The sequence below is a fragment of the Streptomyces sp. NRRL F-525 genome (assembly GCF_000716605.1).
Taxonomy (GTDB): domain Bacteria; phylum Actinomycetota; class Actinomycetes; order Streptomycetales; family Streptomycetaceae; genus Streptomyces.
Genome location: NZ_JNXE01000019.1, coordinates 1 through 57,671, shown reverse-complemented (window position 1 = coordinate 57,671; position 57,671 = coordinate 1). Strand labels below are relative to the sequence as shown.

50 protein-coding genes and 1 tRNA gene (1 of these 51 running past the window's edge) are annotated in these 57,671 nt (G+C 70.1%); 23 read left to right on the top strand and 28 right to left on the bottom strand.

The window, feature by feature from the left end:
* Positions 1-1,219, top strand: partial view of a sarcosine oxidase subunit delta family protein gene (locus tag OO69_RS26380; RefSeq protein ID WP_033283274.1) — the final stretch only. Its footprint begins 2,114 nt before the window's first position; 1,219 of the gene's 3,333 nt are visible here — the last part of the coding sequence; its start codon lies off the left edge, out of view; the stop codon is at positions 1,217-1,219.
* Positions 1,212-1,823: a sarcosine oxidase subunit gamma gene (locus tag OO69_RS26375; RefSeq protein WP_033283273.1), complete on the top strand. Its 612-nt coding sequence runs from the start codon at positions 1,212-1,214 to the stop codon at positions 1,821-1,823. The genes OO69_RS26380 and OO69_RS26375 overlap by 8 nt, the downstream gene beginning before the upstream one ends.
* A 77-nt stretch (positions 1,824-1,900) precedes the next feature.
* Here OO69_RS26375 and OO69_RS26370 read toward each other — a convergent pair whose 3' ends face one another.
* Positions 1,901-3,361, bottom strand: coding sequence for an MFS transporter (locus OO69_RS26370; RefSeq protein WP_033283272.1), 1,461 nt, complete (start codon positions 3,359-3,361; stop codon positions 1,901-1,903).
* 265 nt (positions 3,362-3,626) lie between these two features.
* Between OO69_RS26370 and OO69_RS26365 the strand changes: the two genes are divergently transcribed.
* Entirely contained in the window at positions 3,627-5,402 is a 1,776-nt protein-coding gene (locus tag OO69_RS26365) for a tannase/feruloyl esterase family alpha/beta hydrolase (protein WP_033283271.1), read from the top strand.
* A 39-nt stretch (positions 5,403-5,441) separates the two neighbouring features.
* Here the strand turns inward: OO69_RS26365 and OO69_RS26360 are convergent, their stop codons facing one another.
* Complete coding sequence (locus OO69_RS26360; RefSeq protein ID WP_033283270.1) at positions 5,442-6,065, bottom strand: TetR/AcrR family transcriptional regulator; 624 nt, start codon at positions 6,063-6,065, stop codon at positions 5,442-5,444.
* Positions 6,066-6,213: 148 nt separating this feature from the next.
* Between OO69_RS26360 and OO69_RS26355 the strand changes: the two genes are divergently transcribed.
* On the top strand, positions 6,214-7,110 hold the full coding sequence (locus OO69_RS26355; RefSeq protein ID WP_420707907.1) for a class I SAM-dependent methyltransferase: 897 nt from the start codon (positions 6,214-6,216) through the stop codon (positions 7,108-7,110).
* Between the two features lie 49 nt (positions 7,111-7,159).
* Here the strand turns inward: OO69_RS26355 and OO69_RS26350 are convergent, their stop codons facing one another.
* Genes OO69_RS26350 through OO69_RS26340 form a run of 3 tightly spaced genes read right to left on the bottom strand, consistent with a single transcriptional unit; the run spans position 7,160 to position 10,292 of the window.
* Positions 7,160-8,431: a hypothetical protein gene (locus OO69_RS26350; protein WP_051801201.1), complete on the bottom strand. Its 1,272-nt coding sequence runs from the start codon at positions 8,429-8,431 to the stop codon at positions 7,160-7,162.
* A complete protein-coding gene (locus tag OO69_RS49515) occupies positions 8,428-9,714 on the bottom strand; it encodes a neutral/alkaline non-lysosomal ceramidase N-terminal domain-containing protein (protein ID WP_051801200.1) in 1,287 nt (428 codons plus the stop codon). The genes OO69_RS26350 and OO69_RS49515 overlap by 4 nt, the downstream gene beginning before the upstream one ends.
* A complete protein-coding gene (locus OO69_RS26340) occupies positions 9,711-10,292 on the bottom strand; it encodes a carboxymuconolactone decarboxylase family protein (RefSeq protein WP_033283269.1) in 582 nt (193 codons plus the stop codon). The genes OO69_RS49515 and OO69_RS26340 overlap by 4 nt, the downstream gene beginning before the upstream one ends.
* A 235-nt stretch (positions 10,293-10,527) precedes the next feature.
* Between OO69_RS26340 and OO69_RS26335 the strand changes: the two genes are divergently transcribed.
* From OO69_RS26335 to OO69_RS26320, 4 genes are all read left to right on the top strand, one after another.
* The gene (locus tag OO69_RS26335; protein WP_051801199.1) at positions 10,528-10,860 is read left to right on the top strand and encodes a DUF2218 domain-containing protein; all 333 of its coding nucleotides are present in this window, start codon (positions 10,528-10,530) and stop codon (positions 10,858-10,860) included.
* A gap of 149 nt (positions 10,861-11,009) precedes the next feature.
* Complete coding sequence (locus OO69_RS26330) at positions 11,010-12,335, top strand: ABC transporter substrate-binding protein (RefSeq protein ID WP_033283268.1); 1,326 nt, start codon at positions 11,010-11,012, stop codon at positions 12,333-12,335.
* Between the two features lie 21 nt (positions 12,336-12,356).
* On the top strand, positions 12,357-13,310 hold the full coding sequence (locus OO69_RS26325) for a carbohydrate ABC transporter permease (protein WP_033283267.1): 954 nt from the start codon (positions 12,357-12,359) through the stop codon (positions 13,308-13,310).
* Positions 13,307-14,146: a carbohydrate ABC transporter permease gene (locus tag OO69_RS26320; RefSeq protein WP_033283266.1), complete on the top strand. Its 840-nt coding sequence runs from the start codon at positions 13,307-13,309 to the stop codon at positions 14,144-14,146. Before OO69_RS26325 ends, OO69_RS26320 begins: the two co-directional genes overlap by 4 nt.
* Before the next feature lie 9 nt (positions 14,147-14,155).
* Here OO69_RS26320 and OO69_RS26315 read toward each other — a convergent pair whose 3' ends face one another.
* The 6 genes from OO69_RS26315 to OO69_RS26290 form a co-directional block, all read right to left on the bottom strand.
* Positions 14,156-14,683: an NUDIX hydrolase family protein gene (locus OO69_RS26315; protein ID WP_033283265.1), complete on the bottom strand. Its 528-nt coding sequence runs from the start codon at positions 14,681-14,683 to the stop codon at positions 14,156-14,158.
* 24 nt (positions 14,684-14,707) lie between these two features.
* Positions 14,708-15,847, bottom strand: coding sequence for an amidohydrolase family protein (locus tag OO69_RS26310; RefSeq protein WP_033283264.1), 1,140 nt, complete (start codon positions 15,845-15,847; stop codon positions 14,708-14,710).
* Between the two features lie 2 nt (positions 15,848-15,849).
* The gene (locus tag OO69_RS26305) at positions 15,850-17,253 is read right to left on the bottom strand and encodes a glutamine synthetase family protein (RefSeq protein ID WP_033283263.1); all 1,404 of its coding nucleotides are present in this window, start codon (positions 17,251-17,253) and stop codon (positions 15,850-15,852) included.
* 40 nt (positions 17,254-17,293) lie between these two features.
* Positions 17,294-18,106, bottom strand: coding sequence for an SAM-dependent methyltransferase (locus OO69_RS26300; RefSeq protein WP_033283262.1), 813 nt, complete (start codon positions 18,104-18,106; stop codon positions 17,294-17,296).
* 135 nt (positions 18,107-18,241) lie between these two features.
* On the bottom strand, positions 18,242-19,123 hold the full coding sequence (locus tag OO69_RS26295; protein ID WP_033283261.1) for a hypothetical protein: 882 nt from the start codon (positions 19,121-19,123) through the stop codon (positions 18,242-18,244).
* A gap of 211 nt (positions 19,124-19,334) precedes the next feature.
* Positions 19,335-19,682 carry a hypothetical protein gene (locus OO69_RS26290; RefSeq protein ID WP_033283260.1) on the bottom strand — a complete coding sequence of 116 codons (348 nt, stop codon included), beginning with the start codon at positions 19,680-19,682 and terminating at the stop codon, positions 19,335-19,337.
* Positions 19,683-19,858: 176 nt separating this feature from the next.
* Here OO69_RS26290 and OO69_RS26285 point away from each other — a divergent pair, with 176 nt between their 5' ends.
* Positions 19,859-20,332 carry a potassium channel family protein gene (locus tag OO69_RS26285; protein ID WP_033283259.1) on the top strand — a complete coding sequence of 158 codons (474 nt, stop codon included), beginning with the start codon at positions 19,859-19,861 and terminating at the stop codon, positions 20,330-20,332.
* 132 nt (positions 20,333-20,464) lie between these two features.
* Here the strand turns inward: OO69_RS26285 and OO69_RS26280 are convergent, their stop codons facing one another.
* The 4 genes from OO69_RS26280 to OO69_RS26265 form a co-directional block, all read right to left on the bottom strand.
* Positions 20,465-22,009, bottom strand: coding sequence for a carboxylesterase/lipase family protein (locus OO69_RS26280; RefSeq protein WP_033283258.1), 1,545 nt, complete (start codon positions 22,007-22,009; stop codon positions 20,465-20,467).
* A 95-nt stretch (positions 22,010-22,104) separates the two neighbouring features.
* Positions 22,105-23,586 (bottom strand): MFS transporter, encoded by a 1,482-nt coding sequence (locus OO69_RS26275; RefSeq protein WP_033283257.1) that lies wholly within the window; start codon positions 23,584-23,586, stop codon positions 22,105-22,107.
* 84 nt (positions 23,587-23,670) lie between these two features.
* Positions 23,671-24,888, bottom strand: coding sequence for a sensor histidine kinase (locus OO69_RS26270; RefSeq protein ID WP_033283256.1), 1,218 nt, complete (start codon positions 24,886-24,888; stop codon positions 23,671-23,673).
* A 102-nt stretch (positions 24,889-24,990) separates the two neighbouring features.
* Complete coding sequence (locus OO69_RS26265) at positions 24,991-26,028, bottom strand: zinc-dependent alcohol dehydrogenase (protein WP_033283255.1); 1,038 nt, start codon at positions 26,026-26,028, stop codon at positions 24,991-24,993.
* Between the two features lie 251 nt (positions 26,029-26,279).
* On the opposite strand from OO69_RS26265, the gene OO69_RS26260 reads away from it, so the two are divergent.
* Positions 26,280-26,783 carry a MarR family winged helix-turn-helix transcriptional regulator gene (locus OO69_RS26260; RefSeq protein ID WP_033283254.1) on the top strand — a complete coding sequence of 168 codons (504 nt, stop codon included), beginning with the start codon at positions 26,280-26,282 and terminating at the stop codon, positions 26,781-26,783.
* 33 nt (positions 26,784-26,816) lie between these two features.
* Here the strand turns inward: OO69_RS26260 and OO69_RS26255 are convergent, their stop codons facing one another.
* Entirely contained in the window at positions 26,817-27,629 is an 813-nt protein-coding gene (locus OO69_RS26255) for an SAM-dependent methyltransferase (RefSeq protein ID WP_033283253.1), read from the bottom strand.
* A 90-nt stretch (positions 27,630-27,719) separates the two neighbouring features.
* Entirely contained in the window at positions 27,720-28,544 is an 825-nt protein-coding gene (locus OO69_RS26250) for an alpha/beta hydrolase (RefSeq protein WP_033283252.1), read from the bottom strand.
* A 116-nt stretch (positions 28,545-28,660) separates the two neighbouring features.
* Between OO69_RS26250 and OO69_RS26245 the strand changes: the two genes are divergently transcribed.
* Together OO69_RS26245 and OO69_RS26240 are read left to right on the top strand one after the other, a co-directional pair.
* Complete coding sequence (locus OO69_RS26245) at positions 28,661-29,446, top strand: sulfite exporter TauE/SafE family protein (RefSeq protein WP_033283251.1); 786 nt, start codon at positions 28,661-28,663, stop codon at positions 29,444-29,446.
* 33 nt (positions 29,447-29,479) lie between these two features.
* Positions 29,480-30,238 (top strand): cobalt-precorrin-6A reductase, encoded by a 759-nt coding sequence (locus tag OO69_RS26240; protein ID WP_033283250.1) that lies wholly within the window; start codon positions 29,480-29,482, stop codon positions 30,236-30,238.
* On the opposite strand, the gene OO69_RS26235 is transcribed toward OO69_RS26240, so the two are convergent.
* From OO69_RS26235 to OO69_RS26220, 4 genes are all read right to left on the bottom strand, one after another.
* Positions 30,222-30,686, bottom strand: a complete 465-nt coding sequence (locus OO69_RS26235) for a hypothetical protein (protein WP_033283249.1) — start codon at positions 30,684-30,686, stop codon at positions 30,222-30,224. The genes OO69_RS26240 and OO69_RS26235 overlap by 17 nt on opposite strands.
* A 43-nt stretch (positions 30,687-30,729) precedes the next feature.
* A complete protein-coding gene (locus tag OO69_RS26230) occupies positions 30,730-32,808 on the bottom strand; it encodes an MDR family MFS transporter (protein ID WP_033283248.1) in 2,079 nt (692 codons plus the stop codon).
* A gap of 73 nt (positions 32,809-32,881) precedes the next feature.
* Positions 32,882-33,655, bottom strand: a complete 774-nt coding sequence (cobF, locus tag OO69_RS26225) for a precorrin-6A synthase (deacetylating) (protein WP_033283247.1) — start codon at positions 33,653-33,655, stop codon at positions 32,882-32,884.
* Positions 33,656-33,733: 78 nt separating this feature from the next.
* On the bottom strand, positions 33,734-34,255 hold the full coding sequence (locus OO69_RS26220) for a DUF309 domain-containing protein (protein WP_033283246.1): 522 nt from the start codon (positions 34,253-34,255) through the stop codon (positions 33,734-33,736).
* Positions 34,256-34,355: 100 nt separating this feature from the next.
* Here OO69_RS26220 and OO69_RS26215 point away from each other — a divergent pair.
* From OO69_RS26215 to OO69_RS26185, 7 genes are all read left to right on the top strand, one after another.
* Positions 34,356-34,429 (top strand) — tRNA-Pro (locus OO69_RS26215).
* A gap of 279 nt (positions 34,430-34,708) precedes the next feature.
* On the top strand, positions 34,709-37,810 hold the full coding sequence (locus tag OO69_RS26210) for a carbohydrate-binding protein (protein WP_078652570.1): 3,102 nt from the start codon (positions 34,709-34,711) through the stop codon (positions 37,808-37,810).
* Between the two features lie 256 nt (positions 37,811-38,066).
* Complete coding sequence (locus tag OO69_RS26205) at positions 38,067-41,627, top strand: choice-of-anchor D domain-containing protein (RefSeq protein WP_033283245.1); 3,561 nt, start codon at positions 38,067-38,069, stop codon at positions 41,625-41,627.
* A gap of 97 nt (positions 41,628-41,724) precedes the next feature.
* Complete coding sequence (locus OO69_RS26200; RefSeq protein WP_033283244.1) at positions 41,725-43,698, top strand: discoidin domain-containing protein; 1,974 nt, start codon at positions 41,725-41,727, stop codon at positions 43,696-43,698.
* A 132-nt stretch (positions 43,699-43,830) separates the two neighbouring features.
* Positions 43,831-44,484, top strand: a complete 654-nt coding sequence (locus OO69_RS26195) for a hypothetical protein (protein WP_033283243.1) — start codon at positions 43,831-43,833, stop codon at positions 44,482-44,484.
* Positions 44,485-44,529: 45 nt separating this feature from the next.
* Positions 44,530-44,946, top strand: a complete 417-nt coding sequence (locus OO69_RS26190; RefSeq protein WP_033283242.1) for a DUF6153 family protein — start codon at positions 44,530-44,532, stop codon at positions 44,944-44,946.
* Between the two features lie 73 nt (positions 44,947-45,019).
* Entirely contained in the window at positions 45,020-45,646 is a 627-nt protein-coding gene (locus OO69_RS26185; RefSeq protein WP_033283241.1) for a DUF305 domain-containing protein, read from the top strand.
* Between the two features lie 49 nt (positions 45,647-45,695).
* Here the strand turns inward: OO69_RS26185 and OO69_RS26180 are convergent, their stop codons facing one another.
* Positions 45,696-46,823 carry a DUF5954 family protein gene (locus tag OO69_RS26180; protein ID WP_033283240.1) on the bottom strand — a complete coding sequence of 376 codons (1,128 nt, stop codon included), beginning with the start codon at positions 46,821-46,823 and terminating at the stop codon, positions 45,696-45,698.
* 165 nt (positions 46,824-46,988) lie between these two features.
* Here OO69_RS26180 and OO69_RS26175 point away from each other — a divergent pair, with 165 nt between their 5' ends.
* Both OO69_RS26175 and OO69_RS26170 read left to right on the top strand, forming a co-directional pair.
* The gene (locus OO69_RS26175; RefSeq protein ID WP_033283239.1) at positions 46,989-47,651 is read left to right on the top strand and encodes an NUDIX domain-containing protein; all 663 of its coding nucleotides are present in this window, start codon (positions 46,989-46,991) and stop codon (positions 47,649-47,651) included.
* 87 nt (positions 47,652-47,738) lie between these two features.
* On the top strand, positions 47,739-48,725 hold the full coding sequence (locus OO69_RS26170) for an aldo/keto reductase (protein ID WP_033283238.1): 987 nt from the start codon (positions 47,739-47,741) through the stop codon (positions 48,723-48,725).
* Position 48,726: 1 nt separating this feature from the next.
* On the opposite strand, the gene OO69_RS26165 is transcribed toward OO69_RS26170, so the two are convergent.
* The 6 genes from OO69_RS26165 to iolC are packed head-to-tail and all read right to left on the bottom strand — an operon-like array spanning position 48,727 to position 55,743.
* Positions 48,727-49,512, bottom strand: a complete 786-nt coding sequence (locus OO69_RS26165; RefSeq protein ID WP_033283237.1) for a GntR family transcriptional regulator — start codon at positions 49,510-49,512, stop codon at positions 48,727-48,729.
* A 33-nt stretch (positions 49,513-49,545) separates the two neighbouring features.
* Positions 49,546-51,039: a CoA-acylating methylmalonate-semialdehyde dehydrogenase gene (locus OO69_RS26160; protein WP_033283236.1), complete on the bottom strand. Its 1,494-nt coding sequence runs from the start codon at positions 51,037-51,039 to the stop codon at positions 49,546-49,548.
* Positions 51,040-51,068: 29 nt separating this feature from the next.
* Positions 51,069-52,946, bottom strand: coding sequence for a 3D-(3,5/4)-trihydroxycyclohexane-1,2-dione acylhydrolase (decyclizing) (gene iolD, locus OO69_RS26155; RefSeq protein ID WP_033283235.1), 1,878 nt, complete (start codon positions 52,944-52,946; stop codon positions 51,069-51,071).
* Positions 52,946-53,842 carry a 5-deoxy-glucuronate isomerase gene (iolB, locus tag OO69_RS26150; protein ID WP_033283234.1) on the bottom strand — a complete coding sequence of 299 codons (897 nt, stop codon included), beginning with the start codon at positions 53,840-53,842 and terminating at the stop codon, positions 52,946-52,948. The genes iolD and iolB overlap by 1 nt, the downstream gene beginning before the upstream one ends.
* A 14-nt stretch (positions 53,843-53,856) precedes the next feature.
* The gene (locus OO69_RS26145) at positions 53,857-54,735 is read right to left on the bottom strand and encodes a Cgl0159 family (beta/alpha)8-fold protein (RefSeq protein ID WP_033283233.1); all 879 of its coding nucleotides are present in this window, start codon (positions 54,733-54,735) and stop codon (positions 53,857-53,859) included.
* 39 nt (positions 54,736-54,774) lie between these two features.
* Complete coding sequence (gene iolC / locus OO69_RS26140; protein WP_033283232.1) at positions 54,775-55,743, bottom strand: 5-dehydro-2-deoxygluconokinase; 969 nt, start codon at positions 55,741-55,743, stop codon at positions 54,775-54,777.
* Positions 55,744-56,031: 288 nt separating this feature from the next.
* Here iolC and OO69_RS26135 point away from each other — a divergent pair, with 288 nt between their 5' ends.
* Both OO69_RS26135 and OO69_RS26130 read left to right on the top strand, forming a co-directional pair.
* On the top strand, positions 56,032-57,051 hold the full coding sequence (locus tag OO69_RS26135) for a sugar ABC transporter substrate-binding protein (RefSeq protein WP_033283231.1): 1,020 nt from the start codon (positions 56,032-56,034) through the stop codon (positions 57,049-57,051).
* A partial coding sequence (locus tag OO69_RS26130; protein ID WP_033283230.1) for an ABC transporter permease subunit occupies positions 57,051-57,671 on the top strand: 621 nt, incomplete at its 3' end. The genes OO69_RS26135 and OO69_RS26130, both read left to right, overlap by 1 nt.

Genomic DNA, 57,671 nt, shown 5'->3' with positions numbered 1-57,671 from the left:
CGCCACCCTCGCCGGCCGCGACCGGGGCGCCCTGCACGACCCGATCCGTACGACGGCGCTGCACGACTGGCACGTCATGCAGGGCGCGTTGTTCGAGAACGTCGGCCAGTGGAAGCGCCCTTGGTACTACCCGCGGGGCGGCGAGGACATGGAGACCGCCGTCCTCCGCGAGTGCGCGGCGGCCCGCGAGGGCGTCGCCTTCATGGACGGTTCCACTCTCGGCAAGATCGACGTACAGGGCCCGGACGCACCCGTCTTCCTCGACCGGCTCTACACCAACATGATGAGCAACCTGAAGGTCGGCATGATCCGTTACGGCGTCATGTGCCGCCCGGACGGCATGGTCTTCGACGACGGCACGGCCATCCGCCTCGCCCCGGACCGCTACTTGGTCACCACGACCACCGGCAACGCGGCTGCCGTACTCGACTGGATGGAGGAGTGGCACCAGACCGAGTGGCCCGAACTCCGCGTCCACTGCGCCTCGGTGACCGAACAGTGGGCCACCGTCGCCTTGGTCGGCCCCCGCTCCCGCGAGGTGCTCGGCTTGCTCGCGCCCCAACTCAACGTCGGCAACGACGACTTCCCCTTCATGGCCTGGCGGGACACGACCGTCGCCGGCATCGAGGCCAGGGTGTGCCGGATCAGCTTCTCCGGTGAACTCGCCTACGAGATCAACGTGTCACCGTGGGAGGCCCTCGCCCTGTGGGAGGCGCTGTACGAGGCCGGTGCCCCCTTCGGCATCACCCCGTACGGCACCGAGACCATGCACGTCCTGCGCGCCGAGAAGGGATACCCCATCATCGGCCAGGACACGGACGGCACTGTAACTCCCCAGGATCTCGGCATGAGTTGGGCGGTCTCGAAGAAGAAGCCGGACTTCATCGGCAAGCGTTCCTACGCCCGCGCCGACGCTGTACGCCCCGACCGCAAACACCTCGTCGGCCTGCTCCCCGAGGACCCCGCCGCCTTCCTCCCCGAGGGCACCCAGCTCATCGCGGACAGCGAACTCCCGGCCCCGCCCGTCCCGATGCTCGGCCACGTCACCTCCAGCTATCGCAGCGCCGCCCTCGGCCGCACCTTCGCCCTCGCCCTGATCAAGGGCGGCCGCGACCGCATCGGCGAACGCCTCTACGCCCCCGTGGGCGACCGGTTGATCCCGGTCACCGTCGCAAGCCCCGTCCTCTACGACCCCGAGGGAGCCCGCCGCGATGGCTGACACCGCCCTTTCCGTTCCGCGCCGCAGCCCCCTCGCGGGCGCCGCCGACCGGCTGGCGGCCACGACCCGCGCCTCCGGCGGCACGGTCCGGCTGGCCGAACTGCCCTTCCTGGCCCAGGTGAACCTCCGGCTCGACCCGAAGGGCGCGGCGGCGGACGCCGTAGGACTCGTGCTCGGGCTGTCGCTGCCCGTCGAGCCCAACACCGCGGTGCGATCAGGGGAGTTGACCGTGCTGTGGCTCGGTCCGGACGAGTGGCTGGTGGTCGGGCCGCCGGACACCCAGCGGGACGTGGAGCAGCGGATCCGGGCGGCGGCCGGTGACGAGCACGTCGCCGTCACCGATGTGTCCGCCCAGCGCACCACTCTCCTCGTGTCCGGCGCCCACGCCCGCGAACTGCTGGCCCACGGCTGCCCGTTGGACCTGCACCCGCGGGCCTTCGGGCCCGGACGCTGTGCCCAGACCACCCTTGCCCGCGCCCAGGTCGTCCTGGTCGCCCGGGACGAACCCGGCGCCGGATTCTGGGTGTTGGTCCGTTCGTCCTTCGCCGGGTATCTGACGGACTGGCTGCTGGACGCGGCGGAAGAGTACGTGCGCAACGACTGAACCTGCCCTACGCCGAAGGCCGTTCGTCCGTCACCGGCAGAACGGCCTTCCGTGCGTGCGTGGTTGTGCGGGTGGGGTCAGGCGACGGCCTGGCCGACCTCCACCTCGTCGAGGCGCTTGCTCCTGGGTATCAGAGCGACGAGCAGGGCGCCCACGGCGACGCAACCGACCACCAGCCAGAGCCCGTTGGTGAAGCCGGCGTCGAGGTAGAACTGGGTGCCCTTGAGGACCGCCCCGTGCTGTGCCATCACGACGAAGGCCAGCTGGGAGACGACGATCTGGGCGACGCCCTGGCCGAGGGTCTGGACGCCGTTGGCGAGTGCCTGTTCCTCGGGGGTGACCACCTCGATGATCATGATGGGCACGATCGCCATCACGATGCCCGTGCCCAGCCCCGCGATCACACCCATCTCGATGATCTGCGGGGCGCTGTGGTGCAGATGGGTGCCGATGCCGTAGCCGAGGACGGCGAGCGCGGCGCCGCTGCCCAGGAGAATGCGTGCGTCGACCCGGCGGGAGATCAGACCGGTCCCGACGGCCCCCACGATGATCATGGCGCTGATCGGGCTGGTGACGATGGCGTTGTGGGTTCCCGACCAGCCCAGCCCCGCCGAGATGGTCGGGATGTTCGGCATCAGGATCAGCAGCTGGATCACCACGCCGACGGCGCTGAGCGAGCCGGCCGCGATGGAGGTGGCGAGGAGAACGGTCCACACGGGGCGGCGTCGGGTCATGGAGAGCGGGAACAGGGGCTCCGCGACCCGGCGTTCGACGAGGACGAAGGCGATCAGCGCGATCGCCGCTCCGACGACGTAGCCGATGAACTTGCCGCTGCCCCAGCCCCAGTGCGAACCCTGGCCGACGGCGTAGATGACGGCCGTGACGCCGCCGCCGAGGAGGATTCCGCCGGCCCAGTCCATCCGGCCGGCCGCCGCCCGGATCGGGCTCTCCGGTACGAAGGCCGCGACCAGCAGGAAGCTGACGGCGGTGCTGATGGCCATGAACCACAGGACGCCGCGGAAGCCGTAGTCGTCCAGCAGCCAGCCGGACAGGAACGGTCCACCGAACGCCACGAGACCGACACCGCCGGCCAGGATCCCGCTGGCGACCCCGACCCACTTGCGCGGGAACACGTCACGGGTGATGGCGTAGGCGAGCGGGGCGCTGGCGGCGTAGATGCCCGCGATGCCGCGGCCGATCAGCAGGGTGCGGTAGTCGGTGGCGACGGCGGCGACCAGGTCGCCGACGAAGCCGAGGCCGGTGGCGGCGAGCAGGACGCGCTTCTTGCCGAAGACGGCGGCGGCCTTGACCGCGAACGGCAGGAAGAACGTCCCCGTCAGCAGGGTCATCAGGGTGAACCACGCGATCTCGGTGGTCCGGAAGTGGATCGCGACGTCGGCCTGCGCGATGCCGGACAACGCGGCGATGAGCGCGACCAGTTGGACGGTCCAGACGAGGGCGACGATGACGAGGACGTTGCGGGTCGTCGAGGGTGATCTTTCGGGGTCCCGTGGGGGAGTGAGCTGGGTCTGGGACATCGGCGGCCTTCCGTGAGTGAGCGGAGCGAAGGTCCAGAGAGCCGATAAATTAGACCTAACGGTCGGTACAATCAATGAGTTGCGCAGAAAGAAAGCTAACGTTGTGGCGGGTGTCGGCTCCGGGCCTGGTCAGCGATATCGGGCCAAAGTCTTCGACCAAATCGTCAACAATTGCGTCGACGCTATTGCTCGCGGATCAGCGGACAGCTACGTTCCTCGCCGTGCCTGCACGACCCCGGTCCGGCGATCGAACGGAGTACCCAGCATGCCCAAGCTGTTCAGATGGTGTCGGTGGAACTCGGCCACCTTCCTGGCCACCCTCGCCGCAGCCGTCGCGCTGGTGACCGGTGCGGGCGTGGCGCTGGCCAACAGTGCGACCGGCGGCGCGCAGGGCGCCAACTCGGCCTCGGCGAACGCCGTTTCGGCGAGCACCACGACCTCGGGCATCGCACCGGCCATGTCCTGCTCCGGCGTCGCCCAACTCGACCTGGCCGCCGCCGTCCCCGGGGTGCCCTTCGAGATCACCTCAGCCACCGAACTCGCCGCGAGCGCCAACACCCTTGGGAACTGGGCGGCTTGTGACGTCAAGGGCGTGATCGCCCCCCAACTCCACTTCGAGATCAAGCTCCCCGAGACCGGCTGGCAGGCCAACTACCTCCAGGTCGGCTGCGGCGGCCTCTGCGGCAACACCAACGTCACCAGCGCCCCCGCCTCGACCGGCTGCGTCCCGCTGACCACCGGCGCCTTCGCCGTCGCCTCCAGCGACGAGGGCCACTACCAGGGCGGCGGCCTCTTCTCCACAGACCCGACCCTGCGCGCCGACTTCGGCTACAAGTCCGACCACTCACTGGCCCAGGCGGCCAAGGCCCTCATCAAGCAGTACTACGGCCAGGCAGCCACCCACTCCTACTTCGACGGCTGCTCCCAGGGCGGCCACCAGGCCCTCACCGAGGCCCAGCGCTACCCGACCGACTTCGACGGCATCATCGCCGGCGCCCCGGCGAACAACTTCACCGCGCTGAACACCTTCTCGCACGCCTGGACCGCCCAGTCCGTGTACCTGAACGGCGGCCCGGCGACCATCACCAACGCCGACCTCGCCGACCTCCACAAGGCCGTGCTCAAGGGCTGCGGCGCCCCCGCCGACGGCATCATCGCCGACCCGCTGAGCTGTACCTGGGACCCCGGCACCATCCAGTGCAAGACGGGCCAGACCTCAACGTCCGACGTGTACTGCCTCACCGCCGACCAGGTCACCACCCTGCGCCGCATCTACGCCGGACCCACCGACGAACACGGCCAACTCCTGTACCCCGGCTACCAGTTGCGCGGCTCCGAGCTGAACTGGGCCGGCATCATAACCCCGGCCACCGCCACCGGCGCCAGCGGCGACATCAGCTTCGTCCGGGAGACCCTGCGCTACCAGATCTTCGACAGCCCGCAGCCGACCCTGACGTACAAGGACATCAAGTTCACGGCCGCCTACTACAAGAAGGTCATGCGGCCGGTCGAGGGCATGTACGACGCCACCGACCCCGACCTCACCGCGTTCAAGAAGGCCGGCGGCAAGCTGATCCTCTGGCACGGCCTCGGCGACCAGCACATCCCCGCCGTGGGAACGATGGCCTACTACAAGGCAGTTGAGAAGGTCATCGGCGGCGAGACGGCCACCAAGACCTTCGCCCGCCTGTTCCTGCTCCCCGGCGTCGCACACTGCGGCGGTGGCCAGGGCCCGGACACCTTCGACGCGCTGACCGCGATCACCGACTGGGTCACCAAGGGCGACGCCCCGGCCAGCCTGACGACGAAGTCGGTCGACAGCAGCGGCAGCACCACCGCCACCCGCCCGGTCTACCCCTTCCCGTACTACGCCAAGAACACCACCGGCGGCCCGTCCACCGACGCGAGCAGCTACACCCCCGTCAAGTCCACCGCCGAGGCCAGCCTGAAGCTCGACTGGCTCGGCTCCTTCCGCTCCGGTTACGAGACGGTCGGGAACTGGGTGGGCGGCAAGTGGGTTGTCACCAAGGGCAAGAACTGACCACACCTGGGCGGTAGTTGAGGACTCGCGGCTCCCGGATCACTCCGGGGGCCGCGACGCCGTATTCGTCGCCCCGTGGTGCAGGACGCCGGTGATGACCGTGTTCACCACACGCTGATAGGCCTCGGTTTCCGGTGCGGTGCCCGGCTGCCCGGCGGCCAGCAGGTGTCCGGCGCCGATCAGAGTGCGGGCGAGGGTGTCGATGTCCGCGTCCGGGGTGATGCGGCCGAGGTCGCGTTCCGCCGTGAGGTACGAGGCGAACATGGCCGTGGCTTCCGTCAGGAGGGGCACGCCTGCAGGCGTGGTGGTGCGCAGACGGGTACGCAGCGCGTCCCGGGAGATGACCAGCCCGACGATCGCCGCCGCGACCGAACCGAACAGGTCCGAGAGCGCGCCGGTGAGGTTGTCGGCGACCGTGCCCGTCCCGGCGGCATCGCGCAGGGCGGCGGACCGGGCGTCGAGCCGGGCGATACGGTCCAGGACGAGTTCGGCGAGGAAGGCGTCGAAGTCGGTGAAGTGCCGGTGCAGGACGCCCTTGGCGCAGCCCGCCTCCGTGGTCACCGCCCGACTGGTCAGCGCGTTCGCCCCGTCGCGGAGCAGGACCCGCTCGGCGGCGTCGAACAGCTGCTCACGCGGATCGCGCAGGGCCACCCCTGTCGGCATACCGTGCGTCCTTCCTTCCGCGCCCAGGTCCGCCCCGGACGAGCAGGCGGATGCCCGGCCCCGGGCAAGCGGGCAGGTGTCCGGCCATGAACAAGTGGGCGCGTGCCCAACCGTAGACGAGTGGGCGACTGCCCACTATGGTGGGCGCATGCCCACTCTCCCTCCTGAACAGCCCGAACGGGCCGGACGACCAGGACAGTCGGAGCGTCCCGAGCGGCCGGAGCAGTCCGAAGGGCCACGGCTCGCCGTGCGGGACTCGCACAAGGCCCGGCAGATCGCGGAGTCCTTCGGCACCGACGCCGAGCGTTACGAGCGCGCCCGGCCCCCTTATCCCGCCGCCCTGATCGACCGGATCGTCACCGGTAGCCCCGGACCCGACCTCCTCGACGCCGGGTGCGGGACCGGCATCGCGGCTCGGCAGTTCCAGGCCGCGGGCTGTCGGGTGCTCGGGGTGGAGCCCGACGCGCGGATGGCCGAGGTGGCACGGCGACTCGGCGTCGAGGTCGACGTGTCGACGCTGGAGGCCTGGGACCCGGCAGGGCGGGAGTTCGACGCGGTGGTTGCCGCCCAGGCCTGGCACTGGATCGACCCGGTCGCGGGCGCCGCAAAGGCCGCCCGGGTACTGCGCCCCGGCGGTCGCCTGGCCGCGTTCTGGCACGTCTTCCAACTTCCGCCCGACATCGCGGAGGCCTTCGCCGAGGTCTACGAGCGGGTCGTGCCCGAGGCGCCGGTCGACGTGCGGTGGCTGTCCGGGCCGCCCGGGAACGCCTACGCCCCGATGCTCGCCAAGGCCGCCGACGGGTTCCGTACGGCCGGCGGGTTCGGTGACGCGGAGGAGTGGCGCTTCGATTGGGAGCGGACCTACACCCGGGACTCCTGGCTGGACCAACTGCCCACCATCGGCCTCCTGACCCGACTGCCACAGGACAAGCTGGCGGAACTCCTGGAGGGCGTAGGAGCAGCCGTCGACAAGGCGGGCGGCAGCTTCACCATGCGCTACGCCACGGTGGCGGTCACGGCGACGAGGTGCGGTGCCGGGGCGTGAGGAGACACCAACTTGCCCTCGCCGGTCGCGACTTGGCGCATTTCTGGAGTCAGAGTTCCCGCAGCAGCTCCACGAGCCGCGCCGTGACGGTCTCCGCCGCGCCCTTCGCGTAGCGGGAGTTCATCGCCTCGTAGGTGATCCGGTCGTAACTCCCGGCGTCCGCCATGTACTTGGCGGCGCCGTTCACCATGGTGACCACACAGGTGGCGGGGAACGGCGACGCGGCCTTGAGGTCGATACCGGTGCGGGCGTTCAACTCGGCCTGCAGGCCCGCGAGTACGGTGTCGCCGATGCGGGCCGCGACAACTGGGGCCTCGGTGAGTCCGGCGGGTGTGAAGGCGTAGCGGGTCGTGGGGCGGAGCGCGTGCAGGCTGCCTGCCGGGGGGAGTTGGGCCGGGACCTCGACGTTGTCGTGCGTCACCCTTAGCGGCGTGGTCGGTTCGGTGGTGCGGGTGCGGTCGGCGATGCGTATGGTCTCGGCGGCCAGTCGTTCGCCGAGCAGGTCCACGAGCGTGTGTCCGGCCTCCTGGGCGTCGGACCGGTGGAAGCGGCCGTTCTTGTCGACCGTGGTGCGGACGGCTGTGAGGTAGGGGGCCTGGTCGCCGGCCGCGCCGACCAGGAAGAGGGCCACCGTGTCCGCGCCGTAGTGCCGTTCGACGCGGGTCGCGGTCGCGCCCGCCAGATCGGCGGTGACCTCGCGGTCGCCGGAGCGGGTGAGCGAGCCGTTCAGGACCGAGGACTGGACGGCGTGGTTCACCAGCACGGCGATCGGGCCGTCGTTTACGCCTTCCGCGGCGTCTATTCGCAGCACGCCCACGCTGTCGTCCGTCGGGCCGCTGTCGTCGGCGCCGAGCCACCAGCCGTGTGAAGTACGCACGTCCCGCTGGACGTTGACGCGGCAGGCGCCGAGCCCGAAGCCGGTGCGGGCGGGGCGCAGGGTTCGTACGGCGTCGGTCGCGGCCCGTGTCAGCGCGTCGTCCACGGCGCTGCTCAGGCGGGCGTTGCGTTCCTCCTCGCCCGGCGGCGCGTGCCCGGGCGGGTGGACGTGTGGGGCGGAGAAGGTGTGGCTCGCCACGATCAGCGCGTGTGCCGGGTCCACGGCGCAGACCTCGTGGAGGATCTTCCTCGTGCGGGCGATCTGGTCGTCGAAGATCGAGGTCTGCTCAATGACCGTGACGCAGAGGCGAGTTGTGGAGTCCTCCAGCACAAGTACCCGTGCGTGCAGGGGGTCGTGGACCCGGGTGAAACCGTCGACGGGGAACAGCGAGGCCGGCAGGTCCACGGGCGCCCGGCCGGCGCCCGCGCGCAGCCGCGTGTTCACCGTGCCGCCCGCAGCTGCTCGGAGATCAGTCCCACCACCCCGTCGACGATGGCGTCCTCGGCGTAACCCCGCGCGATCGGGCAGCCGTTGACCGAGTGGACCGGGCGGTCGAAGCGGGCGTCGTCGGGGAGGTAGCCGATGCGGTCGTTGGCGATCGAGATCAACAGGGTGCGGGCGAGCGGTGATTCGTGGCGCAGGCGACGGTAGATGTCGGTGACGACCTCGCCGGACACGCCCGCCAGTGCCACCTCGTTGAGTTTGACGAGGGCGAGGCGTAGCGGCACGGAGTCGACGAGTTCCTGCTTCATCGTCTCCATGACGTCCTGGCCTGCCTTCACCGGACACGGCACCGTGTGCTGCCCCGCACCGATACGCACCGCATGCGTCAACTCGCCGATCCCGTCCGCGACGCGCAACGCCTCGGCGCCGACGATGAGACCCTGCGCCTCCATCGCAGCGTAGGCACGGCCCTTCTGCCGCTCGGTGGGCGCGACGCCGAACGGCACCCCGATGGTGACGCGCGGATCCTGGTCGCCGAGCGCGCCGACGGTCCACAGGGCGACCACGTCACCGTCGTAACTCCCCTCCAGGTAACGGCAGGCGGCCCCCGCGAGGTCTCCGCTGACCTCCCCGGTGCCGAGCACCACCGTCGAGTGGACGGCGTAGTTGACGAGGAGGGCGATCGGATCGCCGTCCAGGGACTCGAACTTGAGCACCCACACCGTCTTGTCGGACGGCCCCGCCGGGTTCTGGCCCAGCGTCCACCTGCCGTCGACGTACTCCTCGCGGTTGATGTTGACGTCGGCGGTTCCGGTGCCGACGCCGAATCGGGCCGGGCGCGCGGACGACCTCGCCTCGCGGAGGGCGGCCACGATCCGGTCGTAGACGACCTCCGTGTACGCGAAGGACTCCGGGCCGCCCGCGTGGGCCAGCGCGCCGGGTGAAACGTCGGCGATCCGGGGGGCGTTGTGGGTGTGGGTCGCGGTGATGACGATGTGGTCGGTGGGGATGCCGAGTTCGCGTTCGACGCGCTCGCGCACCGGAGTGATGTCGCCGGCCTCGATCAAGTCCAGGGAGACCAGGGCGACTTCGGTCTCGCCGTCGGTCAGGTACAGGGCGCGCAGGAACAGCGGGTCGTGCACCCCGGAGAACGTGCCGGGGAGCGGGTGGAGGCCGCTCAGGTCCGTGGGCGTGATGTCGGTTCTGACGACACCGGCCCGCAGCCGTCCCGGCTCCTGCCGCGGTGCGTCGGAGTCGAGGGGCTCTTCGCGCGGTGAGGTCAACTCTCCTCCTGGGTGGGCCCGTTGTGCTGGAAACCGCGTACGTCCGGGAACGGCGGTTCCTGGTCGGGTTGCAGGTCCACCTCGAAGGTGTTGAGCACCAGGGCGAGCGTCGCGAACGTACCGAGCGCGACCACCAGGTCGACCAGCGCGGCCTCGCCGAACTCCGCGAGCGCGGTGGCGTACGTGTCGTCGTCGACGAAGTGGACCCTCAGTGCCTGGACGGCGAACCGGTGCAGGATCCTCTCGTCGGCGCGGTCGAAGCGCGGGTCCTCACCGCGCGCCAACCGGTCCAGGGCGGCGGAGTCGAGACCGGTCCCGACTGCCTTGCCGCGATGGGCGTTCCACGAGTGCTGCGCGTCGAAGTGACGGGCCGCGATGAGGAGGGTCAGTTCGCGCAGTCTCGGCGGGAGCGCCGAGTCGCGCATGCAGGACGTGCTCAGCGCCTCCGTCCGCTCGCCGAGGAGCGGGCTGCGCAGCAGGACCTCGAACGGCCCGTGGACTCCGCCGCGTCGGGCGATGAGCCGGTCGCGGAACCCGGCCTGGTCCGCGTTCAACTCCTGGAGCGGTCCAAGCCGCATACGTCCTCCTGGTGTTCGCGGACGGAGAGGTGACGAAGACGGGACAGACACCGGGCACAGACCGATACCGGCCCCTGGGAAACATGACGGCAACGGAGGCCCCGCGTCCAGGAAGTGAAGACGCCCCAGAAGGCATCCATACGTTGCGGTACACGACGGGTGGCGCGTCCACACGGTCGGGCCGACTCTCCGGCACCATCGAGAGGTTCCACACCCCGTCTCCCTGGAGCCGTCCATGTCCCGTTCCGAAGCCCGCGTCGCCACCGACCGACCGCAGCGCTACGCCAAACAACTCGCCTCCCACCTGGGCCGTCGCAGTGAGACCAGCTGGGACGAGGAGACCGGCGTGGGCCGTCTCGTCTTCCAGGACGGCACCGGCTCGCTGACCGCCACCGACGGGGCGCTGCTGCTCGCGGTGGAGGCGGAGCCCGAGTTCCTCGACCGGCTCGAAGACGTGGTGGGACGCCATCTGGTCCGCTTCGGCACCAAGGACGAACTGGTCGTCGAGTGGAAGCGCGACAACGGCGAATCCGGCACCAGCCAGCGCAGCGCCGGCGACCCCGCCTGACTCACCGCGCCGGTCCCGTCCGTCCTCAACTCCGTTCGTCCGTGCGGGCCTTGAAACCTAAGCCTTCGATCCGGAGATGGACGGGACCGAGCCGGCCCGTGCCAGTGTGACCCCCCTCTCGGAGCCGCAGTGAAAGGGGAGTGCACGGCATGAACGGTTACAGACGGCGTCACGGCCTGCTCGCAGGAGCCCTAGTCATCGGTCTCACGGCCTCGGCCTGCGCGAAGGGCGACGACTCGGCGCAGTCGGGCAAGGTGGCCGACACCTCGGGCAAGGCCCCGACCGGAGTGACGCTCACGCTCTGGCACAACACCGCCGACCCGACAGCCCTGTTGGACCTGTACAAGGCGTACGAGAAGAAGTCCGGGAACACGATCGACCTGGTCGACATCCCCGCCGACAGCTTCCCGAACACCGTGCAGACCAAGTGGGCCACCGGCGCCCGCCCGGACATCCTGGAATGGCACGGCAACCAGGTCGACGTGCTCTCCCTCAACGCCGCCAAGAACATGATCGACCTCAGCGCCCTGCCCTTCGTCAAGAAGGAGGGCACGCTCGCGGACGTCTCCGGCACCGTCGGCGGCAAGGTCTACGCGGCCACCGTCGGCTCCCTCTCCGTCGACGGAGTCTTCTACAACAAGAAGGTCTTCAGCAAGGCGGGCCTCCAACCCCCGCAGACCTACGCCGAGTTGGCCGCCGACTGCAAGGTCCTCAAGGCGAAGACCCCGGGCGTCACGCCGATCTATGAAGCCGGCGGCTCCCAGTGGCCCCCGCAGATCCTCAGCGCCTTCGACTACCTCGCCGAGTCCAACACCGACCAGGCCTACGACAAGTCGATCCTCGAAGGGAAGGCCCAACTCAACGACCCGAACGGTCCGTTCGTCGCCGGACTGAAGGCCTACGACTCCCTCCGCAAGGCGGGCTGCTTCAACTCCGACGCCAACACGGCCAAATGGGAGGACTCCTTCAAGGCGGTCCTGAACGGCAAGGCCGCGATGGTCGCCAACAACTCCGACTCCATCGGCCTGTTGAACTCCGACGCGGACAACGACACCGCCAAGGTCGACGCGGCCGTCGGCTTCGTCGGCGTCTCCGCCACCAAGGCGGTCACCAACTACGCGCCCAGCCCGCTCGGTACGTACTACGTCCCGAGCACCGGCGACTCCAAGACGGAACGCGCCGCCGTCGACTTCATCGACTACATCACCGGCGCCGGTTACGCCGACTACATCAAGGAGGCGAAGATCATCCCGACGCTCTCCGGCACGGCGACACCCCAACTCCAGGGCCTCCTCCAGGACGTCAAGGCGGCCTACGACAAGGGCGCCACGCTCTCCGTCAACTCGCCCCTGCCGGGCTTCAGCAGCTTCGGCGCCGAGGCCCAGAAGCTCCTCGCCGGGCAGGAGACACCGCAGCAGGTGGCCGACAAGATGCAGACCTACTACACCCAGGCCGCCGCCGCGGCCAAGCAGTGACGCGGGACCGGTGACCGTCGTATGACGTCCTCACTGCGGCACGTGCCCACGAGCGCCACCCCCGTCGACCAACCCGCCACTGGCAACAGGCAGTTGGTGGCCAACCGAACGCCCCGCAAGCTGCACCCGTACGCCTTCGCGCTGCCGTCCATCGCCCTCGTCCTCGTCTTCTTCGTGCTGCCGTTCCTCGCCAACGCCTTCTTCGCGTTCGTGCAGTGGACCGGCTACAGCGACACGATCACCTGGACCGGGCTCACCAACTTCAGGCTTCTGAACCAACTCGGCATCCTCAAGCACGCGATCACGGTCACCGCGGTCTACGCGATCACCGCCATGGCCGTACAGAACACGATCGGCCTCGCCCTGGCCACCGCGCTGCAGCGCACCAACCGGGTCAACTCCCTTTTCCGCTCGCTCTTTTTCATCCCGGTGCTGATCTCGCCACTGGCCGCGGGCTACATCTGGGCGGCGGTACTCAACGCGCACGGTCCGCTCAACGCGTTCCTGTCGGCCGTCCTGCCCGGCGAGTTCCACTACGCCTGGCTCGGCCACGACACCACGGCGCTCCTCGCTGTCGCCTCCATCGACGCGTGGAAGCTCAGTGGCCTGATCACCCTCGTCTACATCGCGGGCCTGAACCGCATCCCGGAGCAGCTCCTCCAGGCGGCGACCCTCGACGGCGCGGGCGCGGTCCGACGCTTCTGGTCGGTCAAACTCCCGCTGCTGGCACCGGCGGTGACCTTCAACGTGGTCGTCTCGCTCGTCGGCGCGTTCAGCGCGCTCGACGTGGTGTTCTCCACGACCGCGGGCGGCCCGGGCGACGCCACGACCCTGCTCAACGTCGCCGTCTACACCCAGTACGGGCAGAGCTTCTTCGGTACGGCGAGCGCGCTGAGCTTCGTCGTCACGCTGATGGTGATCGTCACGGCGGTCCCGCTGATGAGCTGGCTGCGCCGGCGGGAGGTGCCGATGTGAGCGCGATCGCCTTGAAGGCCAGGGGAGTTGTCCGGTACGTAGGGCTCAGCCTCTTCGCGATCCCCTGGATCCTCGTCCCGTTCTGGCTGCTGATCGTCAACTCCCTCAAGACGGAGGGCGATGCGAGCGTCCTGTCGATGAGCTGGCCCAAGCACTGGAACACCGGGGCGAATTACCACACGGTGATCGACAAGGGCTCGTACCTCACCGGCCTGCGCAACAGCGCGCTGCTGGCCGTCCCGACGATCCTCGCCGTGCTGCTGCTCGGCTCCATGGCGGCCTGGGCGTACGGCCGTTCCGACTCGCGGACGCTGCGGTTCGCGTACTACACGTCCGCGCTGTCGATCGTGCTGCCCCCGGCGATCATCCCGACCGTCTACGTCCTCACCCGGCTCGGCCTCGACGGATCGCGTCTCGGCTACATGCTGGTGATCGCCGGCACCCGGCTCGGGGTGGTGATCTTCCTGGCCACCGGCTTCGTGCGCGCCCTTCCGCACGACTTCGAGGAGGCCGCCCAGTTGGACGGGGCGAACAAGTGGCAGATCTACTGGCGGATCGTGCTGCCCGTGCTCACCCCGGTGCTCTTCACCGGCGCGGTCATGCTGATCATCTCGGTCTGGAACGACTTCTACTTCGCCCTGTTCCTGCTGCGCGGCTCCCAAGCGGCCACGCTGCCGCTGACGTTGTACTCCTTCGCCTCCTCGTCCACGCACGGTGTCAGCTGGAACCTGGTGTTCGCCCATGTGGTGCTGACCAGCCTGCCGCTCGTCCTCGTCTACCTCGTCCTGCAGCGCCGCGTCCTCGCGGGCCTCACGGAAGGAGGTGTCACGGGCTGAGCGTCCCCGTCAGGACACACAACCCACGTGCGCCAGCGCCTGCTTGAGCAACACCCCGTGCCCGCCCGGCATTTCGCTGCGCAGCGCCTCCGAGGAGGCCTCCTCGGGGCTGAACCAGACGAGGTCCAGGGCGTCTTGGCGGGGCCGGCAGTCGCCGGTCACCGGCACGACGTAGGCGAGGGACACCGCGTGCTGGCGGGGGTCGTGGTACGGCGTGACGCCGTGCGTCGGGAAGTACTCGGCGACGGTGAACGGCTGCAGCGAGGTCGGGATCCGGGGCAGCGCGACCGGGCCGAGGTCCTTCTCCAGGTGGCGCAGAAGGGCGTCGCGGACCCGCTCGTGGTGCAGCACGCGGCCGGAGACCAGGGTGCGGTTGACGGTGCCGTCGGGGCCGATGCGCAGCAGCAGTCCGATGCTGGTCACCTCCCCGTTGTCGTCGACGCGGACGGGCACCGCTTCGACGTAGAGGATCGGCATGCGGGCGCGTGCCTGTTCGAGGTCGTCGGCGGACAGCCAACCGGGCGTGGTATCGGTCATGTCAGACATTGCTTGATCATACTTTCAGTGTCCGTCGGATAGCCGGTAGACCCGGCGGGCATTGTCGGCCCCCGCCCAGCGTGCCAGCCGCAGCGCGTCGGGCAGGCCCAGTTCGTCGGCGTCCACCCGGTCCTGGAGCAGATCCCCCAGTCCCCGGCGGAACGCCAGTGCTCCGAGCCCATAGAACTCCGAAAGACCATAGGCGTCGGAGCTGTACAGCAGTTTGCGGAACGGTGTGATCTCCATCGCCTCCGCCAGCACCGCCCGCGCCCGGACCGGTCCAACATGGTGCAGGGTGAGCCCCACGTCCAGGTACACCTGTTCGAAGACGGCCGCCAGGTATCCGGCCTGACGCTGATACGGCCAGCAGTGCAGAAGCAGCACCGGGATCGTCCCGGCGGTCAGGTGCAGCCAGTCCGTGAGCAGCGCGGGGTCGGTGCGGTGCAGCCGGATGTCGTTGTCGCCGAAGCCCGTGTGCAGCTGGAGGGGCAGGCCCAGGTCGACCGCGGTCCACAGCAACTCCCGTACCAGGACCGGGTCTTCGAGCCGCCCGCCCCGGGCCAGCCAGGCGCGGGCCGCCCGGGTCACCTCCGCCGCCGAGGGACGGGCGGGGTCGAGATCGAAACCCGTCCGGTACGCGGCCACCGACTTCACCGCCACCACCCCCGGCCGCCGCACCGCGTCCAGCGCGGCCGTCCGGAACGCGTCCGCGTACCCGTCCGGCTCGACCCCGCGCGCGGCCACGGACTCCGCGACCGTCTCGAGTCGTACGACCTCGTGCGCGACCGTGCCCGCGGCCTCCGCGAGTTCGGTCGGCGAGGTGATGTGGTGCGGAGCGAATCCCGTGTCGACGCAGAAGACGCCGGTGGCCGCGGCGGCCAGGAAACGCCGGTTGACCTCGTGCGGCCCCAACTCGGCGCGCCGGGCGAGGTATTCGTCGGCGGGCGCGTGCCGCTCCAGGTCCAACATGGGCGCGCAGTAACGGCGTACGGCGATGCCGACCGGGCTGTCGAACGGCGAGATCCCGCTGCCGGGCCAGACGTCGCCCTCGGTGAGCAGCGACTCGAAGGCCGCCCGGTCCAGCTCCTCGGTGACGACTCCGTGGCAGTGGTGGTCCACCAGCTCCAGCGCGGCGAGCGCCTCGTGGACCGGTCCAGTGGCCATCGTCAGTACTTCCAGCGGTAGGCCGCCGCGATCTGCTCGTCGTCCAGCTCCGCCACGGCCGCGATCTCACCCTGCCGTACGGCGATCACGGCGTCGGCGAGGACCGGTCCAAGTGTGGCCCGCAGGTGTGCGTCCTCGCGGAACTCCGCGACGGACTCGGCGAGGGAGGTCGGCAGTCGCCGCACGCCCCGGGTCTCCGCCTCCGGAGCGCCCAGGTGCGCGGGGTCTCCGGTGGTCTCCTCGGGCAGGGCGGCCGCGGTGGTCAGGCCGTCGAGGCCGGCGGAGATCAGGCAGCCGAGGGCGAGATACGGGTTGGCGGCCAGGTCGACCGGCTTGACCTCCAGGTTCGCCGCCTGGGCGCGCTGGCCGGCCGTGCCGGTGACGACGCGTACCGCCGCCTCGCGGGTCTCGCGGCCCCAGGAGGTGAACACCCCCGCCCACTGGGAGGGTTGGAGGCGGAAGTAGCTCGCCGGGCTCGGTGCCGTGACGGCGGTGAGGGCCGGGAGGTGGGTGAGGACGCCGGCCGCGAAGGACTCGGCGTCGGCCGTCATGCCGTAGCGACGGTCGCCCCCGGTGTGCAGGTTGGCGCCGTCGCGCCAGGCGGAGAGGTGGATGTGGCCGCCGTTGCCGACACCCTGCGCGAAGACGGACGGCGTGAACGAGGCGCGCAGACCGTGCCGTTGGGATACGGCGCGGATCGTCTGTCGTACCAGGACACTGCGGTCCGCCGCCGCGACCGGGTCGAGGGCGACGATCGACAGCTCGAACTGACCGGCCGCGTACTCGGGATGGAACTGGTCCACGTCCACGCCCTGGGTCGCCAGGGCCGACAGCAACTCGGCGCCGTAGTCGCTCAGTTCGACCTGCCGGGTCGCGCCGTACGCCGGACCGGTCGTGGCGGGGACGAACGCGCCGTCCGGTGCGGTGGCCAGGCCGAGTGCCCACTCGATCTCGATGCCCGCGCGAAAGGTGAGCCCGTGCTGCCGCTGCGCGTCAACGACCGTACGGCGCAGGAAGGTTCGGCTGCAGCCGGGGTGGCGCTCGCCCTCCTGGGTGACGCGGTCGACCGGGGCCCAGGCCCAGCCGGGCTGGCCGGACAGGATGGCCAGGTGGTCGAGGTCGGGGTAGAGGCGCAGATCGCCGTCCGGGGAACCGAGGACGTCGGTGGTGACGATGGAGTCGTTCGCGAGGAACGTGTCGAACACCGGGGACATGCCGACGCCCCAGGCCGCCGCCGAGGCGAGCTTCGCGGTCGGGACCGTCTTCACCCGGCCCACGCCCGCGGTGTCGACGTAGGCCAGGACGATCCCGTGCACACCCCGCCCGGTCAGCTCCGCGGCCAGCGCGGTGGCGCGCTCGACCTCGCCGGGACGGCCGCCGGGCAGGGGGTCGGCAAGGGTGGTCATACGTCCTCCACGGTCGCGTCCTGCACGGTCGGCGTCGCCGTCAGGGTTTCACGGCCACCGCTCCGAACTGCGGCACCACGGCCGGGGATCCGGAGTCCGGGCGCCACCGCGAGCAGGGCACCAGGCCCGGGTCGAGGAGGTCCAGCCCCTCGAAGAACGCGGCGACGTCCTCGCGGCTGCGGGCGGTGATCGGGGGAGTGGCGTTCTCGTTCCAGAACTCCATGGCCGGGACGTTGCCCTCGCCGCCGAGGTCCGCGTCGAAGGTTGGGTGCGTGAGGACCAGGAAACTGCCCGAGGGGACCGCGGCCATGACCTTGCGTACGACGTCCCGGGCGTCCTCGGTGTCGAGGATGAAGTTGAGGATGCCCAGCATCATCACCGCGATGGGACGGTCGAAGTCCAGTGTGTCGGCGGCCCGTTGGACGATCGCCGCCGGGTCGTGCACGTCCGCGTCGATGTAGTCGGTGACGCCCTCGGGCGTGCTGGTGAGCAGGGTGCGGGCGTGGATCAGCACCAGCGGGTCGTTGTCGACGTAGACGATGCGGGCGTCGGGTGCGACGCGCTGGGCGATCTCGTGGGTGTTGTCGACCGTGGGCAGCCCGGTGCCGATGTCGAGGAACTGCCGTACCCCGCGCTCGGTGGCGAGGAAGCGCACCGCGCGGCCGAGGAAGTCCCGGTCGGCGCGCGCCACTTCACGGATCACCGGGAACAGTCCGGCGACGTGCTCGCCGACCCGCTGGTCGATCTCGTAGTTGTCCTTGCCGCCGATCCAGTAGTTCCACACGCGGGCGTTGTGCGCCACACCGGTGTTGAGCCGGGTAGGTCCCTCTGCCGGGGTGTCGCTGTCACTCACGCTGTGGCTCCTTGCTCGTCCGTCCGACCGTCAACTCCATTGTGCCGTCAGGTGATCACTCGGCCCAAGGGTTCGCGGCGATCGGGGCGAATGTTCTGGCGCGTGCTCGTCGGGAGCGGCGGACCTGGCGAACTGTCAGTCCAGGTTGCCGGGTTGGGCAGGCGGTGTCCGTCCGGCGAGGACGTCCTTCAGACGCGAGGTGCCGTCCTGCACGGCGGCCTTGGTCGTGTCGGTCTCCGTGCCGTCGAGGCCACCCGACGTGACCGTGATCGCGTCGGTGCCGACCCTGACGACGGCCAACTGCAGGGTGAGTGTGGTGGGTTGGCTGCCGCTCGTGCCGGTGACGGTGACCTGGAGACCCTGGCGGGCGTCGCCCACGGAGGGCACCGGGTCCTCGATGACCTGGACCGTCCGGTGGCGGCCCTTGGAGTCGGTCGCGGTGAACTGGTCGCACTTCACCGGCAGCGTCTTCAGCCAGTTCAGGGAGGCGCCGAGCTTGGCACGGTCGTAGGCGGCGACCTGGTAGAGCAGCCGCGAGTCGCTCTCCTCGAACCCGGTCAGCGCGGACGCGCCGGACGGCTTGCCGAGGAGGGTGTCGTCGTAGAGCGCGTCGAGCAGCTTCTGGCAGTCGGCGGCGTTCGTCTTCGCGGTGAGGAAGTCGGCCACGTCGACCTTGCCGATGACGAGCTTGTCGCCCCAGCCGGCGGCGCCCTTGACCTGCGTCCAGCTGTCTTCGAGATCGGCCTCGGTGATGAGCGCGGCTCTGGCTCCGGCCGGGGTGAGGACGGGGGCGGCGGATTTCGTGGCGCGGGGCGAGGCGGACTTCCCGGTACGGGGTGAGGCGAGCGGGGATTCGGCGGCGAGGGGAGAGGCGGCGACGTCCGAGGCGCTGTCGTGGCCCGCGCCGCCCCCGTTGCTGCCGCCTCCGCCGGAGCAGGCCGCGCAGGTCAGCAGGGCACTCGCCGCGAGGACCGAGGTGAGGACACGGGCGGTTCGGGAGGGCGGGCGACGGTGCATGGCGGGGCCTCCGGGGGAGTGGCAGGTGTGCTCCCAGGGCACCATCGGGGCGGCGGGGCCTCCAGTGCAGGGGGCTGTTCGGGTGAGTCACCGGGGGTAGGGGGCGCGGTTTCGCAGGCGGGGAGGCAGGTCATGGTGGCGCACCCGCGAGTCGAGTCCTCCGGGGTGAGGGGTACGCCAGGGCGCCGCGTCTCCTCGGGTGTCCGGCGCCTCAGCGTGCCTCGTCCTCCGGCGGGCCGGAGTGCCGGTGCGGCAGATGCAGACGGTGCTCGTGGTGCTCGTGCGGTGGGCGGGGTTCGTGTTCCGCCTGGCGGGCCCGTGCCGCGAGTCCGGCCTCCAGTACGTGCACCGTGCGCCCGCCGCACTTGGGGCAGATCGCGTCGGCGAGGGGTGACCTGAGGGCCTTCCCCTCCTCGTCGACGTACTCCTGCGTGGTGAGGCCGGAGGCGTCGGTCGGGTTGGTGAAGAACATCACCTGGAAGGTGGCCTCCCAGCAGTGGCCGCAGCCACCACAGGTGAAGGCGAAGGTCTCCGGCACGGCTCGGGGTTCCGCGGTCATGGCAGATTCCTCCGTGGGGTGGGGCGAGCAGCAGTGCCCCCAGCGCACAACGCCGCAGGTCGTACGGCAACTCGAACGCCCCGCCCGGCATGCCCGCACCCCCGCCCGCCCCGACACTGGCCCCAGGCCGGGACGAGCTCCGGCCACCTGCCCGAACCTGACGCGAAGGAGTGACCATGCTGCCCGGATTCCTCACCAGGGCAGTCCAGTTGCTGCTCGGCAGGGAGGGCCGCTCGCTCCACCTGAAGGCGGCGGGCGGGGCGACGGTGGTCCTCGGCGCGGTGATGCTCGTCGGATCCTGGGCGGTGGTCGCCGCCGAACAGGGAGCGCGCGGCGCCAATCTGACGACGTACCCGAAGGCCCTGTGGTGGTCGATCGAGACGGCGACCACGGTCGGATACGGCGACTTCTACCCGGTGACCCTGTGGGGCCGCGTCGTCGGCTCGGTCGTCATGGTCACCGGCATCACCACCTACGGCCTTGTCACGGCGGCCCTGGCTACCTGGTTCGTCGGGCGGGAACAGCGGCGCCGGCATCATCTCGCCCACAGGGCTGAGGAGTTGGGCGAGGAGACCGTGCGGGCTCTGCATGAGCGCTTCGACCGGCTGGAGCGGATGGTGGCCGGGAAGGGCGAGGACTTGGGAGGGTGAGGAGGGCGTGTCGGCCGGGGGGTGCATGGTGGCGCCGCCACGGCGGGCGGCTGGGCGCGCCGGACTCGGCCGTCCCCTGTTGGTGCCGAGCAGTGGACCTTCCGGCGCATCGACCCCCTGACGCCTAGCCGCCTACCCGATCAACGGCAGCGCGGCGAAGACGTGCCCTTCCCACAGCCGCCGCGAAGCCTCCTCCGGATAGGCCGTGACCACCGGCTCCGCGTCGAGCACCTGCACCGACCGCCCCTCGGTGTCGTACGCGGGCCACCCCGGGTCTCCCGTCCGCGCGAACGCCGTCCAGGACGCCCGGAAACGGGACGACAGGGCCAGCGCCTCGGGCGAGGGCGCCACATCGGCGAACAGCAGATTGCCCAGGTCGGCGGTGAACGTGCCGAACAGCAGCGGGATGTCGAGGCCGTGGCAGGAGCCCAGGACGCCGCCCAACCCGGGGGCGGGCCAGGTGAGTTCGTAGACGTGCACGCGTCCGCCCGCCGCGACCTGCGCATCCGCCAGGTGGACGCAGGGCATGCGGAACACCCGGTCGGAGTTGACGAGTTCGTACAGTTCGCCCGGGGAGGCGTCGGGGAAGGCGGTGCGATAGGCCTGTTCGGCGTTGGGGCCCGGGCCGAACCGGCGCAGTGCGGAGGCCGCGTCCTCCTCGGTGATCTTCCCGAACTGCCCGTCGAGCACGGTGAACAGGCGGAACTCTTCCCGGTTGTGACCGAGGATCAGTTCCACGTCACGGGCCGCGCCCGCCGCTACACCCTGCCAGGGCGTGGTGGGCAGTACCTCGCCGTCGACCACGGGTGCGAAGGGGCTGAGTGTGTGGGCGACGGCACCCCACCGGTCCTCGTACTGGTGCATCTTGGTGGTCAACGTCTCGCCCGCCGCGGGCAGTTGGCGCGGGTTCACGGTCGCGAGGTCGGCGGCCGTCGGGCGCAGCCCCGCCTCGGCGGCGATGGCGGACGCGATGTCCTTGGCCAACTCGTCGGAGAAGTAGGGGCTCGGCACACTCTGCGCGACGGCCCGGCGGAACAGTCCGGCGGCGCTCGGCATGACCAGCAGCGAGGCCACCGACCCGGCACCGGCCGACTCGCCGAAGACGGTGACCTGTTCGGGGTCGCCGCCGAACGCCGTGATGTTGTCCCGTACCCATTCCAGCGCGGCGACCTGGTCGAGCAGCCCGCGGTTGGCGGGGGCGCCGTCGATCCGGGCGAACCCCTCGATGCCGACACGGTAGTTGAAGGTCACGACCACCAAGTCGCCGTCCCGGGCGATGTGTTGGGCGTCGTAGCCGGGGCTGCCCGCGTGTCCCAGCTTGTAGGCGCCGCCGTAGATCCACACCATGACCGGCCGGCGGGCCGCCGGATCGGGGGCGGGTGTCCACACGTTGACGGTCAGCCAGTCGTCGCCCGTCGCCGCCTCCGACACGCCCCGGCGGCCCTGGAATCCGGACTCCTGCGGGGGCGGCGGACCGAACTCGGTGGCCTCGCGCTCGCCGTCCCAGCCGCGCACCGGCCGGGGTGCCTGGAACCGGGCCTCCCCGACGGGCGGTTCGGCGAACGGGATGCCGCGGAAGACCGCCAGCCCGTCCTCCAGCCGCCCGCGCACCGCACCGGAGCTGTATCGCACCACGGCCGAACCGGCCGCTGTGTCACGGGAGTTGGGCGTCGTCATCGTGGGCTCCTCGCTGGGTGCGGGTACGCGGAGGGCGGTCGCCGTCCCGTATGACGCGGGACGGCGACCGCCGTGTGCTCGATGGCCAGAATGCCTTACGCCTTGGCCTCGGCGACCTCGGGCGCCGGGGTCGGCTCCCCGTCGGCCGGTGCCCCGACCGCCTTACGGGCCTTGGGGATCAGGCTCGCGAGGAAGAAGGCGAGCAGCGCGGCTCCGGCGCCGATCGCCATGACCACCTTGAAGCCGTTCTCCGACGGAAGGGCGGAGTCGCCGAAGTCCGTGGTCATCTGCGCCAGGATCACACCGGCGATGGCGCTGGCGAAGGAGGTGCCCAGGGACCGCATCAGGGTGTTGAGGCTGTTCGCCGCGCCGGTCTGGGACGGGTCGACCGCACCCATGATCAGGGCGGGCAGGGCGCCGTAGGTGAAGCCGACACCGGCACCGATGATGCAGGACACCAGGACGAGGTGCCAGACCTCGGACATCAGCAGGATGTTGAGGGCGTAGCCGGAGGCCACGATCAGCGCGCCGATCATCAGGGTGACCTTCGGGCCCTTGGCCTTGGTGACGCGGGCGGACACGGCGGACATGGCCATCATGACCAGGCCCTGCGGGGCGAGCACCAGGCCGACCGCCAGCATCGACTTGCCCAGGCCGTAGCCGGTCTGCGTGGGCAGCTGCAGCAGCTGGGGGAGGACCAGCGACATCGCGAACATCGAGAAGCCGAGAGCGATCGAGGCCAGGTTGGTGAAGAGCACCTGCGGCTTCGCGGTCGTCCGCAGGTCGACCAGCGGCTGCGTGCTGCGCAGCTCGTACCAGCCCCAGGAGAGCAGGATCGACACGGCGGCGATGCCGAGGATCAGGGTGGTCGCGCTGGTCCAGCCCCAGTCGGAGCCCTTGGAGATCGCGAGCAGCAGGGAGATCAGTCCGGCGGAGAGCCCGAGGGCGCCGACCAGGTCGAAGCGGCCGCCGGTGCGGACCTTGGACTCGGGCACGACCAGCAGGACCAGCAGGAAGGACACGGCGCCGAGGACGGCGGAGACCCAGAAGAGGAGGTGCCAGTTGTAGTGGTCGGCGATGAAGGCGGCCGAGGGCAGGCCCAGTGCGCCGCCGACGCCGAGCGAGGCGCTCATCAGCGCGGTGGAGCCGGCCAGCCGGTCGCTGGGCAGCACGTCACGCATGATGCTGATGCCGAGCGGGACGACCGCGGCGGCCAGACCCTGGAGCGCGCGGCCGATGACCATCGGGACCAGCGAGTCGGCCAGGGCGCAGACGACCGAGCCCGTCACCAGCAGGATGATGCTGGTCAGCAGCATGCGGCGCTTGCCGAACATGTCGCCGAGGCGGCCCACGACCGGGGTGGCCACGGCGGCGGCCAGCAGCGTGGCGGTGACCGCCCACGCCGTGTTCGACGCGGAGGCGTTCAGGTACTTCGGCAGCTCAGGGATGATCGGGATGACCAGAGTCTGCATCAGCGAGACGACGATTCCGGCGAGGGCCAGCACCGCGACGACGGCGTTCGACCTAGGCGGAGCGGAGGAACCCGCTTCGGCGGGTCGGGCAAGGGCGTCGGACATGGCAGTGCCTCCATCTGGAACGGGCGTGACGGTCTGGACGAGCCGACTTGCTTGACTCACTCAACCATAAAGAGGTTGATTGACTTACGCAAGTGAATTCTGGGTGTGGGGCAGCAGCGGCAGTTCGGTGACGACCTCGAAGCCGCCCTCGGGCCGGTGCCCGGCCCGGAGCCGGCCACCCGCGGACAGGGCGCGCTCGCGCATGCCGATCACGCCGTAGCCGCCGGTCGGAACGGGGGAGGAGGGCCTCGCGGGGGAGTGGGGCGTCGCCGTACCGCCGTGGTCGGTGACGGTGATGCCCAGCCGGTCGTGCGCGTAGCTGAGCCGCACCTCCGCCGAGCCGGTGCCCGCGTGCTTGGTCACATTGGTGAGCGCTTCCTGCACGATGCGGTACGCCGTGAGATCCGCACCGGCGGACAACGGCCGTGGCCTGCCTTCGGTGTTGACGGTGACGGACAGCCCGGCGTGCTCGAACGAGGCGGCCAGCTCGGCGAGTTGGGCCAGTCCGGGCGCGGGACCCGACGGGGTCTCGGAGTCGTCGGCGTGGCGCAACAGGCCGACGGTGGCCTTGAGTTCGCGTACGGCCGACAGGGTGGTGCCCGCGAGTTCACCGGCGATCCGCTCGGCCTCCTCGGGGCGGCTGCGCATCAGCCGTACGACTGTGCCGGCCTGGAGATTGGCCAGGACGAGGTGATGGGCGACGACGTCGTGGAGGTCGCGGGCGATGCGCATGCGTTCCTCGGTGACGCGGTGCCGTGCCTCGTTCTCCCGGGTCCGTTCCGCGTGCTCGGCGCGGGCCTGCACCGCCTCCAGGTAGGCCGCGCGCAGCCGGGTCGTGGTGCCGAGGGAGGTCGGCAGCAGCAGCCAGAAGACCGGCCCGACCAGCTTCAGGATCAGCGGTTCGGTGTCGGGTCCCACGACCAGGGCCGTGGCCAGCAGCAGGGCGATGCCGGAGACGGTGAAGAGGTTCGCGGTGGTCCGGTCGGCGCCGCGGGCCAGGGTGTAGAGCGCGACCATCAGCGGTCCGATCACCAGGACGGTGAGGATGTAGCCGAGCGCGGCCACCGCCATGGCACCGCCGAGGGTGACGACCACCGTGGTGCGCGGCAGGGTGCGCCGCCACAGCAGGGCGAGGGAGGAGACGCCCGTGACCAACACGCCTGGCCACCAAGGGACTTCGAGGGTGCGGCCCGGGAGCGTCATCACGCTGCCCGGGAAGGAACAGGCGAGGAGCGTGGCGGCGACGACCAGGTCGACGGTGCGGGGATGGCAGCGCAGCAGCCGCCGTAGGTCGTGGATCATGGGGTGGGGATCATGACGTGGGGGTTCCCGTCCGAGAGGGCAGGCCGTCCGCGGGGTCCCGCAGCCGACCGCGGCCGACGGCGGGAACCCGCGCGTCCGCGACTACTCGTCGAAGGTGACGACGATCTTCTCCGCGGCGCCCGGCGTCAGCGCGAGCTCGAAGGCCTGCTCGACCTCGGCGAAGGGCACCCGGTGGCTGATCAGCTTGGCGAACCGCTCGTGGTGCTCGACGATCTCCTGCGTGACCTCGAAGATCTCGGTGGGGTAGCCCTGCGAGGCGATCAGCGTCAGCTCGCTGCGCAGCATCCCGCCGAGGTCGATGTCGGCGCCCTTCTTCTGTACGGCGACCATGACCAGCTTCGCGCCCCACTTCGCGGAGTCGACCGTGGTGTTGACGACCGCGGCGACACCGGCGGCGTCGATGTAGATGTCCGTACCGGGGCGGGGCTGGCCGAGCGCGTTCGCGGCCTGGCCGTGCAGCTCGGTCAGCCGGGCGGTGACGTCCTCCTCGGCGGAGTTGATCACGGCGTCCGCGCCGACGGCGAGCGCCGTCTCCAGGCGCGAGGCGATGACGTCCGCGACGACGACGTGCTCGACCCCGCGCAGCTTCAGCCAGATCGCCGCGCCCAGACCGATGGGCCCGGCACCGAAGATGACGACCTTGTCGCCGGGCTTGGCCTCGGACCGGTTCACGGCGTGCCGGGCCACGGCCATCGGCTCGTTGAGCGCTGCGACGTCGAACGGCACGGTGTCGGGGAAGACGGTGACGCTCTTGCCGATCTCGCAGTCCTCAAGGATCAGGTAGTCGCTCATGGCGCCGTGCTTGCCGCCGCAGCCGATGATCCCGGTCGGGGCGCCCTGCGGGTTGACGACCACCCGGTCCCCGGCCTTCAGGCCCTCGACCTCCGCGCCGACCTCGACGATCTCGCCGGCCGGCTCATGGCCGAGGGGGACCGGGACCATGGCGCCGCCGGGCCCGAAGGGGCCGCCGCCGATGTGCAGGAAGAAGGTGTCGGTGCCGCAGATCCCGCAGGCGCGGATCTTCATGAGGGCGTCTTTGGGCCCGGGCACCGGACGCTCGACGTCCACCACGTCGATCTTGTCTACGGCGCCGGTCTGCACGGACTTCATCGTGGCCATGAGGGGACTCGCTTTCCATGTGCGTGAGGGGTGTCACCGGCCCGGCGGCGGACGGGGGGAGTATTCCGACCGCCGGGCCGGTGACTGCGCCGTACTCCGTCCCCACGGCGTACGGCGCGACGGGGACACCTCCGCTTAGGCGGCCCCAGCTCTTGACTTGCTTGAGTTAGGCAACCATAAATGCGTTACTTAAGTCAAGCAACCGTTTCCGACCTTGCTTAACTCAGGCAAGTAGCTGTTACGGTGGACACATGTCCACACTGCCACCCGTAACAGCGCCCGTTCCGGAGGACGTAGCCGAGATCGAGCGGGTTCTCACCCGTATCGCCTACCTGGCCGGACGGGCCCGGCAGCACGAGCGTCTGATGACGCTGGCCGGGCTGCCGCTGGACCGGGCCGCCGTGGCGATCCTCCGCTACATCGCCGAGAGCGAGCCGCTGCGTCCCGGTGTGCTGGCGGTCCGGATGTCCGTGGAGGCATCCCATGTCACGCGCCAGCTACGGCAGTTGGAGCAGCTCGGCCATGTGGTCCGCATCCCGGACCCCGACGACGGCCGCGCCCAGCGCGTCCAGCTCACCGACAGCGGCCTGGCCGCGGTCAACCGCATTCGGGACGCGAGCCGCCGCGGCATCGAGATGGCGCTGATCCACTGGTCCGCCGAGGACCTACGGCATCTCGCCGGGCTCTTCCACCGACTGGTCGACGACTTCGTCACCCACGCCGAGGCGGCCGTGGACATCGAGCCGTCCGCCTGACGGCTCGGGAACCCGGCCGCCCCCGGGGAAACCTCAGACCTTGAAGCCGACCCCGCCGTACAACGAGACCGGCCCCTCGCCGAGCGGGGTCTCCCCCTCCGCGAGTTCGGGGTGCCACTCGGACACGGACACGATGCCGGGGTCCATCGGCTCAAGTCCCTTGAAGACGCTGCTCACTTCGGCGTGCGAGCGGGCCACCAGGGTCACCCCGCCCGCCGCGTAGGCGGCGATGCCCCGCTCGACCTTCTCCCGTTCGAGGTCGGCCGTCATCGCGGACAGCACGAGGCAACTCCCCGGCGCCAGCGCGTCGATGAGGGTGTCCACCAGTTCGTGGGCGCCGTCCTCGTCCGGGATGAAGTGCAGCAGGGCGATCAGGGACAGGGCGATCGGGCGGTCGAAGTCCAGGACGCGGGACGCCTGTTGGAGGATGGTGAGCGGTTCGCGGGCGTCGGCCTGGAGGTACTCCGTCGCACCCTCGGGCGTGCCGCGCAGCAGCGCCGCCGCGTGGGCAAGGACGATCGGGTCGTTGTCGACGTACACGACGCGCGCGTCCGGCGCGGTGGACTGGGCGATCTGGTGGAGGTTGGGCGCGGTCGGTATGCCGGTGCCGACGTCCAGGAACTGGCGGATGCCCGACTCCCGGACGAGCATCCGCGTCGCCCGCTGCATGAACCAGCGGTTGGCGCGCGCGGTCCGCGGGGCACCCGGGTCAAGTGACGTGATCTGCCTGCCGAGTTGCTCGTCGACCGGATAGTTGTCCTTGCCGCCGAGGAACCAGTCGTACACCCGCGCCGGATGCGGCTTCGACGTGTCGATCCGCCGGACGGCCGGCTCTGTCCCGGTCACGCGAGGCTCCTCTGCTCGACTGGTCACCACGACTCCGCCCGCGTGCTGTCCACGACGACTCCCGCGGGCTGTGCGAGAAGTTTGGCACGGTCATGCCGACCGGGTGGCGCCGTTCAACACCCCGTCCAGGAAACGGATCAGGTCCGCGAAGACCTCGGCGCGGTTCGTCTCGTGGAAGACCTCGTGCCGGGCGCCCGCGTAGACGCGCTCGGTCAACTCGCCGCCGTTCAGCCGCTCCACGCCGACCCGGCTGCCGGCGAGCGGGACGAGCCGGTCGTCGGCGCCGTGCAGCCACAGCAGGGGGAGGCCGCCGATGTCGCCCAACTCGCCCACGGTCTTGAGGGTCTGGGAGAAGGCCTCCAGCGTCGGCCGCTTCATCGGACCGTGCCAGACCAGCGGATCCGCCGCGTACGCCGCGCCGACGCCGGGGTCGCGGGACAGCGCGGCCGGGCTGACCGGGATGTCGGGGATCTCGTCGAGGGCGAGCAGCCGGCCGGGCAGTTCCCAGGCGCCGATCACCGGTCCGGACAGCACGAGCGCGGCCAACTCGTCGCCGTAGCGCTGTGCGAAGCGGGATGCGATCAGGCCGCCCATGGAGTGGCCGATCAGGACGAGGGGGACGCCCGGGTGTGTGGCGCGGGCCAGGTCGGCGACGGTGTGCAGGTCCGTGACCACGTCCTCGAAGTCCTTGATCAGCACCCGCTCGCCGGCCGATGCGCCGTGGCCCTGGTGGTCGGGGCCGAACACGGCCGCGCCGTGCGCCCGCAGTGCGGCGGCCAACTCGGCGTACCGGCCGAGGTGTTCGCCGTATCCGTGCGCGACGAGGGCGAGGTGGCGGGGGCGTTCGTGCGGCCACTCGTGTGCGGTGACCGTGCCTCGGGTGCCGGAGAGGACATGCTCGCGGGTGTCGTCCACCCCCGGAAACTAGCATCGCTCATCCGGCGCCCCGGTCCGCCGAGGTGTGGTGCAGGGGCCATCTGACGAGACACTCCTTACGCTGCCAGATGTAAGGACATACCATCGGTCCTCGCATGAACACGATGACTCTCTGGCACATATCCGGCTGGGAATTCGCCGCCCTCGCCGCCGCGGCCCTGCTCGTCGGCTTCTCGAAGACCGCCGTGAGCGGGGCCAACACGGTCAGCCTGGCGATCTTCGCGGCCGTCCTGCCCGCCCGTGCCTCCACCGGCGTCCTGCTCCCGATCCTGATCGTCGGCGATGTGCTGGCCGTCCTCACCTACAGGCGGCACGCCCACTGGCCGACCCTGTGGCGGCTGTTCCCGGCGGTCGCGGCGGGAGTCGTGATCGGGACACTGTTCCTGGTGTGGGCCGACGACGCGGTCGTACGGACGTCGATCGGGGCGATCCTGCTGTTCATGGCGGGGGTCACCCTGTGGCGCCGGCGCAAGGCGGAGGCCGGGGCAGGGGCCGGTGACGAGCCGGACTCCGTCGCCACGAGGTCCGGGCGGGCGAAGGCGCGCTCGTACGGTGTGCTCGGCGGTTTCACCACGATGGTCGCCAACGCGGGCGGCCCGGTGATGTCGATGTATCTGCTCTCGGCGGGCTTCCGGAAGCTGGGCTTTCTCGGCACGTCGGCGTTCTTCTTCCTGATCGTCAACGTGACCAAGGTGCCCTTCAGCGTGGGCCTCGGCCTGATCGACGGCCACTCGCTGCTCCTTGACGCGGCACTCGCGGCGTTCGTCGTGCCCGGTGCGTTCATCGGCAAATGGGCTGTGAACCGGATCAACCAGCGCTTGTTCGAGCAACTGGTGATCGCGGCGACGATCATCGGCGGCCTGCAGTTGCTCCTCCGCTGACCCCTCGGCCCCGTGACCTCGTACGCTCGCCGCATGTCCCCGCACATCCTGATCCTCGGCGGCACCACCGAGGCACGTGAGCTGGCCGCCGAGCTGACGGCACTTCCCGAGGTGAAGGTGACCACGTCCCTCGCCGGGCGGGTGTCACGGCCGGGGGCGCTGGCCGGGGACGTACGGATCGGCGGGTTCGGCGGAGCCGAGGGGCTGGCCGCGTGGCTGCGGGAGCATCACGTGGACGCCGTCGTCGACGCCACCCACCCCTTCGCCGGGACGATCACCGCGAACGCGGCCCGGGCCGGTGCGGCGGCCGGGGTGCCGGTGGTCGTGCTGCGCAGGCCGGGTTGGCAGCCGGCGCCGGGGGACCAGTGGCACCCGGTCGCCTCACTGGCGGAGGCCGCCGACGTGCTCCCCGGACTCGGGCGGCGCGTCCTGCTCACCACCGGCCGGCTCGGACTCGCCGCCTTCGCCCACCTCGCCCAACTGCACTTCGTCGTACGGTCGGTGGAGCCGCCCGAACCCCCGATGCCGCCGGACGTCGAGGCGCTGCTGGCGCGCGGGCCCTTCACCGTGGCCGACGAGGCGGCGCTGCTGCGCGAGCACCGGATCGACGTGGTCGTGACGAAGGACAGCGGGGGAGCGGCGACGGCGGCGAAACTCACGGCCGCGCGGGAGGCGGGCGTCCCGGTCGTGGTCGTACGACGACCGCCGGTGCCGGACGGGGTGCGTGCGGTGCCTGATGTCGCCGGGGTGCTGGAGCGGCTGGGGCGGCTGGGGCTCAGCCCGGGGCGATGACGGTGGCCCGGAGACGGTCCACCGCGCGCAGTATCTCGGCCCGGTTCTTGGCGCTCTTCATCCAGGCCGGGAGGCGGGCGACCAGCGTCATTTTCTGACCCGTGTCGTACCAGGGCGCGCGTTCGCGCAGGTCGGCGGCGACGAACCGCCTGATCAGGTCCAGGTGTTGGAGGTTGTACGTCCACAACTCCCCGTGTCTGGTGCCGGTCCGCAGCCACAAGGGCGGCCGAGGGCTCGTAGAAGGACCCGTGTCGATCCGGCACAGGCCGCAGGACCGGCAGACCAGGCGGGTGTGCGGATACCTCTTGCCGTCGGCGTCCGGAGGGGTGCACGGGCGCCGCTCGAAGTGGGCGATCCGCTCGCAGCGCGGGCAGCGGACCAGTACCGACGACGCGAAGTGGGCGAGCGTGGCGCGCGGGTCGTGGAAGCGCACGGGCGTCGGGGACATGCCGTGAGTATGGCCGTCGCCCCGCCCGCCCCGCACCCGGATTTCACGGCGCCGAGCTCCCCTCCAACTCCGCCGCGCGCTGCGGCAGTCCGGAGGACAGGTCCTCCACCAGGAGGCGCTTGGCGATGGAGTCGACAGCGGCGCGCAGGTCCGTGCCCGAGGGGCGGCCGATGTCCTGCTGGACCCGGTCCTCCAGCCAGCTGCCCCACGCCTGGCCGATGACCTCGGCCTCGCGTTCGCCCGCGGCGGTGTGGGAGAGGAGGTTGCCGGCGCGGGTCAGATAGCCCTCCTCGACCATGCGGTCGAAGACGGGGAGGAGTACCTCCGGCGGCAAGTGGCGGCGGGCGGCGATCAGGCCGAGGCTCGCGTGGCCGACCATCCTGCCGAACAGTTCGACCTGCATCACGGCCCAGGCACCGGCGATGTCCAGCCGGGTGTCGGACTCCGTGATGATCCGCCGGGCGGTGTCCAGGTCGGTACTGCCGATGACCTTGCCCACGGCCGTTTCGAGGAGCCGTTGCGAGTCCCCGCCGCGCGGTTGCGCGAAGCCCTCGCCCATGTCGGTGGAGCCCTTCCGCGCACTGTCCCGCAGTTCGACCTGCTTGAGGAACAGGGCGACGACGAACCCGATCACGGCGACGGGGACCGTCCACCGGAACACCGTGTGGATGGTGTCGGCGTACGCGTTGATGATCGGCGCGGCGGCGGCGTGCGGCAGCTTGTGCAGGCCCTCGGGGCTGGTCGCCGCCTTGGTGATCACGGCCGGGTTCAGCGCGCTGGCCTTCGCGGCCGAGACGATCCCGTCCTTGAGATTGGGCCCAAGGCTGTTGGCGTAGATCGTGCCGAAGACGGCCGTACCGAACGAACTGCCCAGCGTACGGAAGAAGGTGACGCCGGAGGTCGCCGTGCCGAGGTCGGTGTACTCGACGGTGTTCTGCACGGCGATCGTCAGCACCTGCATGCACAGCCCGATGCCGGTGCCGAGCACGAACATGTACACCGACTCCAGGAACGCGCCGGTGCCTGGGCCCATCAGGGACATCAGATACAGCCCGACGCCCATCACCGCGGAGCCGATGATCGGGAAGATGCGGTACTGGCCGGTCTTGCTCACCACGTTGCCGCTGAAGACGGACGCGATCAGCAGCCCGATCACCATGGGCAGCGTCCGTACGCCGGAGACGGTGGCCGAGTCGCCGTCGACGTACTGCAGATAGGTCGGCAGATACGTCAGCGCGCCGAGCATCGCGAAACCGACGATGAAGCTGAGGATCGAGCAGACCGTGAACACCGGGTTGCTGAACAGCCGCATGGGCAGCATGGGTTGGGCCGCCCGGGTCTCCACCCAGCAGAACAGGCCGAGCGCGATCACACCGCCCACGAACAGGCCGATGATGGTCGACGAACCCCACGCGTACTCGTTGCCGCCCCAACTCGTCGCCAGGATCAGCGAGCTCGCGCCGACCGCGACGAGCGCGATGCCCAGGTAGTCGATGACGGGCCGCACCGCCGACTTGACCACGGGGATGGTGCGGGCCGCCGCGATGACGACGACGATCGCGATGGGCACGTTGACGTAGAACGCCCAGCGCCAGGTGAGGTGGTCGGTGAACAGGCCGCCGAGCAGCGGTCCGATGACCGTGGCCACGCCGAACACCGCGCCGATCGCGCCCTGGTACTTGCCGCGTTCGCGCAGCGGGATGACGTCGGCGATCAGCGCCATCGCCGTCACCATCAGACCGCCCGCGCCGATGCCCTGCACGGCCCGCCAGGCGATCAGCAGCGTCATGTTGGTGGAGAGACCGCACAGGAACGAGCCCGTGATGAACACGATCGCCGAGACCTGGAAGACCACCTTGCGGCCGAACAGGTCGCCGAACTTGCCGACCAGCACGGTCGCGACGGTCTCCGCGAGCAGATACGCCGTGACCACCCACGACATGTGCTCGGCGCCGCCCAGATCGGACACGATCGTCGGCAGGGCCGTACCCACGATCGTCTGGTCGAGGGCCGCCAGCAGCATGCCCAGCATGATCGTCACGAAGACGACGTTGCGGCGGCGGGAGTCCAGCACGGGGGGCTGCTGCGCGGAGGGCAGCGCGGTTTCCTCGGCGACTGTCACGAGGTCACTTTCACACCACTGGGCCCCTCATGCATATGGGGCGGTCCACTCGGGTGCCCGCTGCCCCGGCCCGCTACTCGTCCTTCGGGTGCCGGCGCAGCAGATACGTGTCCATGATCCAGCCCTTGCGCTCACGGGCCTCCGCGCGCAGCCGCTCGATGCGTGGGGCGGCCTCGGCTATCGGACCGGAGGCGAGGATCTCGTCCGGAGTGCCCAGATAGGCGCCCCAGTAGATGTCGATGTCCTGGTCCGCGTACCGCCGGAACGCCTGGTGCGCGTCCAGCATCACGACTACGTCGTCCACGTCCTCCGGGAACCCCTCGGACAACCGCCGGCCCGTGGTGATCTGCACCGGCCGCGCGACCCGGTTGAGCCCCGTGCGGTGCCGGGCGACGAGCGCCGAGACACTGCTGATGCCGGGCACGACGTCGTACTCGAACGCCACCGCGCCCCGCTCCAGGATCTCCTCCAGGATGCCGAGCGTGCTGTCGTACAGCGAGGGATCGCCCCACACCAGGAACGCGCCGCTCTCGTCCTCGCCCAACTCCTCGGCGATGAGCCGCTGATAGATCTCCGCGCGGGCACTGCGCCAGTCCCCGACCGCGGGCGAGTACGCGGCGCCCCCGGCCTTCCGGTCCCGCTCCGGGTCGCGCGCCTCGACCAGGCGGTACGTCCCCTCCGGTATGTGCGCGTCGAGCATGTCCCGGCGGAGCCGCGTGAGGTCCGACTTCACCTCACCCTTGTCGAGGATGAAGAACACGTCCGTGCTCCGCAGCACCCTGACAGCCTGCAGGGTCAGCTGCTCGGGGTCGCCCGCGCCGATACCGATGACATGAATCTTTCGCACACCCCCGAGTCTGCCCCACGCCACTGACAGTCCGTACACCGCACCGGTACGGATCGGGACGATCCCGTGCCGGCCCGGCTACGACGTCCCGCGCAGCCGGGGTGCCCGCGCCCGCGCGTCGACACTTCCGCCGCCGCGCTCCACGTCGTCCCCGAGACCCCGCGCCCAGGCCGCGACCCCCGCGAGATCCATCCCGTACGGCCGCTCCCGCCCGGACCGGGACGCCCACTCCTCGACGCCCCCGGCGCCGCGCCGCAGCAGCCGGGCCCCGCCGGTGACGTTGCCCCGGGCCGCGTGCGTGAGGCCCACGGCGAGCTGGGCGAGGCCGCGCCACAGGGCACGCTCCTCGTCCGGCCCCGACTTCCAGGCGTCCTCGAAGACCTCGTGCGCGTGGAACGGTTTCCCCTCGTCGAGCAGCGCCTGTGCCTCGACGACGGTCACCTCCGGCGCGCGCACGACCCCCTCGGGCTGCCGTGCCACACCGTCCGCGTCGTACGGCAAGGGCCGCCCGAGCCCGTCCCGCGGCCGGGCGTTGCGCGCCCGCCCCTCGCCGTCCCGGTCCCGCGCGCCGGCCGTACCGCCTGAGGTCGTGTCGCTCATACGACGATTGTCCCGCGTCCGGCACCGGCTTCGGCGCACCCCCGGGCGTGGGGTAAAGTGCTGTTCGCGCGATCAACACGGTTCTCCGTGGGAAGCGCACCGGGACGTGGCGCAGCTTGGTAGCGCACTTGACTGGGGGTCAAGGGGTCGCAGGTTCAAATCCTGTCGTCCCGACTCGACAGAGTCGCAGATGAGGGGCGGTTTCGGAGAAATCCGAAACCGCCCCTTCGTCATGTCCGGGACCAGCTGGGGACCGACTCGCCCGCCCCGTGGTCACCAGCCGTCCGCGCGTCGTGAAGCATCAGGGAATTGCTGATTCCAGCAAGAAACTTGCAATGGCTTGCGTAATTCATTCTTTACTTCGTCGGAATCTAGCGGGCTCGAAGGGGTCTCTGTACGGTCGGGGCGCCGGTCTCCTCCCCCCACTCCGTGAAGGAGCCTCACATGCTGAACATGCTGACGATCCTCAGACCCCGGCGACTGGCGGTGGCCGTCGTCGCCGCGGTCGGTGCGCTGTGCGTGTCCGTCCTACCGGCCGCCGCGACACAGAAGGCGGCGCCGACCAAGGCCGTGGCGAGCGCGGCGGTGGGTGCGACGACGCCGTTCTCGGTCTACGAGGCCGAGGGGGGAACTCCCGGCGGCGGCGCGGCCGTCCGGTCGCTGACCTCGGCGCCGACGACGCAGTACTCCAGCGCCGTCCTGGAGGCGTCCGGGCACTCCTATGTCCACCTGGGCGACACGGGTCAGTCGGTGCAGTGGACGAACAGCACCGGGCAGCCGATCTCGTTCCTCAACGTCCGTGCCGGCATTCCGGATTCGGCGTCCGGCGGCGGTGTCACCGGCACGCTGAACCTGTACGTCGACGGCGTGTTCCGGCAGGCGCTGAACCTCAACTCCCGGCAGAGCTGGGTGTACGAGGGCAACGGCAACTACAACACGAGCGACGACCAGAACCCGGCCGACGGTGACCCGAGGGTCTTCTGGGACGAGTCGCACACCTTCGTCACCGGGGCCCCGATCCCGGCGGGCGCCACGTTCTCGCTGCGGAAGGACGCCGACAACAGCGCGTCCTTCTACGACGTGGACTCCGTCGACGTGGAGAACCCGCCCGCGCCGCAGGCACAGCCCGCGAACTCGATCTCGATCACGAGCTGTGGTGCGGTGGCCGACAACAACCCGACGAACGGCGCGGCCGACAGCCAGTCCGTGGACAGCCGGGCCGCCATCCAGAGCTGCATCGACCAGGCCGAGCAACAGGGCAAGATCCTCTGGATCCCGCAGGGCACCTTCTATGTGAAGGGCACCGCGGGACTGGAGGCACAGGGGATCACCATCGCGGGCGCCGGCCTCTGGTACAGCACGGTCTACCGTGACGTCCCGGTCCCCAACTCCACACCGCTGGCAGCCCTGTTCGACCTGACCTCCTGCACGGTGCGCGACTTCCACATCGACGCCAACGCCGTCAGCCGGAGCACCATCGGCGGGGACGGCGGCGCGATGGACACCACCGGCACCGACTGGTCGGCCGACGGCATCTGGACCCAGCACACCATGTCCGGCTTCTGGGCCTCCGGCACCGGCGGAACGGTGAAGAACAGCAGGCTGACGTCGATCTGGGCCGACGGGATCAACGTCAACAACGTGTCGCTGAACGCGGACACCGGCAACGACCTGACGGTGACCAACAACTTCGTGCGCGGCACCGGGGACGACGCGATCGCCATCAACTCGGTGGCGTACAACACCAACGGCGACGGTTCCCAGACCCACTACAACCCGATGACCGATGTCACCGTCAGCGACAACACCTCGATCGCGCCCTGGGGCGGCAAGGGCATCGGGATCTACGGCGGCAGCGGCCACCAGGTCAAGGACAACTACATCAGCGACACGGCCCGTTACATCGGCCTGGGCGCAGGTCGCTTCGGCGTCAACGGCAGCGACCTGCTCTCCGCGACCGTGACCGGCAACACCGTGGTCCGCTCCGGCGGCAACGCCTACAGCCAGGGCCAGCCCGCGCTCCACATCGGCAACGGCGGCGACGGCCAGAACACCGGGACCGTCGACAAGGTCACGGTGACCCGCAACACCGTCACCGACTCCCTCTACGACGGGATCGCCTTCTCCACCTCGACCAACACCCTGCTGCAGGACAACACGGTCAGCAGTCCCGGCCGCAACGGCATCGCGATCTCGCCGCCGTTCTACCCCGCGTCCACCGGCTCCGCGGCGATAACCGGCAACACCGTCACGGGACTTGGCGCCGGGACCTCGGCCTTCGTCAACAACTCCACCGGTTTCGTCGCCACGTTGAGCGACAACCACTGGCCGCCGCCCGCACCCGAGGGCCCCTACGGCGGCACCCCGGCCGCCGTGCCTGGAACGGTCCAGGCGGAGGACTACGACACCGGCGGCCAAGGGGTCGCCTACAACGTCACCTCCGTCAACGGCAACGCCAACTCCTACCGCGCCGACGGCGTCGACCTCGACAACGCCTCGGACACGGGCGGCGGTTACAACCTGGGTTGGACCGGTCCAGGACAGTGGTTCCGCTACACGGTCGACGTTGCCACGGCCGGCACCTACACCCTCGACCTGCGCGTCGCGGCCCCGTCCGCGGTGCCCGGCGCGCTGCACCTGTCGGACGCCTCCGGTACGAACCTCACCGGCGCCGTCGACCTGCCCGCCACCGGCGACTGGCAGACCTGGGGCACCGCGACCACCCATGTGACCCTGCCCGCCGGCCGGCAGGTTCTGACGCTCAATCAGGACAGCGGCGGCTGGAACATCAACTCCCTTGTATTTACGGCGAGTAGCGGCTCACCGTCGGCCATCCTGACCGCGACTCCGGGATCGCTCACCTTCGCCGACCAGGCGGTGAACACGACCAGCGCCGCACAGACCGTCACCGTCACCAACTCCGGTGCCGCCACCGCCTCGTTGGCCGGAATCACCGCCGGCGGTGACTTCACCCGGACCGACACCTGCGGCAACTCTCTGGCCGCAGGCGCGAGTTGCGCGGTCTCCGTCACCTTCACGCCCACCGCGTCCGGCACTCGCACCGGCACCCTCACCCTGACCGGCAACCAGTCCAACAGCCCCACCATGGTGGCCCTTTCGGGCACCGGAACCGAGGCCGCGAACACCGACCTCGCCGCAGGCAGGCCCACCAGCGAGTCCAGCCACACCGACGTGTACCCGTCGTCGAACGTGACGGACGGCAACCAGAACTCCTACTGGGAGAGCGCCAACAACAGGTTCCCGCAGTGGGTCCAGGTTGACCTCGGCTCGGCCCGGAGCGCCTCCCGTGTGGTCCTGCAACTGCCCGCCGCCTGGGGTGCCCGCACCCAGGCCCTGACCCTGAGCGGCAGCACCGACGGCGCCACCTTCGCCACCCTGAAGTCCTCGGCCGCGCACACCTTCGACCCGGGCACCAAGAACACCGTGACGCTCACCTTCCCCGCAGCCGTCGAGCGCTACTACCGCGTGACCGTCACCGCCAACACCGGCTGGCCCGCGGGTCAGGTGTCCGAATTCCAGGTCTGGGCCGTCTGACCCCGCCCTCTTCCCGCTGACCCCACCCTCCCCACGGTGCCGCCGGACATCCCGTCCGGCGGCACCTTCGTATGTGCGGGTACCTGAGATCTTGCGGGATCCAAATTTGTTTGTTGCAAAGCACTGTCGAGATATTGCGTGATCATGTCAGCGATATTACGGTCCCCCATGCATCGGCACCAACCCCCCGTCTCCCCTCCCTCTCTGGCGGCACCAGCGCGACAGTTCCGGCATTTCATTACGTAAGGAGTGGCACGTGTTCCATTCCATCCGAGATCTGAGACGAGCCCTCGTCTGGGTGGTCAGCACCGTGATGCTGGCCGCCGTAGGCGTCTTCGCTCTGGCTGTCCCACCCGCCGCGGCGGCGTCCACCGCCACCGGCGGCAGCGGCGCGAGCCTGCCGTACGTCGAGGTGCAGGCGGAGAACTCAGCCACCAACGGCTCGGCCATCGGCCCGAGTTACACCGCGGGCCAGCTGGCCGACGAGGCGTCGTACCGCAAGGCGACGACGCTCCAGGGCACCGGCCAGTACGTCACGTTCACCACTCCGGTGGCGACCAACTCGATCAACTTCCGCTACAGCATCCCCGACACCTCGGGCGGCTCGGTCTACACCGCCGCGCTCTCGCTGTACGTCAACGGCGTCAAGCAGCCCGACTTCACCCTGACCAACGCCTACAGCTGGTACTACGGCAGCTACCCCTTCACCAACACCCCGGGCAGCAACCCGCACCACTTCTACGACGAGGCCCACCGCCTGTTCTCCACCACCTATCCGGCGGGCACGACCTTCAAGCTCCAGGTCGACGCGGGGGACACCGCCTCCTCGTACACGATCGACTTCGCCGACTTCGAGCAGGTCGGCGCCGCCCTGACCGCCCCCTCGGGCGCGGTCTCGGTGACCAGCAAGGGCGCCGACGCGACCGGCGTGGCCGACGCGACCAGCGCGTTCAACGCCGCGATCAGCTCGGCGGGCCCCGGCGGCACCGTGTGGATCCCGCCGGGCACCTTCAACATCCCCGGCCACATCAGCGTCAACAACGTCACGATCGCCGGCGCCGGCATGTGGTACTCGACCGTCACCGGCACGGCCCCCGGCTTCTACGGCAACTCGGCGCCCAACGCGAGCACCGGCGTGCGCCTGCAGAACTTCGCGATCTTCGGCAATGTGCAGGAACGCGACGACAGCGCCCAGGTCAACGGCATCGGCGGCGCACTGAGCGACTCGACCGTCTCCAACCTGTGGATCGACCACATGAAGGTCGGCGCCTGGATGGACGGGCCGATGGACGGCCTGACGTTCACCGGCATGCGCATCCGTGACACCACCGCCGACGGCATCAACTTCCATGGCGGAGTCACCAATTCGAAGGTGACCAACAGCGACATCCGCAACACCGGCGACGACGGCATCGCCACCTGGGCGGACTCCGCCATCGGCGCCGACGCCAACGACACGATCTCCAACAACACCGTGTCCCTGCAGATCCTCGCCAACGCCATCGCGATCTACGGTGGCCACGACAACACCGTCAGCGGCAACCGAGTGGTCGACACCGGCATCGCCCAGGGCGGCGGCATCCACGTGGGGCAGCGCTTCACGTCGACGCCGGTCGGTACCACCACGATCTCCGACAACACCATGGTCCGGGCCGGCAGCCTCGACCCCAACTGGCAGTTCGGCGTAGGCGCGTTGTGGTTCGACGGCAGCCAGGGCGCGATCACCGGCCCGATCAACGTGACCAACGCGCTGATCCAGCAGAGCCCCTACGAAGCGGTCCAGTGGGTCGAGGGCACCATCAGCGGGGTCAACCTCAACAACGTGACCATCGCCGGCACCGGAACCTTCGCCCTCCAGGAACAGACCGGCGGCGCCGCCAAGTTCACCAACGTCACGGCCACCGGCGTCGGTTACTCGTCCCCGGTGTACAACTGCTCGGGCGGCAACTTCGTCATCACCGACGGCGGCGGCAACTCCGGCATCAGCGGCACGCCGTACTGCGGCGGTTGGCCCGCGCCGGTCTACCCGCCCTACCCGTCGGAGGGCGTGACGGCCACGCCCGGCGCGCTCAACTTCGGCTCGGTGGCGACCGGTTCGACCAGCGCGGCGCAGACCGTGACGGTCTCCAACCCGACCAACACCGCCGCGGCCGTCTCGTCGATCTCGACCAGCGGCGACTACGCCCAGACCAACACCTGCGGTTCGTCGATCGCGGCGAACGGCTCCTGCACGGTCAGCGTGAAGTTCTCGCCGACGGCGACCGGCAGCCGTAACGGATCCCTGACCGTCAACGCGGGCGGGACCACCAGCACGGTCAGCCTCTCCGGTACCGGCACGGCGCCGGGCCCCGTGCTGAACACCGACCCGGCGAGCCTGTCCTTCCCCGCCACGGTGGTCGGCTCGTCGGCCACCGCGCAGACCGTGACGGTGACCAACTCGGGTACCGCGTCGGCGACCGTCTCGGCCGTCGCGGCGAGCGGTGACTTCAGCCAGACCAACAACTGCTCCACCCTCGCGGTCGGCGCCTCCTGCACGGTGACCGTCGGCTTCAAGCCCACCACCGGCGGAGCGCGTGCGGGCAACCTGACCGTCACCAGCAACGCCAACAACAGCCCAACTGTCGTATCCCTGACCGGCAGTGGCATCGACAGCACCACCAACATCGCCGCCGGGCGCCCCGCGTCGGCGAGTTCGAGCACGAGCCCCTACGTCGCCTCGAACCTCACCGACACGGACGCGTCCACGTACTGGGAGGGCACGGACGGTTCGTTCCCGCAGTGGGCCCAGGTCGACCTCGGCCAGAACTACGGCGTCGGCAAGGTCGTGCTCAAACTCCCGCCGGCGACGGCGTGGTCGGCCCGTACGCAGACCCTGTCGGTGCAGGGATCGACGGACGGCTCCAGCTTCTCCACGCTCAAGGCCTCGGCCGGGTACACCTTCGACCCGAGCGCCAACGCCAACACCGTGACCATCACGTTCAGTTCGGCCACGGCGCGGTACGTGCGGGTCAACATCACCGCCAACACGGGCTGGGACGCTGCCCAGTTGTCGGACTTCGAGGTGTTCCCCAGCAGCGGCGGCTCGTCACCGGCGACCCTGTCGGCCGACCCGACGTCCCTGTCGTACGCCACTCAGGCGCTCAACACCTCCAGCGGCGCGAAGACGGTCACGGTGACCAACTCCGGTACGGCGGCGGCGACTCTCTCCGGCGTCACCGTCACGGGCGACTTCGCGCAGACCAACACCTGCGGTTCGTCGATCGCGGCGGGCGCCTCCTGCACGGTGAGCGTGACGTTCACGCCCACCGCGTCCGGCACCCGTGCCGGTGATCTCAGCATCGCCAGCAACGCGTCGAACGGCACAACCACGGTCGCGCTGAGCGGTGTTGGGGCCGGCACGGTGAGCCGGAACCTGGCGGCCGGCGCGGCCACCACCGAGTCCAGCCACACCGACGTGTACGCGTCCTCGAACGTCACGGACGGCAACCAGGGCACCTACTGGGAGAGCGCCAACAACGCCTTCCCGCAGTGGGTCCAGGTGGACCTCGGTTCGGCGCAGAGCGCGAGCCGGGTCGTCCTCCAGCTCCCCGCGACCTGGGGCGCCCGCAACCAGACGCTGTCCCTGTCGGGCAGCACCGAAGGCTCCTCCTTCAGCACCCTCAAGTCGTCGGCGACGTACACCTTCGACCCGACCACCAACAACACGGTCACCCTCACGTTCACCGCGACCACCCAGCGCTACCTCCGGGTGAACATCACGGCGAACAACGGCTGGCCGGCCGGTCAGATCTCCGAGTTCCAGGTCTGGAACAGCTGACCCCGACCCGATGGTGCCGCCGGGCGCGCGTGTGAACGCACGCGCGCCCGGCGGCACCGACCACCGACCACCTGAAGAGGAGTCCGGAGGAGTCCCCATGGGTGTCACACGCAGAGTCTTCTTGAGAGCCGCGATCGCGACCGCCGCCGTAGGAACGGTGGGAGCGACCGGGACCGTCCTCGCCCCCACCGCGTCGGCGGCCGGCGCGCCGGGCGACGTCGTCGGCAAGATCACCGTCGGCTACCAGGGCTGGTTCGCCTGCGTCGGCGACGGCGCGCCCATCAACGGCTGGTGGCACTGGACCCAGAACTGGAGCCAGCCCCCGTCCCCGACCAACACCGGCATCAGCTGCTGGCCCGACGTGCGGGAGTACACCACCACCTACCAGACGTCGTACGCCGCCCTCGGCAACGGCCAGCCCGCCAAGCTGTTCTCCTCCTACGACCAGCAGACGGTGAACACCCACTTCCTGTGGATGCAGCAGAACAACATCGACACCGCCGCGCTCCAGCGCTTCAACCCCACCGGCGGCGAGGGCCCCACCCGCGACGCGATGGCGACCAAGGTGCGCGGCGCCGCCGAGTCGTACGGGCGGAAGTTCTACATCATGTACGACGTCTCGAACTGGACGAACATGCAGTCCGAGATCAAGACGGACTGGACGAACAAGATGTCCGCGCACACGGCGAGTTCGGCCTACGCGAAGCAGAACGGCAAGCCGGTCGTGTGCATTTGGGGCTTCGGCTTCAACGACCCCAACCACCCCTTCACCCCCGACGCCTGCCTCGATGTCGTCAACTGGTTCAAGAATCAGGGCTGTTACGTCATCGGCGGCGTCCCGCGTGAATGGCGGACGGGCACCGGGGGCTCGCAGGCCGGCTTCTCGGGCGTCTACCACGCCTTCAACATGATCTCGCCGTGGATGGTCGGCGCCATCGGCAATGTGAGCGAGGCCGACAACGCGTACACCACCTACACCGTCCCCGACCAAGCCGACTGCAACGCCAACGGCATCGACTTCCAGCCCTGTGTCCTGCCCGGCGACGTCTCCGGCCGGCAGCGCGCGCACGGCGACTTCATGTGGCGGCAGTTCTACAACATGGTGCGGGCCGGGGTACAGGGCATCTACATCTCCATGTTCGACGAGTACAACGAGGGCAACCAGATCGCCAAGACCGCCGAGACGCAGGCCTGGGTGCCGACCAACTCCGGTTTCCTCGCCCTCGACGAGGACGGCACCGCCTGCTCCTCGGACTACTACCTGCGGCTGACGGGCGACGGCGGCCGCATGCTCAAGGGGCAACTCGCGCTGACCCCAACTCGCCCCACTCAGCCGGTGGTTCCGAACGGCGGCGACACCACACCGCCCGCCGCACCCGGTGCCCTGACCGTCACCGGCCACACCAGCGATTCCGTCTCCCTGAGCTGGAACACGGCGACCGACAACGTCGGCGTGAGCGGCTACCGGGTCCTGCGGGTGTCCGGCTCGACCAGCACCCAGGTGGGCACCACCGGCTCAACCTCCTTCACCGTCACGGGACTTGGCGCGTCCACCGCCTACACCTTCGACGTCGTCGCCTACGACGCGGCGGGCAACGTGTCCCAGCCCTCCAGCCAGGTCACCGTCACCACCGACCCACCGTCCAGCACCACCAACCTGGCGCTCCACCAACCCACTTCGGAGAGCAGCCACACCCAGACGTACGCCTCGGGCAACGCGACGGACGGCGACACGAACACCTACTGGGAGTCCGCCAACAACGCCTTCCCGCAGTGGATCCAGGTCGATCTGGGCGCCGCGACCGGCGTCAAGCGGATCGTCCTGAGACTTCCCCCGGCCACCGCCTGGGCCACCCGTACCCAGACGATCTCCGTCCAGGGCGGCACGGACGCCGGCACCTCCACCCAGCTGCTCGCCTCGGCGGGCTACACCTTCGACCCGGCGACCGGGAACACCGCGACCCTCACGCTGCCCTCTACAGCGACCACCCGCTACGTACGGCTCACCATCACCGCGAACAACGGCTGGCCGGCCGGGCAGGTCTCGGAGTTCCAGGTCTTCGGCGCCTGACCTCTCGTACGTCCGGTGAGGGTGTCGTCAGGAACACCCCTGATCCGGTCCTCAGGCCCAGGGACCGCGAGTGCCGTCGGCGGCAGGATTCAAGGCGTACCGAATCCACCACACGGAACTCCGGGGGACCCCATGAACGAAATGTCGGCCAGGCGTCTGGCGGGCGGTGCGGGTATCGCCGCCGCCGTCGCTCTCATCGTCGAAGTGCCCCTGTACTTCGTCTATTCGGGACCGCCGCCGGACGCCAACGTCCTGGCCCGGCTGCTGATCGGGATCGTCGCGCTGGCGTTCCTGCTCGTGTTCGTGACCGCGTTCCGCGAGCTGGTGAAGCGGGTGAATCCCGAGTACGAGTGGGCCGGTTCGATGGCCTTCACCGCGGGGCTGGTGTACACGACGATCACGCTGGTCTCCAGCGGACTGGAGGCCGGCGCGGTCATCGCCGCCGACCATCCCATCGACCCGACGATCGACGTCAGCGGCACCTACATCCTCTACGGGTCCATCTCGCGGCTGATGCTGGCGTTCTTCCTGACCGCGCTGGGCTTCGCCGTCTCCCGCACGGAACTGCTGCCACGCTGGACCAGCAGGTCGGCCTACGTCCTGGCCGGGATCAACCTCGCCTTCGTGCCGTCCCTGTTCTTCGGGAACACGCCCGCGCACTTCTACGCGGCGAACGGCTGGGGCACCACCGCCTTGATGGGCGCGATCCTCAGCTACTGGCTGCTGGCCCTGGGTATCTCCACCTACCGCAGCGCCAAGGCACCCACGGCGGGGGCACTTACCTAGGTGCCCGGTGCGGCCCCGATACCCAGGGTGGGTATGGTGGCCCCCATGACCCGTCCCGAGCAGCCCGTAGGACCGCACCCTCGCGTGCGGTCCTACGGGTTGCTCGTCGCCGCCCTGCTGTTCGGTCTGCTCGGGATGCACGGGCTCGGGCCCGTTCCCATGACCGAGCCCGCGCACGGGCACACCATGGCGGCTACGGCCGTAGCGACGGGCGAGAAGATGTCGACGCCGGACGCCTGTGATCATGACGCGGGCGGCTGCGGCGGCAGCCACATGGCACACGCGGACGCGACCTGTGCCTCCGCGTCCGTCGCGGGTACCCCGGCCGTGGTTCCGGTGCTGCAACCCGATGTGGCGGCCTGCGCCGAGGCGCCGGACGGTCGTACGTCCGGGACGGGCAGTGGTCCCGACGGGGGCCGGGCCCCGCCCTCCCTCGCCGAACTCCAACTCCTGCGGATCTAGAGCGGCCCGCGCGACACGTCACCGTGCGCGCATCGGCATGCCCTGAACGGATCCACACACCAGGAGTTCCCCCATGACCGCACAGCGCAGGTTCGTCCGTCGTACCGTTCTCGCCGTCACCGCCTCGGTGGCCGCTCTCACGCTCGCCGCGTGCGGCAACGGCGGCGACGGCAAGGCGAGCGGCGGGACCGCCACCGCGTCCGCCACCAAGGCCGGTGGCCACAACGCCGCGGACGTCTCCTTCTCGAAGGACATGATCCAGCACCACCGCCAGGCCGTGGAGATGGCCGGACTGGCCGCCGGTCACGCCTCCTCGGCGCAGGTCAAGAGCCTCGCCACGAAGATCGAGGGCGCCCAGGCCCCGGAGATCAAGACCATGTCCGGCTGGCTCACCTCGTGGGGCGAGCAGGTCCCCGAGGACATGTCCGGAATGGACTCCGGCATGGGCCACGACATGTCGTCGTCCACGCCCGGCATGATGAGCGACGCCGACATGGGCAAGCTGGAGAAGGCCTCCGGCGCCGACTTCGACACCATGTTCCTCACCATGATGGTCGAGCACCACGAGGGCGCCGTCGACATGGCCAAGACCGAGAAGGCGGACGGGAGTTACGCCCCCGCCACCGCGCTCGCGGCCGGCGTGATCACGGCTCAGAGCGCCGAGATCAAGCAGATGAACAAGATGCTCGGCAAGAGCTGACACCAGCGGTGGAGGGTGGGGCCGGCCGGGTCCCGCCCTCCACCCCGGCTCAGCCCTCTTCGGCCGCCTCGCGCCGTTTCCGCTGCTCCTCGAACAGCCGCAGGAACTCCTTCGCCTGTTCCTCCGCCACGCGGCGCTCCTCGGTCTCCTGCTCGTTCAGGACCCGGTACTCGTCGAACACGCCCTCCTCGCGGAGCTGCTTCTCCTGGACGGCGGTGGGGAGTTCGGGGTCGGGGTCGGAGGGGCGCGGGCCCTCGGGACCGTCCGGGCCGACGCGGACGAGGCGTTCCACGCGCACGATCCGCGTCCGGCATCCGTCGATCACGATCTCGTTGCAGCGCTCGGCGTCGATGCGGTCGGCCAGCCGCCCGTACTCCGCCTTGGTCTCCTCGTCGAGCTGCTCCATGACCGGCGCCATCACCCGCAGATAGGAGGTGAGCGTGTCCCGCGACCCCTGGGGGCTCGCGTTCGTCATCTGCGTCGGCGCCCAGTGGCCGTCCGAGAACTCGGCCGCGGTGAACTCGGCGGGCAGCAGCACACCCCCGGGATGCGTCTCCAGCGCGCGCAGCGAGTCCTTGCGTACGGCGGTGGGAGCGGTGCCCTTGGCGTGGACCAGCGACAGGAGTTCCATGCGCAGGATGCCCTCGGACATCCCGGTCGGGGTGAAGGGGTCGATCACGAACCCCTTGGTACGGCCGCGGTATTCGTGACCGTGTCCGACCTTCGCCGGGTCGGGGTCGGACGGCCGGGGCGGCTCCGGTCCCGTCGGTCCCATCCGGATGAACTGGTCGCCCCGCACGACCCTGAACCGGCGCCCCAGCACCGTGAGTTCGTCCAGCGCCTCCCAGTCCAGCCGCTCCGCGTTGCGCAGCCACTCCTGCTGGGTCTCCGTGTCGCCCGCGTCCTCGGCGGCCCGCGCCCGTTCGCGGAACATCATGGCCATGGTGTCGCGGGAGCCCTGCGGGTAGGGGCTGGAGAAGAGGGAGATGATCTGCCAGCCGCCGGTCTCCAGCTCCTCGGCCACCCCGAACACCGGGCCACCGCCGCCCAGGACGTTCGGATAGGCCTTGCGGGCCTGCCACGCGTCCACGTCCGCGAGGGCCGCCGCCGGGGCTTCCGGCTGGGCCTCCATCCTGATCATCCGGTATCCGGGTACCTGATCACCGTGCTCAGACATGGTTCCAGCATGCCCGGACAAGGGGACGGTACGAGACGAATCAACGCAACCGGCACACCAGTTGAACTCGCGGGGCACCGCTTTTGGCCATGCGTCGCCGACCCTGGGGTGATAGACGTCGGACATGAACAACTCGATCATCCCCTCCCGTCCGGCCGGTGTCCGATGACCGCGGGCGCCGACACCCCCGACCGCCGGGGCCGCACCGGCCTGGACCGCACCGGCCTCGATCTGACCGGAAACCCCCGGGTCAAGGTCCGCGACGTGACCCTGCTGTCCAGCCACTGGTACGTCGAGCGCACCACGACCTTCGACTTCCAGCACGGCGACGGGACCTGGACCACCCAGGAGCGCGAGACCCACGACCGCGGCAACGGCGCGACCCTGCTCCTCTACGACGCCGAGCGCGAAATGGTCCTGCTCACCCGCCAGTTCCGCTTCCCCGTGTACGTCAACGGCCACCCCGACGGCATGCTCGTCGAGACCCCGGGCGGACTCCTCGACGACGAGGACGAGCACCCGGAGGAGGCCGTCCGCCGCGAGGTGGTCGAGGAGACCGGCCACACAGTCGGCGAGGTCGAGCACGTCTTCGACGTCTACATGAGCCCCGGCTCGGTCACCGAACGCATCGGTTTCTACGCCGCGTCCTACGGCCCCTCGACCCGCACCCACGAGGGCGGGGGACTCCAGGACGAGGGCGAGGACATCGAGATCCTCGAACTGCCCTTCCGCAGAGCCCTGGAGATGATCCGCACCGGCGAGATCGCCGACGCCAAGACCATCATGCTGCTCCAATGGGCGGCGCTGGACGGGCCGTTCGCCAAGTAGCCGCCCAATGGCTTGACTTGAAGTGCGCTTCAAGAGGAAGACTCCCGTTCGTGCCCGGAGAACCGGGTGCGAACGGGAGGGATCACCATGAAGTACCGCACCATCGGCACCGATCCGGCCCACCGCCGTGAGGTGAGCGTGCTCGCGCTCGGCGCGATGCTGTTCGGCTCCCGGACCGACGAGGAGACCTCCTTCGCCGTGCTCGACCGCTATGTCGAGGCCGGCGGGAACTTCATCGACACCTCCGACAACTACGCCTTCTGGGAGGACGGCGGCCAGGGCGGCCAGAGCGAGAAGCTGCTCGGCCGGTGGCGGCGCAGCCGCGGCATCGGCGACGACATCGTGATCGCCACCAAGCTCGGCGCCCGCCCGCTGGCACCCGGCTCAGGGTTTGTCGACAACCCGGAGGGCCTGTCCGCGAAGGTCATCCGTGAGTCGGCCGAGCGCAGCCGCGAACGCCTCGGCGTCGACAAGCTCGACCTGCTGTACGCGCACATCGAGGACCAGAGCGTTCCGCTGCAGGAGACCGTCGAAGGATTCGCCGAGCTGGTCGCCGAGGGCGCCGTCGGCCTCCTGGGCGTCAGCAACCACGCCACCTGGCGCGTGGAACGGTCCCGCGCGCTCGCCGCCGCGGCCGGGCTGCCCGGCTACGAGGTCCTCCAGTACCAGCACAGCTATCTGCGCCCCCGGACCGACGTGCCGTCCGAGCTCTTCCCCGACGGCAGCCTCGGCAGCGTCGGCCCGGACCTGCTCGGCTATCTGCGCGCCGAGCCCGCCCTCACACTCGTCGCCTACTCACCGCTGCTGGCCGGCGCCTACACCCGCGAGGACAAACCGCTGCCCGCCGGCTACGACCACCCGGGCACCCCGGCCCGCCTCGCCGCGCTGCGGGCGGTGGCGAAGGAGACCGGGGCGAGCGTCAACCAGGTGGTGCTGGCCTGGCAGTTGGGCGGGCCGCTGCCGATCGTGCCGCTCGCGGGAGCGTCGTCGGTGGCCCAGCTGGAGGAGAACCTCGCCGCCGTGGACCTGGAGTTGACGGCGGAGCAGCGCCAACTCCTCGACTCCGCCGTGTAGTTCAGGGCCTGACCAGCAGCTGGAAGTCGAACGCGTACCGGGACGCCCGGTAGATGTGCGTCCCGTACTCGACCGCCCGCCCCGTGTCGTCGTACGCCGTGCGCTGCATCGTGAGCAGCGCGGCGCCCTCCTTCTCGTCGAGACGGGTGGCCTCCGCCGGAGTGGCCGAGCGGGCGCCTATCGTCTGGCGGGCGCTGTGCAGGGTGATGCCGGCGGTGCGCAGCATCCGGTACAGGCCCGTCGACTCCAGCCGGGCGGTGTCGAGTTGCAGCAGGTTCGCCGGGAGGTAGTTGCACAGGAACGCCACCGGCTGGCCGTGCGTGGAGCGCAGCCGTTCCAGGAGGGTGACCTCGCTGCTCTCCGGGACGCCGAGGGCGGCCGCGACATCAGCGGTCGCGGGCACGCCCTCGTTGCGCAGCACCTCCGTGGTCGGGCCCTGTCCGGCCGACTCCAGGTCGTCGTAGAGGCTGCTGAGTTCCAGCGGTCTCTTGACCTGGCTGTGCACCACTTGTGTGCCGACCCCGCGCCGCCGGACCAACAGCCCCTTGTCGACAAGGGATTGAATGGCCTGGCGGACGGTGGGGCGGGACAGGCCGAGGCGTACGGACAGATCGATCTCGTTGCCCAGGAGGTTGCCCGGCGCCAGCGTCCCGTGCTCGATCGCCGACTCCAGCTGCTGTGCGAGCTGGTAGTACAGCGGCACCGGACTGTTGCGGTCCAGCGCGAAATGCAGGGCATCGAGCGGGGACCCGGTCACGGCGCGGGAATAGCCACCGGTCTTCGCCACGGAGGGCACCTCCTCACAGATCGTGACGGTCAGTCAGGAGTTGCTGGGGAAACCGAGGTTGATGCCACCGTCGGCCGGGTCCGGCCAGCGGGTGGTGATGACCTTGCCCTGCGTGTAGAAGGCGATGCCGTCGTTGCCGTAGACGTGCAGGTCCCCGAAGAGGGAGTCCTTCCAGCCGCCGAAGGAGTGGTAGCCGACGGGCACCGGGATCGGCACGTTCACGCCGACCATGCCCGCCTTGACCTCCATCTGGAAGCGCCGGGCGGCGCCGCCGTCCCGGGTGAAGATCGCGGTGCCGTTGCCCCAACGGGAGCTGTTGATCAGGGTGATGGCCTCGTCGTACGACTCCGCGCGGACGACGACCAGGACCGGGCCGAAGATCTCGTCCTTGTACGCGTCCGCCGTCAGCGGCACCTTGTCCAGGAGGGAGACGCCGAGGAAGAAGCCGTCCTCGTGGCCCTCGACCGAGAAGCCGGTGCCGTCGACGACGACCTCGGCGCCCTGCGCGGCGGCGGAGGCGACGTACGAGGCGACCTTGTCGCGGTGCTCGCGGGTGATGAGCGGGCCCATCTCGGACGCCGGGTCGTTGCCCGGGCCGATACGCAGGTTGCCGGCGCGCTCGGCGATCTTGGCGACCAGCTCGTCGCCGGTGTCGCCGACGGCGACCACGACGGAGACGGCCATGCAGCGCTCGCCGGCCGAGCCGTAGGCCGCGTTGATCGCCTGGTCGGCCGCGAAGTCCAGGTCCGCGTCCGGCAGGACCAGCATGTGGTTCTTGGCGCCGCCGAGGGCCTGCACGCGCTTGCCGTGCTCAACTGCCTTGAGCTGGATGTACTTCGCGATCGGCGTGGAGCCGACGAAGGAGACGGCCTCGACGTCCGGGTGCTCCAGGATGCGGTCGACGGCGACCTTGTCGCCCTGCACGACGTTCAGCACACCCTGCGGCAGGCCCGCCTCGGAAGCGAGTTCGGCGAGACGGTACGACGCCGACGGGTCCTTCTCGCTCGGCTTCAGCACGAAGGTGTTGCCGGTCGCGATGGCCAGCGGGAACATCCACATCGGCACCATGGCCGGGAAGTTGAACGGGGTGATACCCGCAACTACGCCCAGCGGCTGGCGAATTGAGGCCACGTCCACGCGGGTCGAGACCTGCGTCGACAGTTCGCCCTTGAGCTGCACGCTGATGCCGCAGGCGAGTTCGACGATCTCCATGCCGCGCGCGACCTCGCCGAGCGCGTCCGAGTGGACCTTGCCGTGCTCGGCGGTGATCAGTTCGGCGATCTCGTCGCGGTGCGCGTCCAGCAGCTCGCGGTACTTGAACAGGATCGCGGTGCGCTTGGCGAGCGAGGCGACGCCCCAGCTCTCGAACGCGGCCTTCGCGGAGGCGACGGCGGCGTCCACCTCGTCGACGGTCGCGAAGCCGACCTGCTTCTCCTGCGCGCCGGTCGCCGGGTTGTACACGGGACCGAAGCGGCCCGAGGTGCTCTCGACGGGCTTGCCGTCGATCCAGTGAGTGATCGTCTTCATGGTGCAAAGGCCTTTCGGGGGAGGGGAGTTCAGAGGTGGCGGCGACGGTCGGCGACCTGGCGGTCGTACTCCTCGCGGGCCTGTACGGCGGACTGCCGCGAGGCGGTCTCGGCGACCGGTACGTCCCACCAGGCCTCGGCCGGGGGAGCGGTCGGGGTCGCGATGTCGGTCTCGACGTAGACGCACGTCGGCCGGTCGGAGGCGCGGGCCGTGGCCAGCGCCTCGCGCAGTTCGCGGACCGTCTTGGCGCGCAGGACGTCCATGCCGAGGCTGGCCGCGTTGGCGGCGAGGTCGACCGGGAGCGGGGCGCCGGAGAAGGTGCCGTCGGCCGCGCGGTAGCGGTAGGCGGTGCCGAAGCGCTCGCCGCCGACGGACTCGGAGAGGCCGCCGATGGAGGCGTAACCGTGGTTCTGGATCAGGACCAGGTTGACCGGGAGGCCTTCCTGGACCGCCGTGACGATCTCGGTCGGCATCATCAGGTACGTGCCGTCGCCGACCAGGGACCACACGGGGGTGTCGGGGGCGGCCTGCTGGACGCCGATGCCGGCCGGGATCTCGTAGCCCATGCAGGAGTAGCCGTATTCGAGGTGGTACTGGCGCGGCGACCGCGCCCGCCACAGCTTGTGCAGGTCGCCGGGGAGGGAGCCGGCCGCGTTGATGACCACGTCGTCGTCGCCGACGACCGCGTCGAGGGCGCCGAGGAGCTGGGTCTGGGTCGGTACGGCGTTCTCGTCGGGGGCGGTGAACGCGGTGTCGACGACCTGCTCCCAGCGCTCCTTGCCCTCGCGGTACTCGGCCTCGTAAGCCGAGCTCACACGGTGATCGGCGAGTGCCTCGGTCAACGCGGTGAGCCCGGCCCGCGCGTCGCACACCAGGGTGCGCGCCGCCAGCTTGCGGGCGTCGAACGCGGCGATGTTGAGGTTGACGAAGCGGACGGCCGGGTTCTGGAACAGAGTGTTCGACGCGGTCGTGAAGTCCGTGTAGCGGGTGCCGACGCCGATCACCAGGTCCGCGGTGCGCGCGATGTCGTCGCTGACCGCGGTGCCGGTGTGGCCGATACCGCCCAGGTCGGCCGGGTGGTCGTAGCGCAGCGAGCCCTTGCCCGCCTGGGTGGACGCGACCGGGATGCCGGTCGCGTCGACCAGCGCCTTCAGCGCCTCCTCGGCGCGGCTGTGGTGGACACCGCCGCCCGCGACGATCACCGGGCGCTCGGCGGCCCGGATGGCTTCGGCCGCCTCCGCCAACTCGAAGGCGTCCGGCGCGGGACGCCGTACGTGCCACACGCGGTCGGCGAAGAACTCCTCCGGCCAGTCGTAGGCCTCGGCCTGAACGTCCTGCGGGAGAGCGAGAGTTACCGCTCCCGTCTCGACCGGGTCGGCCAGGACGCGCATCGCGTTCAGGGCGGCCGGGATCAGGGCCTCGGGGCGCATGACGCGGTCGAAGTAGCGGGAGACCGGGCGCAGCGTGTCGTTGACCGAGAGGTCCGCCTCGACCGGGTGCTCCAGCTGCTGGAGCAGGGGGTCGGCGGCGCGGGTCGCGAAGTAGTCGCCGGGGAGGAGCAGGACCGGCAGGCGGTTGATCGTGGCGAGCGCGGCGCCCGTGACCAGGTTGGTGGCGCCCGGTCCGATCGACGTCGTCACGGCCTGCGCGGAGAGCCGGTCCAGCTGGCGGGTGTAGCCGACTGCCGCGTGCACCATGGCCTGTTCGTTGCGGCCCTGGTGGAACGGCATGGTGTCCTCGCCGGCTTCGAGCAGCGCCTGGCCGAGTCCGGCAACGTTGCCATGGCCGAAGATGCCCCAGGTGCCGGCGATCAGCCGGTGCCGTACGCCGTCGCGCTCGGTGTACTGGACCGACAGGAACTGCACCAGGGCCTGCGCGACGGTCAGGCGGCGGGTGGGGGTGCTCATCAGGACTTCTCCGGTGCCGTGTAGAGGGGGAGGCGGGGGTCGACGGGCTGCTCGGGCCAGGTGCCGCGGACCCAGGCGTGATCGGGGTGGTCGCAGATCAGCCAGGAGCGGTCGTCGTCGGGACCCGCCATGACGTTGAGGTAGTACATGTGGTGGCCGGGCACCGCCATCGAGGGCCCGTGCCAGCCGTCCGGGATCAACACGACGTCCCCGCCCCGGACTTCGGCCAGGACGTCCGTGTTACGGCCCTGTCCGGACGGGGAGACGCGCTGGTAGCCGAGACCGGGGGTGCCCTCGTGGTCGGCGAACTCGAAGTAGTAGACCTCCTCGAGGACGGACTCCTCGCCGGGCCGGTGCTCGTCGTGCTTGTGCGGCGGGAAGGAGGACCAGTTCCCGCCGGGCGTGATCACCTCTACGGCGATGAGCTTGTCGCACTCGAAGACGCCGGCCGCGCCGAAGTTGTTGACCTGACGGCTGCTGTTGCCGGTGCCGCGCAGCTCCACCGGCACCGACGAGGCCGGGCCGTAGCGCGCGGGCAGCCGGCGGGTGCAGCGGGCGCCGGTCAGCGCGAAGCGGCCGCCGCCGGGCGACGAGATCGTCGTACGGGAGTCGCGTGGCACGTACGCGAAGTCGCTCACGGCGGTGAACACGCTCTCGCGGCCGGTGAGTTCGAAGGTGTCGTGGCCGAAGTCGTCGGCGGCGGAGACCGTGCAGGCGCCGCTGAGCGGGACGACGATCCACTCGCTGTCGTCGGTGTCGAAGGTGTGGGTGCCGCCCGGCGGCAGCTCCAGGACCCGCAGGCTGGAGTAGCCCCAGGCCGCCGACTCGGGGGTGACGTCCACGACGTAGGGGCCGCCGAGGGCCTTGCCCGCGGGAAGGTGGTACGCGCTCGTCATGGTGTGCCTCCGGTTCACAACAGGCCTACAGCGGTGTCCACCGCCGTCTCCACGCCGCCGTCGGCGGGGTACAGCAGGGAGCGGCCCACGACCAGGCCCTGGACGGTGGGCAGGCGCAGCGTCTTGCGCCACTTCTCGTACGCGCCCTCCTGGTCGTCGCCGACCTCGCCGCCGAGCAGGACGACGGGCAGGGTCGACGTCTCCAGGACCTCGGCCATGTCGTCCGGGTCGTCGGTGACGGGCAGTTTCAGCCAGGTGTAGGCGGAGGTGCCGCCCAGGCCCGAGGAGATCGCGATGGAGCGGGTCACAGCTTCGGCGGACAGGTCGTTGCGGACCTTGCCGTCGACGCGGCGGGAGATGAACGGCTCTACGAACAGGGGGAGTTGGTGTGCCGCCATGTCGTCGATGGCGCGGGCGGTGGACTCCAGGGTGGTGAGGGAGCCCGGGTCGTCGTAGTCGATGCGGAGCAGCAGCTTGCCCGCGTCGAAGTTGAGGCGCTCGATGTCCTCGGCGCGGTGGCCGGTGAAGCGGTCGTCCATCTCGAAGGCGGCGCCGGACAGGCCGCCGCGGTTCATCGAGCCCATCACGACCTTGCCGTCGAGGACCCCGAGCAGGAGCAGGTCCTCGAGTATGTCGGCGGTGGCGAGCACGCCGTCGACGCCGGGCCGGGACAGCGCGATGCAGAGGCGTTCCAGCAGGTCGGCGCGGTTGGCCATGGCGGTGCGGCGGTCGCCGACGCCCAGGGCGCCGCGGGCCGGGTGGTCGGCGGCCACGATCATCAGGCGGCCGCTGTCGCCCAGCAGCGGGCGGCGCACCCGGCGGGCGGCCGCCTCGGCGATGGCCTCCGGGTGCCGGGCTCTGACCGTGACCAGGTCGGGGATGCTGATGCTCAAGACAAGCTCCGTTCAGGGGTGGCGGTGGCGGCCATGTGGTCAGCCGCCCACGCGCGCGCCGGCGAGGAGGTCCTCGACCTCGGACTCGGTGGGCATCGCGGTGGAGCAGGCGAGGCGGGAGGCGACGAGGGCGCCGGCCGCGTTGGCGTACCGCATGGTCTTCTCCAGGTCCCAGCCGGCCAGCAGCCCGTGGCACAGCGAGCCGCCGAAGGCGTCGCCCGCGCCGAGGCCGTTGAGCACCTCGACCGGGACCGGCGGCACCTCGGCGGTCGTACCGTCGCGGTGCACGGCCAGGACGCCCTTGGGGCCCTGCTTGACGACGGCGAGTTCCACGCCCGCGTCCAGCAGCGCCTGGGCGCAGGCGAGGGGCTCGCGGACGCCGGTGGCGATCTCGCACTCGTCGAGGTTGCCGACCGCGACCGTCGTGTGGCGGAGGGCCTCCGCGTAGTACGGGCGGGCCTCCTCCGGGTCCTTCCAGAACATGGGGCGCCAGTCCAGGTCGAACACCGTGGTGCCCGCCTTGTCGCGCGCCTTGAGGGCGGCGAGCGTGGCGGAGCGGCTCGGCTCCTCGCTCAGACCGGTGCCGGTGATCCAGAAGACGCGGGCCTGGCGGATCGCGAAGTAGTCCAGCTCCTCGGTGCGTATCTCCAGGTCGGGCGCCTTGGGCCGGCGGTAGAAGTACAGCGGGAAGTCGTCCGGCGGGAAGATCTCGCAGAACGTGACGGGGGTCGGGTACTCCGCGACGGGCGTGACCCAGCGGTCGTCCACACCGAAGTCCTTGAGGGCTTCGTGCAGGTACGTCCCGAAGGGGTCGTCGCCGGTGCGGGTGATCACCGCGGTGGTCCGGCCGAGCCGGGCGGCGGCGACCGCCACATTGCTCGCGGAACCCCCGAGGAACTTGCCGAACGTCTCCACACGGGCCAGCGGTACGCCAGACTGCAACGGGTAGAGATCGACCCCGATGCGCCCCATGGTGATGAGATCGAAGGACTGGGCTGACTCGGCCATGCGCGACACTCCTCTGAGCTGCTGGGGGTGGGCGGGTCCCAGGGGCCTGCCGCCTCCCAGGTGTAGGTCTCGGAGGGGCTCCGTGTCAATAGTTTGTACTTACATTCGGACCTGCTCGTGAAATGATGTCTTAACAAAGTATTGACAGCGGGCGCGACCGGGGATTTGATTCCGTCCCAGCGCAACAGCCGTGTTTCGCGGCAAAGGACCCAGGGCCGACAGGCCCCGAGCCCGGATTTCTGCGATCATGACTCCCTTTCCCCTGAAGCACAGTGAGGTGCAGGAAAGATGGACCGTTCCACTTACTCCCGCTCGCGCAGAATGGCCCCCTTCGTGGCGGTGGCCGCGGCAGCGGCCCTGACCCTCGCCGGCTGCTCCAGCAGCTCGGGCGGAAAGAAGGCCACGGAGGACAGCTCCGGCGCCTCCGCGGGCAAGGCGAGCACCCCTCGGATGACGGTCGCCCTGGTCACGCACCAGGCCCCCGGTGACACGTTCTGGGACATCGTCCGCAAGGGCGCCCAGGCCGCCGCCGACAAGGACAACATCAAGCTCGTCTACTCGGCCGACCCGAACGCGGGCAACCAGTCGAACCTGGTGCAGAACGCGATCGACCAGAAGGTCGACGGCATCGCGGTCACCCTCGCCAAGCCCGACGCCCTGAAGGACGTCATCGGCAAGGCGAAGACCGCGAACATACCCGTCGTGGGCCTCAACTCCGGTCTCAGCGACTGGAAGAAGCTCGGACTGCTCGAGTTCTTCGGCCAGGACGAGACGGTGGCCGGCGAGGCGCTCGGCAAGCGGCTGAACGCGGAGGGCGCCAAGAAGGCCGTCTGTGTCATCCAGGAGCAGGGCAACATCGGTCTGACGCAGCGCTGCGACGGTGTGAAGAAGACGTTCACCGGCACCACCGAGGTGCTCAACGTCAACGGCACGGACATGCCGTCGGTGAAGTCGACGATCACCGCCAAGCTCACGCAGGACAAGGCGATCGACTACGTCGTCACGCTGGGCGCCCCGTTCGCCATGACGGCCGTGCAGTCGCTGTCCGACGCGGGCAGCAAGGCGAAGGTCGCGACCTTCGACCTGAACAGCACCCTGACGGGCGCCATCAAGAAGGGCACCGTCCAGTTCGCGGTGGACCAGCAGCCGTACCTCCAGGGTTACTTGGCGATCGACTCCCTGTGGCTCTACAAGAACAACGGCAACTACAGCGGCGGCGGTGAGCAGCCCGTACTGACCGGCCCGGCCTTCGTCGACAAGACCAACGTCGACGCCGTGGCGAAGTACGCCGCCAACGGAACCCGGTGATGAGCATGACCCAGCACGCCGAGCCGGCGGTGACCTCACCGCCGGCCCCCGGCCCACAGGAGACCGACGGCCGGACCGCTGAACGGCCCCTGGCGATACGGCTGTTGGCGCGTCCCGAGATCGGTGTCTTCCTCGGTGCGGCCGCGGTGTACGTGTTCTTCCTGATCACGGCCCCGCCCGTGCGGGACGGCGCCGCGATGGCGAACATCCTCTACAGCTCGTCGACGATCGGCATCATGGCGCTGCCCGTCGCACTGCTCATGATCGGCGGCGAGTTCGACCTCTCCGCCGGTGTCGCGGTGATCACGTCGGCGCTGACCGCGAGCATGCTCAGCTACCAACTCACCATGAATGTATGGGTGGGTGTGATCGTCGCGCTGCTGGTGTCGCTGGGGGTCGGCTTCCTCAACGGCTGGATGGTCGTCAAGACCGGACTGCCCAGCTTCCTGGTCACGCTGGGCACCTTCCTGATCCTCCAGGGTGTGAACCTCGCGGTGACGAAGCTGGTCACCGGGAATGTCGCGACCGACGACATCAGCAACATGGACGGCTTCAGCCAGGCCAAGAAGGTCTTCGCGGCGTCGTTCGACATCGGTGGTGTCGACGTCAAGATCACGATC

Coding starts and splice junctions, on each gene's coding strand:
- iolB (WP_033283234.1), bottom strand. CDS start 53,842: ATGACGAGCGCGTACCACCTTCCCGCGGGCAAGGCCCTCGGCGGCCCC.
- OO69_RS26275 (WP_033283257.1), bottom strand. CDS start 23,586: ATGTCCGACGCCCTTGCCCGACCCGCCGAAGCGGGTTCCTCCGCTCCG.
- OO69_RS26180 (WP_033283240.1), bottom strand. CDS start 46,823: ATGTCTGAGCACGGTGATCAGGTACCCGGATACCGGATGATCAGGATG.
- OO69_RS26340 (WP_033283269.1), bottom strand. CDS start 10,292: ATGCGGCTTGGACCGCTCCAGGAGTTGAACGCGGACCAGGCCGGGTTC.
- OO69_RS26375 (WP_033283273.1), top strand. CDS start 1,212: ATGGCTGACACCGCCCTTTCCGTTCCGCGCCGCAGCCCCCTCGCGGGC.
- OO69_RS26220 (WP_033283246.1), bottom strand. CDS start 34,255: ATGAGCGACACGACCTCAGGCGGTACGGCCGGCGCGCGGGACCGGGAC.
- OO69_RS26310 (WP_033283264.1), bottom strand. CDS start 15,847: ATGGCCACTGGACCGGTCCACGAGGCGCTCGCCGCGCTGGAGCTGGTG.
- OO69_RS26210 (WP_078652570.1), top strand. CDS start 34,709: ATGCTGACGATCCTCAGACCCCGGCGACTGGCGGTGGCCGTCGTCGCC.
- OO69_RS26295 (WP_033283261.1), bottom strand. CDS start 19,123: ATGCACCGTCGCCCGCCCTCCCGAACCGCCCGTGTCCTCACCTCGGTC.
- OO69_RS26185 (WP_033283241.1), top strand. CDS start 45,020: ATGACCGCACAGCGCAGGTTCGTCCGTCGTACCGTTCTCGCCGTCACC.
- OO69_RS26265 (WP_033283255.1), bottom strand. CDS start 26,028: ATGGCCACGATGAAGTCCGTGCAGACCGGCGCCGTAGACAAGATCGAC.
- OO69_RS26160 (WP_033283236.1), bottom strand. CDS start 51,039: ATGAAGACGATCACTCACTGGATCGACGGCAAGCCCGTCGAGAGCACC.
- OO69_RS26200 (WP_033283244.1), top strand. CDS start 41,725: ATGGGTGTCACACGCAGAGTCTTCTTGAGAGCCGCGATCGCGACCGCC.
- OO69_RS26270 (WP_033283256.1), bottom strand. CDS start 24,888: ATGATCCACGACCTACGGCGGCTGCTGCGCTGCCATCCCCGCACCGTC.
- OO69_RS26325 (WP_033283267.1), top strand. CDS start 12,357: ATGACGTCCTCACTGCGGCACGTGCCCACGAGCGCCACCCCCGTCGAC.
- OO69_RS26370 (WP_033283272.1), bottom strand. CDS start 3,361: ATGTCCCAGACCCAGCTCACTCCCCCACGGGACCCCGAAAGATCACCC.
- OO69_RS26280 (WP_033283258.1), bottom strand. CDS start 22,009: ATGACGACGCCCAACTCCCGTGACACAGCGGCCGGTTCGGCCGTGGTG.
- OO69_RS26290 (WP_033283260.1), bottom strand. CDS start 19,682: ATGACCGCGGAACCCCGAGCCGTGCCGGAGACCTTCGCCTTCACCTGT.
- OO69_RS26135 (WP_033283231.1), top strand. CDS start 56,032: ATGGACCGTTCCACTTACTCCCGCTCGCGCAGAATGGCCCCCTTCGTG.
- iolD (WP_033283235.1), bottom strand. CDS start 52,946: ATGAGCACCCCCACCCGCCGCCTGACCGTCGCGCAGGCCCTGGTGCAG.
- OO69_RS26170 (WP_033283238.1), top strand. CDS start 47,739: ATGAAGTACCGCACCATCGGCACCGATCCGGCCCACCGCCGTGAGGTG.
- OO69_RS26365 (WP_033283271.1), top strand. CDS start 3,627: ATGCCCAAGCTGTTCAGATGGTGTCGGTGGAACTCGGCCACCTTCCTG.
- OO69_RS26330 (WP_033283268.1), top strand. CDS start 11,010: ATGAACGGTTACAGACGGCGTCACGGCCTGCTCGCAGGAGCCCTAGTC.
- OO69_RS26190 (WP_033283242.1), top strand. CDS start 44,530: ATGACCCGTCCCGAGCAGCCCGTAGGACCGCACCCTCGCGTGCGGTCC.
- OO69_RS26240 (WP_033283250.1), top strand. CDS start 29,480: ATGTCCCCGCACATCCTGATCCTCGGCGGCACCACCGAGGCACGTGAG.
- OO69_RS26305 (WP_033283263.1), bottom strand. CDS start 17,253: ATGACCACCCTTGCCGACCCCCTGCCCGGCGGCCGTCCCGGCGAGGTC.
- OO69_RS26195 (WP_033283243.1), top strand. CDS start 43,831: ATGAACGAAATGTCGGCCAGGCGTCTGGCGGGCGGTGCGGGTATCGCC.
- OO69_RS26175 (WP_033283239.1), top strand. CDS start 46,989: ATGACCGCGGGCGCCGACACCCCCGACCGCCGGGGCCGCACCGGCCTG.
- OO69_RS26245 (WP_033283251.1), top strand. CDS start 28,661: ATGAACACGATGACTCTCTGGCACATATCCGGCTGGGAATTCGCCGCC.
- OO69_RS26235 (WP_033283249.1), bottom strand. CDS start 30,686: ATGTCCCCGACGCCCGTGCGCTTCCACGACCCGCGCGCCACGCTCGCC.
- OO69_RS26335 (WP_051801199.1), top strand. CDS start 10,528: ATGTCCCGTTCCGAAGCCCGCGTCGCCACCGACCGACCGCAGCGCTAC.
- OO69_RS26360 (WP_033283270.1), bottom strand. CDS start 6,065: ATGCCGACAGGGGTGGCCCTGCGCGATCCGCGTGAGCAGCTGTTCGAC.
- OO69_RS26260 (WP_033283254.1), top strand. CDS start 26,280: ATGTCCACACTGCCACCCGTAACAGCGCCCGTTCCGGAGGACGTAGCC.
- OO69_RS26355 (WP_420707907.1), top strand. CDS start 6,214: ATGCCCACTCTCCCTCCTGAACAGCCCGAACGGGCCGGACGACCAGGA.
- iolC (WP_033283232.1), bottom strand. CDS start 55,743: ATGGCCGAGTCAGCCCAGTCCTTCGATCTCATCACCATGGGGCGCATC.
- OO69_RS26285 (WP_033283259.1), top strand. CDS start 19,859: ATGCTGCCCGGATTCCTCACCAGGGCAGTCCAGTTGCTGCTCGGCAGG.
- OO69_RS26315 (WP_033283265.1), bottom strand. CDS start 14,683: ATGACCGATACCACGCCCGGTTGGCTGTCCGCCGACGACCTCGAACAG.